This window comes from Fundidesulfovibrio putealis DSM 16056 (assembly GCF_000429325.1).
GTDB classification, from domain to species: domain Bacteria; phylum Desulfobacterota; class Desulfovibrionia; order Desulfovibrionales; family Desulfovibrionaceae; genus Fundidesulfovibrio; species Fundidesulfovibrio putealis.
Window position 1 is genome coordinate 610,426 of record NZ_KE386885.1, and the last position, 57,671, is coordinate 668,096.

The 57,671-nt window shown below is 63.2% G+C and carries 49 protein-coding genes and 1 tRNA gene; 34 read left to right on the top strand and 16 right to left on the bottom strand.

Annotated elements, in window-relative coordinates; translation table 11 throughout:
- The first annotated feature begins 262 nt into the window (after positions 1–262).
- Entirely contained in the window at positions 263–2,614 is a 2,352-nt protein-coding gene (locus G453_RS0119455) for a methyl-accepting chemotaxis protein (protein WP_027192374.1), read from the top strand.
- Between the two features lie 97 nt (positions 2,615–2,711).
- On the opposite strand, the gene G453_RS27485 is transcribed toward G453_RS0119455, so the two are convergent.
- Positions 2,712–3,215, bottom strand: a complete 504-nt coding sequence (locus G453_RS27485) for a helix-turn-helix domain-containing protein (RefSeq protein ID WP_169725375.1) — start codon at positions 3,213–3,215, stop codon at positions 2,712–2,714.
- A 594-nt stretch (positions 3,216–3,809) separates the two neighbouring features.
- Here G453_RS27485 and G453_RS0119475 point away from each other — a divergent pair.
- Positions 3,810–4,463 (top strand): hypothetical protein, encoded by a 654-nt coding sequence (locus G453_RS0119475; protein WP_027192375.1) that lies wholly within the window; start codon positions 3,810–3,812, stop codon positions 4,461–4,463.
- Here G453_RS0119475 and G453_RS0119480 read toward each other — a convergent pair.
- Positions 4,456–5,661: a zinc-dependent alcohol dehydrogenase gene (locus G453_RS0119480; protein WP_027192376.1), complete on the bottom strand. Its 1,206-nt coding sequence runs from the start codon at positions 5,659–5,661 to the stop codon at positions 4,456–4,458. The two genes, G453_RS0119475 and G453_RS0119480, sit on opposite strands and share 8 nt — an antisense overlap.
- A gap of 143 nt (positions 5,662–5,804) precedes the next feature.
- Between G453_RS0119480 and G453_RS0119485 the strand changes: the two genes are divergently transcribed.
- From G453_RS0119485 to G453_RS25400, 5 genes are all read left to right on the top strand, one after another.
- Positions 5,805–7,019 (top strand): radical SAM protein, encoded by a 1,215-nt coding sequence (locus G453_RS0119485; protein WP_027192377.1) that lies wholly within the window; start codon positions 5,805–5,807, stop codon positions 7,017–7,019.
- Between the two features lie 96 nt (positions 7,020–7,115).
- Positions 7,116–8,210 carry a glycosyltransferase family 4 protein gene (locus G453_RS25390; protein ID WP_043646467.1) on the top strand — a complete coding sequence of 365 codons (1,095 nt, stop codon included), beginning with the start codon at positions 7,116–7,118 and terminating at the stop codon, positions 8,208–8,210.
- A 150-nt stretch (positions 8,211–8,360) separates the two neighbouring features.
- On the top strand, positions 8,361–8,789 hold the full coding sequence (locus tag G453_RS25395) for a hypothetical protein (protein ID WP_051272653.1): 429 nt from the start codon (positions 8,361–8,363) through the stop codon (positions 8,787–8,789).
- Between the two features lie 22 nt (positions 8,790–8,811).
- Positions 8,812–9,984: a glycosyltransferase gene (locus tag G453_RS0119500; RefSeq protein ID WP_027192378.1), complete on the top strand. Its 1,173-nt coding sequence runs from the start codon at positions 8,812–8,814 to the stop codon at positions 9,982–9,984.
- Positions 9,981–10,490, top strand: coding sequence for a DUF2867 domain-containing protein (locus tag G453_RS25400; RefSeq protein ID WP_169725376.1), 510 nt, complete (start codon positions 9,981–9,983; stop codon positions 10,488–10,490). Before G453_RS0119500 ends, G453_RS25400 begins: the two co-directional genes overlap by 4 nt.
- A 149-nt stretch (positions 10,491–10,639) precedes the next feature.
- Here G453_RS25400 and G453_RS0119510 read toward each other — a convergent pair whose 3' ends face one another.
- The 5 genes from G453_RS0119510 to G453_RS0119530 all read right to left on the bottom strand — a co-directional run bounded on the left by G453_RS0119510 (position 10,640) and on the right by G453_RS0119530 (position 18,447).
- Positions 10,640–12,094 (bottom strand): lipopolysaccharide biosynthesis protein, encoded by a 1,455-nt coding sequence (locus tag G453_RS0119510; protein ID WP_027192379.1) that lies wholly within the window; start codon positions 12,092–12,094, stop codon positions 10,640–10,642.
- 78 nt (positions 12,095–12,172) lie between these two features.
- Positions 12,173–13,777, bottom strand: coding sequence for a radical SAM protein (locus G453_RS25405; RefSeq protein WP_051272655.1), 1,605 nt, complete (start codon positions 13,775–13,777; stop codon positions 12,173–12,175).
- Positions 13,778–13,845: 68 nt separating this feature from the next.
- Positions 13,846–14,910 carry a glycosyltransferase family protein gene (locus G453_RS0119520; protein ID WP_027192380.1) on the bottom strand — a complete coding sequence of 355 codons (1,065 nt, stop codon included), beginning with the start codon at positions 14,908–14,910 and terminating at the stop codon, positions 13,846–13,848.
- Between the two features lie 393 nt (positions 14,911–15,303).
- Complete coding sequence (gene asnB / locus G453_RS0119525) at positions 15,304–17,202, bottom strand: asparagine synthase (glutamine-hydrolyzing) (protein WP_027192381.1); 1,899 nt, start codon at positions 17,200–17,202, stop codon at positions 15,304–15,306.
- Positions 17,203–17,205: 3 nt separating this feature from the next.
- Positions 17,206–18,447: a glycosyltransferase family 4 protein gene (locus G453_RS0119530; protein ID WP_027192382.1), complete on the bottom strand. Its 1,242-nt coding sequence runs from the start codon at positions 18,445–18,447 to the stop codon at positions 17,206–17,208.
- A gap of 195 nt (positions 18,448–18,642) precedes the next feature.
- Between G453_RS0119530 and G453_RS0119535 the strand changes: the two genes are divergently transcribed.
- The 8 genes from G453_RS0119535 to G453_RS0119570 all read left to right on the top strand — a co-directional run bounded on the left by G453_RS0119535 (position 18,643) and on the right by G453_RS0119570 (position 28,024).
- Complete coding sequence (locus G453_RS0119535; RefSeq protein WP_027192383.1) at positions 18,643–19,611, top strand: chemotaxis protein; 969 nt, start codon at positions 18,643–18,645, stop codon at positions 19,609–19,611.
- Positions 19,612–19,657: 46 nt separating this feature from the next.
- Positions 19,658–20,236 carry a PilZ domain-containing protein gene (locus tag G453_RS25410; protein ID WP_051272656.1) on the top strand — a complete coding sequence of 193 codons (579 nt, stop codon included), beginning with the start codon at positions 19,658–19,660 and terminating at the stop codon, positions 20,234–20,236.
- An 18-nt stretch (positions 20,237–20,254) separates the two neighbouring features.
- Positions 20,255–20,344 (top strand) — tRNA-Ser (locus G453_RS0119545).
- Between the two features lie 496 nt (positions 20,345–20,840).
- Positions 20,841–22,082, top strand: coding sequence for a class I SAM-dependent methyltransferase (locus G453_RS0119550; protein ID WP_027192384.1), 1,242 nt, complete (start codon positions 20,841–20,843; stop codon positions 22,080–22,082).
- The gene (locus tag G453_RS25415; protein ID WP_043646470.1) at positions 22,079–23,020 is read left to right on the top strand and encodes a GDP-mannose 4,6-dehydratase; all 942 of its coding nucleotides are present in this window, start codon (positions 22,079–22,081) and stop codon (positions 23,018–23,020) included. The genes G453_RS0119550 and G453_RS25415 overlap by 4 nt, the downstream gene beginning before the upstream one ends.
- Positions 23,021–24,439 (top strand): glycosyltransferase, encoded by a 1,419-nt coding sequence (locus tag G453_RS26800; protein ID WP_051272657.1) that lies wholly within the window; start codon positions 23,021–23,023, stop codon positions 24,437–24,439.
- A gap of 251 nt (positions 24,440–24,690) precedes the next feature.
- The gene (locus G453_RS27490; RefSeq protein ID WP_084502593.1) at positions 24,691–25,560 is read left to right on the top strand and encodes a class I SAM-dependent methyltransferase; all 870 of its coding nucleotides are present in this window, start codon (positions 24,691–24,693) and stop codon (positions 25,558–25,560) included.
- Positions 25,561–25,645: 85 nt separating this feature from the next.
- The gene (locus G453_RS0119570; RefSeq protein ID WP_027192386.1) at positions 25,646–28,024 is read left to right on the top strand and encodes a glycosyltransferase family 39 protein; all 2,379 of its coding nucleotides are present in this window, start codon (positions 25,646–25,648) and stop codon (positions 28,022–28,024) included.
- Between the two features lie 304 nt (positions 28,025–28,328).
- Here G453_RS0119570 and G453_RS0119575 read toward each other — a convergent pair whose 3' ends face one another.
- Positions 28,329–28,751 carry a hypothetical protein gene (locus tag G453_RS0119575; RefSeq protein ID WP_156921024.1) on the bottom strand — a complete coding sequence of 141 codons (423 nt, stop codon included), beginning with the start codon at positions 28,749–28,751 and terminating at the stop codon, positions 28,329–28,331.
- A 207-nt stretch (positions 28,752–28,958) separates the two neighbouring features.
- Between G453_RS0119575 and G453_RS0119580 the strand changes: the two genes are divergently transcribed.
- Positions 28,959–29,231, top strand: coding sequence for a hypothetical protein (locus G453_RS0119580; RefSeq protein ID WP_027192388.1), 273 nt, complete (start codon positions 28,959–28,961; stop codon positions 29,229–29,231).
- Entirely contained in the window at positions 29,231–32,839 is a 3,609-nt protein-coding gene (locus G453_RS26805) for a PAS domain S-box protein (protein ID WP_051272658.1), read from the top strand. Before G453_RS0119580 ends, G453_RS26805 begins: the two co-directional genes overlap by 1 nt.
- Positions 32,840–33,010: 171 nt before the next feature.
- Here G453_RS26805 and G453_RS0119590 read toward each other — a convergent pair whose 3' ends face one another.
- The 5 genes from G453_RS0119590 to G453_RS0119610 form a co-directional block, all read right to left on the bottom strand.
- Positions 33,011–34,453, bottom strand: a complete 1,443-nt coding sequence (locus G453_RS0119590) for a glycosyltransferase family 39 protein (protein WP_156921025.1) — start codon at positions 34,451–34,453, stop codon at positions 33,011–33,013.
- A 252-nt stretch (positions 34,454–34,705) separates the two neighbouring features.
- Positions 34,706–35,920, bottom strand: a complete 1,215-nt coding sequence (locus G453_RS0119595; protein ID WP_027192390.1) for an HDOD domain-containing protein — start codon at positions 35,918–35,920, stop codon at positions 34,706–34,708.
- Positions 35,921–36,114: 194 nt separating this feature from the next.
- Positions 36,115–36,330 (bottom strand): hypothetical protein, encoded by a 216-nt coding sequence (locus G453_RS0119600; RefSeq protein WP_027192391.1) that lies wholly within the window; start codon positions 36,328–36,330, stop codon positions 36,115–36,117.
- A gap of 97 nt (positions 36,331–36,427) precedes the next feature.
- Positions 36,428–37,543, bottom strand: a complete 1,116-nt coding sequence (locus G453_RS0119605) for an alginate O-acetyltransferase AlgX-related protein (RefSeq protein WP_027192392.1) — start codon at positions 37,541–37,543, stop codon at positions 36,428–36,430.
- 5 nt (positions 37,544–37,548) lie between these two features.
- The gene (locus tag G453_RS0119610; RefSeq protein ID WP_027192393.1) at positions 37,549–38,967 is read right to left on the bottom strand and encodes an MBOAT family O-acyltransferase; all 1,419 of its coding nucleotides are present in this window, start codon (positions 38,965–38,967) and stop codon (positions 37,549–37,551) included.
- Between the two features lie 219 nt (positions 38,968–39,186).
- Between G453_RS0119610 and G453_RS28940 the strand changes: the two genes are divergently transcribed.
- The 12 genes from G453_RS28940 to G453_RS25450 all read left to right on the top strand — a co-directional run bounded on the left by G453_RS28940 (position 39,187) and on the right by G453_RS25450 (position 47,980).
- Entirely contained in the window at positions 39,187–39,612 is a 426-nt protein-coding gene (locus tag G453_RS28940) for a response regulator (protein ID WP_043646477.1), read from the top strand.
- Complete coding sequence (locus tag G453_RS0119615) at positions 39,609–39,929, top strand: MerR family transcriptional regulator (protein ID WP_043646480.1); 321 nt, start codon at positions 39,609–39,611, stop codon at positions 39,927–39,929. The genes G453_RS28940 and G453_RS0119615 overlap by 4 nt, the downstream gene beginning before the upstream one ends.
- The gene (locus G453_RS0119620; protein WP_027192395.1) at positions 39,929–40,645 is read left to right on the top strand and encodes a FecR family protein; all 717 of its coding nucleotides are present in this window, start codon (positions 39,929–39,931) and stop codon (positions 40,643–40,645) included. Before G453_RS0119615 ends, G453_RS0119620 begins: the two co-directional genes overlap by 1 nt.
- 63 nt (positions 40,646–40,708) lie before the next feature.
- A complete protein-coding gene (locus G453_RS0119625; RefSeq protein WP_027192396.1) occupies positions 40,709–41,347 on the top strand; it encodes a hypothetical protein in 639 nt (212 codons plus the stop codon).
- Between the two features lie 44 nt (positions 41,348–41,391).
- Positions 41,392–42,810, top strand: coding sequence for a hypothetical protein (locus G453_RS0119630; protein WP_027192397.1), 1,419 nt, complete (start codon positions 41,392–41,394; stop codon positions 42,808–42,810).
- A gap of 139 nt (positions 42,811–42,949) precedes the next feature.
- The gene (locus G453_RS0119635; protein ID WP_235731815.1) at positions 42,950–43,720 is read left to right on the top strand and encodes a hypothetical protein; all 771 of its coding nucleotides are present in this window, start codon (positions 42,950–42,952) and stop codon (positions 43,718–43,720) included.
- Positions 43,721–43,735: 15 nt separating this feature from the next.
- Positions 43,736–44,365, top strand: a complete 630-nt coding sequence (locus G453_RS0119640; protein ID WP_027192399.1) for a tetratricopeptide repeat protein — start codon at positions 43,736–43,738, stop codon at positions 44,363–44,365.
- Between the two features lies 1 nt (position 44,366).
- Positions 44,367–44,870, top strand: coding sequence for a hypothetical protein (locus G453_RS0119645; RefSeq protein ID WP_027192400.1), 504 nt, complete (start codon positions 44,367–44,369; stop codon positions 44,868–44,870).
- A 25-nt stretch (positions 44,871–44,895) separates the two neighbouring features.
- On the top strand, positions 44,896–45,780 hold the full coding sequence (locus G453_RS25440) for a hypothetical protein (protein ID WP_051272659.1): 885 nt from the start codon (positions 44,896–44,898) through the stop codon (positions 45,778–45,780).
- A gap of 51 nt (positions 45,781–45,831) precedes the next feature.
- Positions 45,832–46,086, top strand: a complete 255-nt coding sequence (locus tag G453_RS0119655) for a hypothetical protein (RefSeq protein ID WP_027192401.1) — start codon at positions 45,832–45,834, stop codon at positions 46,084–46,086.
- 19 nt (positions 46,087–46,105) lie between these two features.
- Positions 46,106–46,975: a hypothetical protein gene (locus G453_RS25445; protein ID WP_051272660.1), complete on the top strand. Its 870-nt coding sequence runs from the start codon at positions 46,106–46,108 to the stop codon at positions 46,973–46,975.
- 63 nt (positions 46,976–47,038) lie between these two features.
- Complete coding sequence (locus tag G453_RS25450; protein ID WP_084502617.1) at positions 47,039–47,980, top strand: RluA family pseudouridine synthase; 942 nt, start codon at positions 47,039–47,041, stop codon at positions 47,978–47,980.
- A gap of 190 nt (positions 47,981–48,170) precedes the next feature.
- Here the strand turns inward: G453_RS25450 and G453_RS0119670 are convergent, their stop codons facing one another.
- Positions 48,171–48,914: a TrmH family RNA methyltransferase gene (locus G453_RS0119670; RefSeq protein WP_043646483.1), complete on the bottom strand. Its 744-nt coding sequence runs from the start codon at positions 48,912–48,914 to the stop codon at positions 48,171–48,173.
- A gap of 234 nt (positions 48,915–49,148) precedes the next feature.
- Here G453_RS0119670 and G453_RS0119675 point away from each other — a divergent pair, with 234 nt between their 5' ends.
- Complete coding sequence (locus G453_RS0119675) at positions 49,149–51,161, top strand: LysM peptidoglycan-binding domain-containing protein (protein WP_043646486.1); 2,013 nt, start codon at positions 49,149–49,151, stop codon at positions 51,159–51,161.
- Positions 51,162–51,245: 84 nt separating this feature from the next.
- Here G453_RS0119675 and G453_RS0119680 read toward each other — a convergent pair whose 3' ends face one another.
- Complete coding sequence (locus G453_RS0119680) at positions 51,246–52,052, bottom strand: 2-amino-3,7-dideoxy-D-threo-hept-6-ulosonate synthase (protein ID WP_027192404.1); 807 nt, start codon at positions 52,050–52,052, stop codon at positions 51,246–51,248.
- 301 nt (positions 52,053–52,353) lie between these two features.
- On the opposite strand from G453_RS0119680, the gene G453_RS25455 reads away from it, so the two are divergent.
- From G453_RS25455 to G453_RS0119700, 4 genes are read left to right on the top strand one after another with little or no spacing between them, the layout of a single operon-like run.
- Entirely contained in the window at positions 52,354–52,578 is a 225-nt protein-coding gene (locus tag G453_RS25455; protein ID WP_043646489.1) for a MoaD/ThiS family protein, read from the top strand.
- Between the two features lie 40 nt (positions 52,579–52,618).
- Positions 52,619–53,653, top strand: coding sequence for a GTP 3',8-cyclase MoaA (gene moaA / locus G453_RS0119690; RefSeq protein WP_051272662.1), 1,035 nt, complete (start codon positions 52,619–52,621; stop codon positions 53,651–53,653).
- 3 nt (positions 53,654–53,656) lie between these two features.
- Positions 53,657–54,895 carry a molybdopterin molybdotransferase MoeA gene (locus G453_RS0119695; protein ID WP_027192406.1) on the top strand — a complete coding sequence of 413 codons (1,239 nt, stop codon included), beginning with the start codon at positions 53,657–53,659 and terminating at the stop codon, positions 54,893–54,895.
- Between the two features lie 2 nt (positions 54,896–54,897).
- A complete protein-coding gene (locus G453_RS0119700; RefSeq protein WP_027192407.1) occupies positions 54,898–56,856 on the top strand; it encodes a molybdopterin biosynthesis protein in 1,959 nt (652 codons plus the stop codon).
- Positions 56,857–56,946: 90 nt separating this feature from the next.
- Here the strand turns inward: G453_RS0119700 and G453_RS0119705 are convergent, their stop codons facing one another.
- On the bottom strand, positions 56,947–57,660 hold the full coding sequence (locus G453_RS0119705; protein WP_027192408.1) for a DUF554 domain-containing protein: 714 nt from the start codon (positions 57,658–57,660) through the stop codon (positions 56,947–56,949).
- Positions 57,661–57,671: the final 11 nt, after the last annotated feature.

The window sequence follows — 57,671 nt, forward strand, 5'->3', positions numbered from 1 at the left end:
GCAGGGCGTCTTGCATGTCTGTGCGCAGGATAATCAAGCGCAGAGTCTGGGCAAAGCCCGTGAAATGGGGGGCGACAGGGCTCGTCTGACAAAACTGTGTGTCGGAAAGACAAATCATCCCGCGACTGGCGGAATTCGTGATAATATAAGCCTTGCGAGATTTTGTAAAACGGTGCTAGGCAGGCCGCTCTTGTTCGAATTTTCCCAATGTGGTGGTTGGGGACCGGTTGAAGGTCGTGCACTTGAACCGAAAGGGGTGGGTATGTTCGCATTTTTTGACAGGGTGAAGTTCCAGACCAAGCTTCAGTTCGCAGTGATGGGGATCGTGACGTTCGCAGTGCTGTTGTCTGGCGGGTTGTCTGTCTACAGCATCTATTCCAAGGCGTTGTCCCTGGGCCAGTCGCTTGCCGAAACCGCCTCCACGCAGGTCGCCGGAGTGATGGACCTGTATCACAAATCAAGCATGCACAGGCTCCAGGCCGTGATGGACATTCTGGAGTCCAGCGTGGACATGGCGGCCTTTTCCCCCGAGTACGACAAGGATTTTGCCGTTACCGACAACATCCGTAAGCGCTACGACACCAGCGCCACCATCTTTTATCTCACGGACAAGGGATTCGTGCGCATCTCCACCAACCTGGTGCAGGACGGCAAGCGCATGGTCGGCACGGTGATAGATTCAGGCCCGGCGTACGACGCCCTCAAGTCCGGGCGCAATTATGAAGGCATGGCCAACCTGGGCGGCATCTACCGCATCGTGGAGTATCGGCCCCTGAAGAAGGACGGCAAGGTGGTGGGGGCGGTGTACGCCGGAAAGCGCATCTTCACCCCGGAATTTCTTGAATACCTGAAGAACGTCAGTGTGGACGGCAAGGGCTATCCCTACATCCTGGACGCCCAGGGCTTCTTCGCCTACCACCCGGACCCGGCCTGGGTCGGCAAGGACTCCCGCCAGATGCCCGGCGTGGGCGCTCTGCTGGCGGACAACCGGCAAAAATACCTGACCTACGAGACGACGGGAGGGGCCAAGGTCGCGGCCATGACGGAGTTCCCGGAGTACAAGTGGAAGACCTTCTTCGGCATGACCATGCAGGAGACCCTGCACGGCCTGGACTGGACGGTGTACAAGGCCTCGCTGGCCGGGCTGGGCATCGCCATGCTGCTGTCCTTCCTGGCGCTGCTGGTGATGGTGTCCCGGGTGCTGCTGGTCCCTGTCAGGCGGATAGCCCGCGCCTCCGAGCAGATCGCGCAGGGCGAGTACAACGTCTCCATCGAGTATCCGGCGCAGGACGCCCTGGGCGAAACCGCAGCCAGCGTCCGCCATCTGGCGGCTACCGTGAAGGAGAAGATCGGCTTCATCCAGGGCGTGCTCGACTCCATCAAATCCCCCAACATCATCTGCGACAAGAACGGCAAGATCCTTCGCGTCAACCAGGAGTTCATCGACTTCCTGGAGACCGGGGGCACGCCTGAAAGCTGGGTGGGCAAGGCGGCGGGCGAATTCATCTTCGGCGATCCGTCCCGTGAAGCCGTCATCCAGCAGGTCATCGCCTCGCAGACCGCCAGTATCGGCACACAGAACGAGGCCCGCACAAGGAAGGGAGAGGTCAGGCACGTGCGCGTCGATTCCGTGCCGCTCTACAACCTGGACGGCGAGCTCATCGGCGGCTGCTCGGTGTGGACCGACATGACCGAGATCGTGCGCGGCCACCAGGAAGTGCAGGAGAACCAGGAAAAGCTCCTGCAGGTGGCCCGCGACATCGACGCATTCACCCAGCACGTGGCCGCAGCCTCCGAAGAGCTGGCCGCCCAGATCGAGGAGGCCTCGCGCGGCACCGAGAACCAGCGCGACCGTACGGCATCCACGGCCACGGCCATGGAGCAGATGAACGCCACGGTGCTCGAGGTGGCCCGCCACGCTGGGGAGGCCGCCAGCGGATCAAAGGCCGTGCAGGAGAAATCCGCGCACGGGGCTGCCGTGGTGGCCCAGGTCGTCGAGGCCATGGGCCGCGTGAACACCATGTCCACGGAACTCTCCACTGAGATCAACGAGCTGGGCCGCCAGGCGGCGGACATAAGCTCCATCATCAACGTGATCCAGGACATAGCGGACCAGACCAATCTGCTGGCCCTGAACGCGGCCATCGAAGCGGCCCGCGCTGGCGAGGCCGGCCGAGGCTTCGCCGTGGTGGCAGACGAGGTGCGCAAGCTCGCGGAGCGCACCATGACCGCCACTGCGGAAGTCACCGGCTCCATCCAGAACATCACCAGCACCGTGGACAAGAACGTGCGCAGTGTGGCCCAGGCCGTCGCCGGGATCGAGGCGTCCAACCGCCTGGCGGTCCAGGCCGGGGAGTCGCTGGGCGAGATACTTGAAATAGCGGGCAAGGCCGTGGACCAGATCACCTCCATCGCCACCGCCGCCGAGGAGCAGTCAGCCACTTCCGAAGAGATCAACCGCAGCGTGGACGAAATCAACGCCATCGCCTCGGAGACCGCCCAGGGCATGAACCAGTCCGCCCAGGCCATATCCGACCTTGCGCGTCAGGTTTCCGACTTGAAGGAACTGGTGACCCGCATGGGCGGCGACGGCGCGCAAAAGAGACTGGCGTAGCGGCCGCTCCAGCATTCAGCCGCCCTCCGGCCTCGGGGGGCGGTTTTTTTATGGATGCCTGCCTGGGCGGGCCGGGCCTCTGGACAGGCGGCGAGCCTCACGCCGAATGGAGATGTTCCGTATCGGGGGAAGTGGTTGCCTGGGCAGGACGCCCCCCGTTCTCCGCAAGGCGGCTCAGAAGCTCGCCGTTCTCCTGGAGCAGTTCCCGTATCGTTCCTGTCAGGGCTCTGATTTCCTGACGCATGTCTTTGTTTTCATTTCGCAGTTCGCGCAGGTCCTGGCGCAGTTCCATGTTGTCTCGCCGCAGGCTTTCCAGTTCGCCAATCAGGGAGAATCTGCCTGGAAATGGGCCGGCAGGGTTTTGGCGGCCCGGGACTCCGGCGTCGGATGGTTCCGTGTCGGACCCGAACAGCAGCCAATGGGGCTGAACACCAAAAAGTGTGCACAGCTGTCTCGCAATTTTGGTGTCCGGCTCGGATTCCCCCCGCTCGTATCTGCCAAGTGTGTTTTTATGGATTCCCAGCTTGTGGGCGAATTCCGCCTGTGTGAGAGTGCCACGTATGGCTCTGAGTCTCTGTGCCATCGTGGTGTTGGTGTCCAAAGCGGGCCTCGGATTTTCTCGTACGTTACAGATGGCCGCCCTGAGGTGGTGCGGCATTAAAAATGGAACCGCAGGTCCATTTCGCGGTGCTTTTTAAACCAATAGTTGTTGACCGCGAACAAAAAATAGGAGAACACAAGTTCCTTGTTTGGTGTGCGCTAACGTACTCCCTGGGAGTCTTGTATCTGGCCTGTCGGAAGGGGTCAATCTTCGTTGACGCCGTCTAGCCGTATTGCGTTCAGTCTGTTGCCCGTGCGTAGCCCGCTTAGTCCCGGTTCGCCATATTGGTGCCTTTGCTCTTGTTACAGCGTGGCAGGGTGTGTCATGCCACAAATCAACGGCTTGAAAATTTCGTTGTTTGAAGAGAGCGCTCCTTGGCGGGGACTGCATTCCGTGGCGTCGGGCTCCCGGCACTCCCGAAATGACCGGTCGGATCGTTTGCGCGGAGGCTTCAGGCGTAATCAGGCGACGCGCCATTCTGCCGGAAACACGTGGTGTTTTGTGCCCTACATGTCGCGTTCTGTGGAGCGCGCCGGTGTCGGGTGTTTCACTTGCTGAGAATGGACATGGGGACGGGCGGCAAAGCGGTGTGTTATGCTTATCACTCTGAAGTCAGCCGATAAATTCGCACTAAGCGTTGAGCTCGGGCGGACGCAGGCCGAAGCGCTCGCGGCGGGCTACGTCTTGAACCAGCTGGAGTGGAATGACATACGGTGCGGCACGTGCCGCTTCGGGACGCGCTTCGAGCACTGCGTGGCAGTGCGCTCCTGTGCGGGAATCTTCGGGTACTTCTGCGACATCGTATCCTACGGCCAGGCGGAGGCGATACTGGTGCGCGGCGAGGACCGCCTGGAATTTTCCGGGTCAGCCCAGTGCGTGGCGGCGTTCGCTATCCTGGCCTGCATGGTCTACTCGGAGTGCGGCCGGGCAGCCCCCTATTCGTTTCTGCTGGAGCATTTCTGCCGCGTTCAGGGGCAGATGGGAAACCCGGCTTTCTTCAGAAACTCCCGGAACTGGCTTGAACGGCAGGGCGTGGAAAGAACGGTAAAGCCAGACAGGCAGTCCTGGAACGAACTGTTCGACATGCTGCTGCGCAGGAAGGTCGTCTCGGTGCTTGGCATCTACGACAACGGCGGCCTGAACGACACGCTGCGCAACGCCTGCCAGATCCTCTACTCCATCAGCAGCCTGGCGCTGGACGAGCTCCACGCGGACCAGGACGCATCCGGAAAACCCGGCCTCATCTGAAATCGAAGGCTGCCTTCATGGAGCCGCTTCCGGCCTTGTCGAAGCTGGACTGGAAGGCCTCTTTCCACTGATCCAGCCGGAAAAGCCCGGTCAAAAGGCCCGTGGTCGGGTAGCCGCCCGAGGCCAGAAGATCCAGGCATAGCTGATAGGTGCGCACCCTCTCTCCCCGCCACAGGGCCGTGGCGTAGCTGGCCGACCCCGTCACCTGGAGCTGGCGCAGCCACAGGCTGGACACGTCCACCTTGCCCAGCTCCCCTGCCGTGCCGATCATCACGTAGCGGCCCCTGGCCCGCAGCGCCAGCAGCGCCTCCTGGAACGTTCCGGACGAGGCCACGCAATCGAACACCATGTCCGCGCCGCCCTCCACGTTGCCCCCGCCCATGGTGGTGGGGATGAAGCGTCCGCCGCAGGCCTTGGCCAACTCCTGGCGTGAGGGCGAGCGCAGCACCTCGTCCGCGCCTCCGGCGCGGGCCAGATCCGCCTGAAAGGTGTGGCGAGCGATCACCAGGATGCGCCCCTCGAACCCCATGGCCCGCAGACAGCGCACCGCGTGTTGGCCGAGCACTCCTGCGCCCCAGATCAGCACCGTCTCGCCGGGGGCCGGGAAATTTTCCAGGATGGGCTGCATCACCGAGGCCATGGAATCGATCAGTACGGCGTCCTCGTCACTCAGGCATTCCGGCACGGGCAGCACCTTGGAAGGATGCGCGGCGGTCATCTCGGCCATGCCGCCAGAGGCCTTGGCGTTGAAGCCCAGCACCGTGCTCGGCGGCAGCGCGCCGTCCAGGAAGTTTTCGCACAGGTTGTATTCGCCCCTGGCGCAGAAGCGGCAGGGAGGCAGCTCCCGGCAGGCGCAGTCCAGCATGGGCTCCACCACCACGCGCTGGCCGGGCGCAAAGCCGCTGCCCGGCGGCGCGGAGTCCACCACGCCGAGTATCTCGTGGCCTATGATCATGGGCAGCGAGGCATACGGCTCCAGCAGCATGGATTCTGCACCCTTGAGGAGATTCAGGTCCGAGCCGCAGATGCCGCACAGGAGCGTCCTGATGCTCACCCAGTTGGGGCGCGCGGGCTGGAAGGCCACGTCCTCGAGTTTCAGCGGCGTCACCAGATGGTGGAAGCGCTTGCGCTGGATTTTGTTGAAGAACGCGGACAACAGATAGCGCGGAATGGAGCGGTGGTAGACGAGGGCTTTCATGCGCGTGGTTCTGCGGCAGCGATGCGCGGCTGTCAAGGTTGACTCGCGCTGTGACGGGAGGTAGACAGCAGCGGCTTCGGCAGGGTCATCTCTGCCGGAATATTCCTATTGCTCCACGCCGACGCATCGGCCCGTGAGGTTCCATGTCCAAACGCTCCAGTATCGCTCTGGGAACGATTCTCAAGAATTTCGCACGCGTATCGCGCCATCCCTGGATCGCGTCGCGCCTTGTGGCCCTTGAAAAGGAGAAGTTCCTCTTCAAGTGGCTGAACCCCAAGGCAGACGAGGGATACGCCCGTTCCATCCGTCAGGTGTCCATCCGCATAACGGACATCTGCAACCTGCGCTGCCATACCTGCGGCCAGTGGGGCGACCAGGGCTTTCTGCACTGCGCCGACCTGAAATCGCTCAAGAAGAGCGAGGTCAGCCCGGAACGCTACCACCTGCTGCTGGCCGACCTGGCCACGCACGGGCATTTCCCGTCCGTGTACCTGTGGGGCGGCGAGCCCACCATGTACAAGGGCTGGCTGGAGATCATCGAGCACGCCACGGTTCTGGGCATGCCCACCTCCATCGCCACCAACGCCACGGGCATCGCCAAGGCCGCCGAGCGCCTGGTGGCCGCGCCCATGTTCCTGCTTCAGATGTCCATCGACGGCCCCGACCCGGACACCCACAACGCCGCGCGTCCGTCGGCTGGCGGGGGCAACAACTTCCAGGACATCCTGGATTCGCTGGAAGCCGTGAACGAGGCCAAGCGCCGCACCGGCAAGAAGCTGCCCCTCACCGCCTCGCTGACCACCATCTCCCAGGCCAACGTGCACCGGCTGGTGGACATCTACGAGACCTTCAAGGACAAGGTGGACCTGTTCGTGTTCTACCTCTCCTGGTGGATCGACGAAAAGAGCGCCGACGCCCACGAGGTGGACTTCCAGCGCCGCTTCGGGTTCGCGCCCAAGCTGCACCGGGGCTGGGTGGGCGACTGGACCATCAAGGAGTACGCCGTTCTGGACCAGCAGCTGAAGGAAGTGCTGCGCCGCTCCAAGAACTGGGACTCGCCCGCCGTGAACATCATCCCCAACATCACCGGGGAGGACAACCTGCGCGAGTACTACTCCGACCACTCCACCACCTACGGCTACAACCAGTGCATCTCCATCTATCAGGCGGTGGAGATCGACTCCGGCGGCGACATGTCGCCGTGCCGCGACTACCATGACTACGTGGTGGGCAACGTCAAGAAGAACACCATCACGGAGATCTGGAACAACGAGGCCTACCGCAAGTTCCGTGGAAGCCTCAACAAGGAAGGCCTGATGCCCGTCTGCACCCGCTGCTGCGGACTGATGGGGTACTAGGCCCGGCTCGTCCCTGCGATTCATGACGGCAGGTCCGGCCGCCGCCAGACGGCGACCGGACCTGCCTTTTCATCTCTTCTTGGCCAGGATGACCTCATGACCAAGCCCAAACGTCTCGTCCTCGTCCTTCAGGACCTGCTCTACGGCGGGACCCAGCGGCACGCTTTGGAGCTGGCCCGGCGCATCGACCGCTCCCGCTTCGCCCCGGAGTTCTGGATGCTCTGCGCAGGGGGCGATTTCGCCCCACAGGCCCGCGAGGCGAACATCCCCATGCGCTGGATTTCCGATAAGCGCACGGTAACTTTCTCCGCGATTCGCGAGCTGCGCCGGGCCATTGCGAGCGAGCGCCCGGACATCCTCATGCCGCTGACCGCCGTGCCCAACATCTGGGCGCGCATCTTCGGACGCCTGCACAAGACCCCTTGCATCGTGGCCACCTGCCGGGGCGGGGGCAACATCAAGCGCCAGCACGAGCGCTTCCTGGCCGGTCTGGCGCATCATCACATCGCCAACACCCAGGCCCTGAAGAACGCCCTGGTGACGCTTGGCCGCCCGGATGGCCACGTGACGGTGATCCCCAACGGTGTGGACACCGACCTCTTCAGCCCCGACCCCGACGGCATGCGCCCGTGGCGCAAGGTCATCCTGTGCGTTGCCCGCTTCGTGCCGGACAAGGACCACCAGACCCTGGTGCGCGCCTTCGACCTGGCCTTCGCCAAGGTGCCGGACGCGGAACTCTGGCTGGTGGGAGACGGGCCGCTCAAGGCCCGCGTGGAGTTCGGGCTCAGGCGTCTGGCCTGCGAGAACCGCGTCAGGATTTTCCCAGGCGGGCCGGACCTGCTGCCCTTCTACCGGCAGGCCAGCGTGCTGGCGCTTTCTTCGCTGCGCGAGGGGCTGCCCAACGTGGTGCTGGAGGGCATGGCCTGCGGCGTGCCCGTGGCCGCCACGGCTGTTGGCGGCATCCCCGAAGTGGTGGAGGAGGGGCGCACCGGGTTTTTGAGCCCGGCGAGCGACCCCCAGGCCCTGGCAGCCAGTTTCGTGCGCCTGCTCGCAGACGACGATCTTCAGGAGCGCATGGCTGGTGAAGCCCGCGCCGTGGCCCTTGAGAAGTATTCCATGGCCGCCATGGTGGCCCGGCACGAGGAGTTGCTTGCGCGAGCGTGCGGCGCTGGTTTGGCGTCGGGCCTGTAACGAGGCGCGCCACCGGAATGTCTCAACCAGGGGCTGTTCAAGCCGGGGCTGAGTGTTTATAAGCGCCGCGACGCCCATGTTTCAAAATTCCTGTCGCGCCATGCTCCACAAGAGGGCGTTCACTGTTTTCCATGGCCTCTGGAGGCCCTTATGAAGCCGTTGGTTCTTGCATTTCTGGTTTTTCTGGCAGCCGTCGTTCCGGCTGGGGTTCCTGCCGGCGCGCAGGCCAGCGCTCCGGCGGACATCACCGGCCTGTGGGTCGCCGACTTCTTCGGCAACCGGGTGGAATGCCACCTGGAGCAGCGCGGGCAGTTCCTGTACGGCGTGGCCTATGTGCTGACCCGCACCGGGGAGCGCAACACCTACCACGTCGCCGGGCTGGTGCTGGACAACACCATCCGCGCCATGCACGGCAGCGGCAACACCTTCGTGGGGACCGTGCAGGGCGAGAACGTCGTGGCCGGGACCTTCGCCTTCAAGGACGGTCCTTCCTTCGCCATGCAGGCCGAGCGCACCATGCGCGGCAAGACCGCTCCCGGTGGCCTGGAATGGCCCGCCGGGTATCCGCCGACTCCGTAGTGAGCCGTGCAAGGACTATGATGTGAAGACACTGTTCGTACTGTCGGCCCTGGCCGAAATCCTGGCATTGCTGGCCCTGTTCTTCACTGGGCGCACCCACGTGCTGGGCAGCCTGCGCCGCCCCTATGCCGGACCGAAGCGTCTGCCCAAGGAACCCTCCGCCGCCATGATCGTCCCCATCACCGGGGACACCCCGGCGGTGCGCGGCGGGCTTAACAGCCTGCTCAGGCAGGACTATCCCGGCCTGCGCTACGTGCTGGTCACCCGCGACGAATCAGACCCGGCCACTGCGCTGGCGCGCTCCCTGGTCGAGGGGCGCGAAGACGCCACGCACGTGCTGAGCGGCACGGCGAAGACCTGCGGGCAGAAGAACCACGGCCTGCTGGCCGGGTTGGCCTCCCTTGAGGACAAGCCGGAAATCTACATCTTCTGCGACTCCACCCACGTGGCCCGGCCCGATCTGGCCCGCCAGCTCATCGCGCCCATCGCCTCGGGCAAGGCGCCCATGTCCGGCGGATTCCACCGCGTGGTGCCCCGCGACGGCAAAATCCCCACCCTGGGCATGCTGAACGTGTGCATGGTGCTGCACTGCCTGCAATCCATCAAGCTGATCACCCAGCCCTGGGGCGGGGCCATGGCCGTGTCCCGCGAGACCTTCGAGGAGCACGGCGTGGCCGCCGTATGGGCCACCAACATCGTGGACGACTTCTCCCTGGGGCCTCTTCTGGCCAAGCGCCGCATCCGCATCTGCGCCGTGCCTGACGCCTGTCTGGAAACGCCGCTCAAGAACGTGCCCCTGGCCATCTGGGAGGACTGGCTCACCCGTCAGCTCCTCTACCTAAAGTTCTGCACCCCGGAGATGTGGATCGGGGCGCTGCCTGTGGTCTGGCTGTTCGCCGCGCCGCCGCTCATGGCCGCGTTCGGGGTGCTCGGCGCGCTCACCGGCTGCGCCGACGGCTGGTGGATAGGGGCTGCGCTCATCTATCTCGCAGGCTTCGTCATGGTGGGCCTGGCCTTCCGGACGTTGGCCCCCAGGCCCGTCCTGTTCTGGGACTGGACCCGCTGCTTCCTGGTGACGCCCTTCATGACCGTGTGGTGCTACCTGCGCACCTGGACCACCTTCACCATGCGCTGGCGCGGCATCGCCTATAAAGTCACCTGGGGCGGACGAGTGGTGGAAGTGCTCAAGTCGTGACGGGCCTGCCTGCCGGGTTGGTCTTGCCGCCGCCAGTTGCGCGGCTCAAAGACGGGAGCGACTTCGCAGATCATTTCGCCGTTGAGGGCGCAAAGGAAATCCGTCAGTTCCTGGCGGATTTCTTTTCGTACAGGCCTTCTTGGATGCGTGCTTTGTTTGCGCTGAGAGGCCCCCTGGCCAGGGCGCTCGGCGTGGGCCACTCGTTCCAAGCGGACAGGGCATACGGGGCGCATCAAGTGCCGTTCCAGGCTGGCGGGCAGATATTCGTGTTTCAGGTGGCTGCGGCCAGCGAGGGCGAGTACTGGGCGGGCCTGAGCGAAGACGGGCCGCTGCGGGCGGTGCTGGCCGTGGTGAGCGAGAAGCTGGAGGGTGCGGGAGGAGTGCGCTACCGGCATCACGTGATGACTTTCGTCACCTTCAAGAACTGGCGCGGGCGCGCGTATTTCACAGCGGTGAAGCCGTTTCACTGGCTGGTGGTCAAGGCCATGGCCGAAGCGGCCAAGTGAGAAGAGAAGAGTAAGAGAATATGCCTCCGGCGGCCAAAGGAACAAGTTCCTTTGGAATCCTCTATAGCTTCGCGGGATGGCAGGGTGAGTTGTGGAATGTCGAAGGCGCGGGCGATGCGGGCCATATCCCGCCAGAACGACGAGAGTTCTTAAGCCGCCTTCGGTAGCGCCTGCACCTTCATCTCCCGCCACCATTTCAGCCCCAGCACCACGAACGGAAGCAGCGCGCCGACTTCCGCGACTTCCCGGATTCCCAGGAAGCCCAACCCGTAATACAGCACCGCGCCGACGCACGTCGCCAGCAGCACCGGCGACACCGCCCGCCATTTGATCAATCCCATGGTGCGCTGGCAATAGAGCGTGGTACAGCAGGCCACCGCCCCCTTGGTGATCACGATGGACAGCCCCGCGCCCAGGAGCGGGTTGCCGGGAATAAGCAGCGAGCACAGCAGGATGTTCAGCGCCAGTCCCGCGCCGTAGATCACGAACAGAACGTTCTGGCGGTGCTGGCTCATCATCAGGTACGCGGCCAGGTTGTGGATGAAGCTGAAGATCACCGACGGCACCAGCCATTTCTGCAGCCACATGGCGTCCACGTAGGTCTTGCCGTAAATAAGCCCGATTATCCGGTCGGACTCCACCGCCAGCACGAACATCACCGGGATGGACGCCCCAAGCAGCCATTTGACGGACTTGTCCTTCAGGAGGTCGAACCCTTCCTTGTCGTGGCGCCACAGGCCAACGAACAGCGGGAACAGCACGCTCTTCATCAGCAGGCTGGAAATGGGAATCTGGACCGCGTCTACCACCTCCCAGGTGGCGGAATACTGCGCGATGGCGTGCGGGCCGGAGAACTTCTGCAAAAAGAACAGGTTGGCCTTGTTGTACAGGATTGAACAGAAGGCCAGCAGCACGAACACCAGCCCGCCCTTGGCGGTGTTCCAGGTGCGAGACATCGCCTTGCCCTTGAGGGTCAGGCCCTGGATGTCGGTCTTGTTGATGGTGGCCCACGCGCCGCCGATCAGGTTGATGCCGTTCTCGATGATCTTGAACAGCGCGATCCAGTGCGGCGCAAACCCCAAGGCCAGCGTGCCCAGCGCCCAGCCGTAGCCCACGATGGCTCCCACCGACTTGATGCGCGCCTCCAGGTCCTGGCGTCCCTGCACCCGGCAGGCCACGAAGAATGAACTGGCCAGCGCCTCCAGGCCAACGCCGGCGGTGATCACCTGCACCAGGTTGGTCAGGCCGCCGGTGTAGCGCTGCTGCATGACGAACACCGATACCCCGATCCAGCCCAGCATCAGGATCACGCCCTTGATGATGGTGTACTGCACGAGGATGTCGCCCTTGTGGCCGTACTTCTTGGACAACGAGGACACCAGCGGCTGGTTCAGGCCGAATTCGCCCAGAAACAGCACGATCATGGCCGTATTGAAGGCCAGCTGGAATTCGCCGTAATGGCTCTGGTCCACGCGGGCCAGATAAATGAAGAAACAGGTGTGCAGGATGTCGCGGATGGTCTGGGCCGAGGCCAGATGCAGGAATTTGCCGATGATGCCGTGCGACGCGGCGCCCGCCTGCGGTATGGTGGCGGGTGTCGTCATGCTGGCCGGCTGATTCTTGGGGTGTTCATGGTGTGAAAGGAAAGGGCGGGCTGTGCGCCCGCCCCCTGGTTACTTCAGTTACTTCTTGCCTTTGCCTTTGGCAGCCTTGCTCTTGCCTGACTTCGTCTTGGCTGCCGGAGCCTTGGCCTCGGCCTTCGGCGCTGCCGCCTTGGGCGCCGGTGCGGCTTCGGGTGCTTGCGCTGCGGGTCCTGCCGCGATGGGCTCGGCCGGTGCGGGCTCAACTGGAGCGGGCTTGGCGGCGGGCGCGACCGGAGCCTTCTTCTCCACCACCTGCACGGAGGCGTCAGCTTTCACCGCCGGGGCGGCTGCCGGAGGCCGCACGGCCACAGGGGCTTCGGGCTTGGGCGTGGGCAGCTTCTCGCCGTTGGCGGCGGGCAGGTTGTCCGTGCCAGAGGCGGCCGGAGCCGGTTCCGGGGCGGGGGTGCCTGCGGCGTTGGCGCAGCATCCGCCGCGAGGCGTGCAGGTGATGTACGCGCCGTACTTCTCCAGTTCGTCCACGCGGCAGCTCCAGACCATGCGTCCCTTGTGCAGGATGGCGTCCGGGCAGCCGTCGCACATGTTCTGGCGACCGTCCTCGAACAGGTCGCAGGGCTGGATGATCATGATGGACTGGATGTGCAGGCACTCCGTCCACTTGTCCGGCTTCTTGAGCCATTCCCAGAAGATCTTGCGCACGCTCTTGTTGAAGGGCGCGAAGGGGAACAGGCCGTGGGCGTTGTTGGTCAGCCAGGGGCGTCCGTAGGCCAGGTAGGTGTCCCAGAACAGGTGGTGCAGCACCTGGACGGCTTCGGCGAATTTGGGGCTCAGGTAGCCCAGGGTGCGGTCCTTGGCGCCCACCTTGAGGGTGAGCAGCCACTTCATGGAGCGTGGGTCCTCGGTGCCGTTCAGGAAGGCGCAGGGCTCGAAATCCGGGTCGATCTCGCGGATCTTGTCCGCGACCTCCTGGGCCACGATGTCCTTGTGCTGCTCCATGTGGTCCAGCTGGTAGACCAGCTCGCCCACGTTTACGGGCTTGCCCCCGGCGTGGCAGTCGAAATTGGCCTGGCGCTTCACGGAGCGGAACAGGATGAAGACCATGGTCTGCACCCGGTCCATATGGTCCTGCGCCCAGCGGGTGAGCATGGGCACGTCGTCCAGGGTGTCGCGGTAGATGGTCGCGTTGAACGCGCAGGCCACCTTGCCCTGGCCGTGCTCGAAGATCATGTTGGCCAGCTTCTCGCGCAGCTCGCACAGCTCGGCTTCGGTCTTGCCGGACCAGCCGGGGCGCTTCTGGTGCGAGTCCACGTGCATGGTGAAGCCCACCAGCCCGGCCTTGGTCAGGTCGCGCACCAGGGAGGGGGTCAGGGCCTGCCCGTTGGAGTTGATGATGGGTTTCCAGCCCTGCGAGGCCACGTAGCGCACCAGCTCCACGATGTGCGGATAGATGAGAGGCTCGCCCCCGGCGATGGAGATGCCGTCGGTGCGGCGCATGGTCCGCACGCTCTCCAGTTCGCGGATGACGTCCTCCAGGGGCCTGTGGCCCTGGGGGTCGTTCTCGCGGTAGCAGCCCTCGCAATACAGGTTGCACTTGGTGGTGGGCTCAAGCCAGGTGATGGCGTTGTCTGCCAGGTTCCAGGGGAGTCTGTAGTACGTCTCGGGCGTGAGTGGGCGTATGGGGTTCATGGCTGGTCCGTATGCTTGATATTATCAGGAGGAAATACGGCTAAATCGGACAATCAGTAGCGCAATCATCAGGGGTTGGCAACGTCCGGGAGCCTGCCCGCACGGATGAAGGATTCCACCTGCATGAACGCAAACTCGTTGCCGCGAAAGTCAACGGCACGCACGCGCTCGCGGCAGGCCTCCACCTGGGATTCGAACCCGGCCACGGCGGATTCGTCCAGGTGGTGCATGTCCAGGTGCAGGCCGTAGCCGAGCTTTTGCAGGTAGTGGGCGTTCAGCCACTGCTCGAAGGCCCCGCGCACCGGCAGCGAGATGATGGGCTTGCCGTAGTACAGGGCCTCGCTCATCAGGGTGTGGCCGCCGCCGCAGATCACGAAGTTGGCCGAGGCCATGTCGCGCAGCAGGCCGTCCTCACTGAAGCTCTTGAAGGTAAGGTTTCCGTCGGTTTCGTCCTTTCCGTACCCATAGACGATCACCGGGCGGCCCAGGGTTTTGAGCAGGGGGACGAAATTGTCGCAGATGGAGCAGCTCTGGTACACCAGGATGTGTTCGCCGATGCTGGCCTCGTGCTCGAAGACCTTCTCCCGGTGGATGGGCGGCGAGATGGCGCGCTGCGGGCCGGGTTTGAGCGGCGGCTGGTAGAAGCTGATGATCAGGTGTGCCGTGGAGTTGGAGAAGAGCCTGTTCACCGAGAACGAGGTGGAGGTGAGGTCCCACCAGACCGAGCCGGGCAGCTGGTGCTCGCACAGGGTGATGACGTGCTGGTGGTCCAGCGACAGGCAGGGGATGCCTGCCCGTTTGGCCGCGATGGGCACGAAGTATTCGTAGTCGGACAGGCACACGTCCGGCTTGAAGCGCTCGATGACCTTGGAAAGGCGTGTGAGTTCGCTCTCGCGCTGGATGAGCGTTTTTGCGCCGAGCTTCACCGTCTCGATAAGATCGAGCGAGTAGTTCTTGTAGCGCGTGCCTGGGTTCAGGGCGATCTCCACCGGGTAGTGGGCGCGCAGGATGCCTGCGGCCTCCTCGCTGGTGACGAACAGGAACTCGTGCTCGGAGAAACGCCGGGCCAGGGTCAGGGCGCGGATGGCGTGGCCGTGCTGGGAGCCGTGAACGCCGTAGAGGATGCGTGCCATGTGGTGTGTCCGTTGTCGCGATATGTGAGATGCGGCTAAGAGCGCATCAGTGCGCGTCCGGGCCGTCCGGTGCGCGTCAGGCCCCCGGCGCGGGGAGCCGAAACATTACTCGTCGCAAAGCCTCCTGCGGGTTTCGACTCCCCGCGCCGGAGTCCCGCCTCGCCCCGGACCGCCCCGTCCGCCGGGTGACGCCCAAGATGGGCGTCGGGATCGGTACGGGAAGAACAGGGCTGCCAGAGCCAGTACGTATCGACTCTGTGTGCCGGAGTTTCATTCCCCGTGGGCAGCTCCTTCCGTCCGGTAACGCAAACATGAGCGTGAAGGCCGGGACGGGTAGCCCAAATAGGGGATTCCAAAGGGACTTGTCCCTTTGGCCGCCGGAGGCTGTGTTTACTAAGATATGCTCGGGTTATTGTGTTTCAACCAGAGTTGCAGCACCAAAAGCGTCCACAGCTCCTTGCGCCGGTCAATTTTCCCGGTGCCGTGCTCATCGATAAGCGCCCGCACTGCCTTGGGGTCGAACAGGCCCTGCTGGCGCAGGTGCGTTTCGCCCAGCAGGTCCTCGACGAGGGGCTTCAGCTTGTCGCGCAGCCAGCGGGCCACGGGGATCAGGAACCCGCGCTTGTTGCGGGTGAGGATCTCCGGCGGCAGCACGTCGGCCATGGCCTTCTTCAGCAGAAATTTCCGGGTCAGGCCGCGCAGCTTGTAGTGCGTGGGCAGGCGGCTGGCGAACTCGGCGAAATCCCGATCCAGGAAGGGCGCGCGGGCCTCCAGCGAGTGCATCATGGTGCAGCGGTCCACCTTCACCAGGATGTAGTCCAGCAGGAACTGGCGCGCGTAGGCGTGGAAGGTGCGTTCCATGTCGGTTGAGGCGCTGGAGCGGTCGAAGGTGCGGCGCGTGGAGGAGTAAAGCGTATTGCGCGAAAGGAAGGAGTGGTCGGGCGTGAGCCACAGCTTCTCCTGCTGCTCCGGGTGCAGCGCTGAGAGCCAGGTCTGGATGCGCAGCCAGCGCGGCTGGCGCGCTCCGGCCAGGAAGGTGGCAGCGCCCAGGCGCAGGTTCACGTAGCCCTCTGAGGCCGGGAGCACCGCGCAGATGGGGTCGATGACGCCCCGGCGCAGAAGCGAGGGTAAGGCGTTGTAGAATCCGGCAGCCTTGAAGCCCAGGAAGTGCTCGTAGCCCGCGAACAGTTCGTCCGCCCCGTCGCCGCCCAGGGCCACGGTGACCTTCTCGCGGGTCACGCGCGAGAGCAGGTAGGTGGGCGCGATGGACGGGTCGGCCATGGGCTCGTCGAAGCGGGTGACGATCTCGGGCAGCAGGTCCGCGCAGTCCTCGGCGCACAGGATGTGCTCGTGATGCTCGGTGTTCCACATTTTGGCCACGGAGCGGGCGTAGGCCGACTCGTCGTAGCTGGCCTCCTGGAAGCCGATGGAGAAGGTCTTGATGCGCGGGGCGAGCCCGGCCATGAGCCCGGCCACGATGGAGGAATCTATGCCGCCGGACAGGAACACGCCAAGCGGCACGTCGGAGATCATGCGGCGCTTCACGGCCTGGGTGAGCAGGCGGCGCAGCTCCTCGCAGAGTTCCTGTTCGCTTGCGCGCGTGGGCTCGGGCGCGGGCAGGTCCCAGTAGGAGCCCAGTGTGATGTTGCCGCCCTGGAGAATGAGCCAGTGCGAGGGTGGGAGCTTTCGCACTTCCCGGTAGATGGAGTCAGGCGTGGGCACGTACTCGTAGGCCAGGAAGCGCGCCAGGGTGCGCGGGTCCACCGAGAGCGACACGCCCGGCAGGTGGCTGAGCGCCGAGAGCTCCGAGGCGAAGGCGAACCTGCCGTTCTGGAGCGTGTAGAAGAAGGGCTTCTTGCCGAAGCGGTCGCGGGCGCAGAAGAGCGTGCGGGTGGTGCGATCCCACAGGGCGAAGGCGAACATGCCCTCGAAGCGCTCCAGGCAGCGCGGCCCCCACTCCAGCCATCCGGCCAGGATGACCTCCGTGTCGGAGTGGGTGGCGAAGGAGTGCCCCTTGGCCTCGAGTTCGGCCCTGATGTCCTGGTAGTTGTAGATCTCGCCGTTGAACGTGACCACGCAGCGCCCGGAGACGTGCTCCATGGGCTGTCCGCCCGTGGACAGGTCGATGATGGACAGGCGGCGGTGCCCCAGGGCCACGGGGCCTTCCACCAGCAGGCCCTGTCCGTCCGGGCCGCGATGGGCCAGGCAGCCGGTCATGGCCGAGAGCCAGCCGGTCGCCTCGGCGGGCAGGGATTCACCGCTGGCCTGGACGAAACCCGCGATGCCGCACATGGGCTAGTCCTTGTCCCTGTCCGCTATGGGCAGGTGACGCTTGAACAGTTCGAACAGGGCGCGGCCATTGGCCTCGGGGTTGAACATGGCCCGCACCAGCTCGCATCCTGCGGCGGCCATGGAGACGGCCCGTTCCCGGTCGGAGGCCATGTCCATGATGGCGGCGGCCAGGGCCTCGGGGTCCTTCTGGCACACCACCAGGCCGGTCTCGCCGTGGCGGATGACCTCGGGGATGCCGCACACGTCCGTGGCCACCACCGGGAGCTTGTGGGACAGCGCTTCCATGATGACGTTGGGGATGCCGTCCCGGTCGCCCGTTGCATGCACGACGCTCGGCACCACCAGCATGTCGTGGCCTTTGAGCAGGTAGGTGAGCTGGTCGTGGGGGAGGAAGCCCGGCATGTCCACGCAGTCCTCCAGGCCCAGGCGCTTGCGCAGGCGCAGGAGCATGGGGCCCTGGAATCCCGCGCCCACCAGGGTGAGCTTGAAGGAGATTCCACGGTCCTTGAGGATCTTGCAGGCCCTCATCAGCACGTCGAACCCCTTGGTGCGAGCGAACCGGCCCACGGCCATGAGCTTGAGCGGCGGGGTCATGGCCACGGCGGCTTCGCCGTTCTCGCGCAGGGTGAGGCTGTTGTAGACCAGGTTGATCTTCCCGGCGTGCTGCGGAGCCTGGAAGGACAGATAGTCCACGTTGGCCCGGTTGTTGACGCGCACGAAGGCGCTCTCGGCGATCTTCTCGGCCAGCGCGCCGTCGGGGGGGTAGATGTCGCCCGCGCGTCCGGCCATGGAGAACGGGATGCCCGTCAGGCGCGAGGCCACCCAGGCCGCAGTGGCCGGGCCGCCCGCCCAGGGGGCGTGGATGTGGGACACTCCGTCGCGCTCCAGGAGTCGGGCCAGCCTGAAGCCCGCGAAAAAGGCCCACCAGCTCTCGCCGGTGATCTCGATGCTGCACCAGCGCCGCCAGGCGATCTCCTTGGCGAGTTCCATCAGGCAGCCGGGGACGCGCTTGTTCCAGTACAGGATGTCACGGATCATGAGCGGAACGGCGTAGAGCCCCATGCGGCGCACGCCGTAGGAAAAATCGAGCATCTCGGGAGAGCAGTTCTTGAGTTTCTTGCCGTAGAGGCTGTACACGAGAACGTGCAGCCCCTGGCGCCTGAGCGCCTGCACCTCGCGGAAGATGAACGTCTCCGAGGAAAGGGGAAACCACAAAAGAACATAGGCGATTTTAGGAAGATTCAAGGGACGGCCTCTGGTTTTGGAATCTGACGGCGTGGCGGTTTTCTAGTCCACGCTGGGCCTCGTGTAAAGCACGCCGGGCATTCCGGTGGAAAAACTTGACATCAACAAGATTGTAACACAAGCGAAGTGAGGGAGAAGCCGACAGGCTGTATCCGTCCCTTTCCAGCACGCATCAAGAGCCAGGATGACCCCACCATGAGCAATACCAACATACTCCTCGAGTCCGGCACCAACGAGCTTGAAATAGTCGAGTTCTACATCGACGAGGAGTCCGACGACGGCAGCGTCTACCGGAGCTACTTCGGCGTGAACGTGGCCAAGGTGCTGGAGATCATCCGCAAGCCCAAGGTGACCGAGATGCCCAATACGCCTCATGCGGCGGTGAAAGGCACGTTCAACCTGCGCTCGCGCATCATCCCGCTCATCGACCTCTCCATCTGGCTTGGCAAGACCATGGTCAAGAACGAGGCTCCGAAGGTCATCGTCAGCGAATTCAACAACATCACCAATGCGTTTTTGGTGTCGGGCGTCACGCGCATCCACCGCCTGAGCTGGGAGCAGGTGGAGCCGCCCAGCGGCTACGTGGCCAGCTTCTCCGGCAACAGCTTCACCGGCGTCGTGAAGTTCGAGGACCGCATCGTCCTGCTCCTGGACATGGAGAAGATCATCTGGGACCTGAACCCGAGCCTGGCCATGCGCGAGGAACCGGGACGCGAGACAAAGGTCCAGGCCACCGAGGACGTCTTCTACCGCGCCCTGGTGGTGGACGATTCGGCCTCCATCCGCAAGCTGATCGTCAACACCCTGCTGCGCGACGGCTACGAGGTGGAACAGGACATCAACGGCCAGAAGGCCTGGGAGCGCCTGCTGGAGATCAAGCAGCGGGCCGCCGAAGAGGGGCGCGACATCCTGGAGATGGTGAACCTCGTGGTCTCGGACATCGAGATGCCCGCCATGGACGGCCACAACCTGTGCAAGCGCATAAAGGACGACCCCATCCTGCGCGACATCCCGGTCATCCTGTTCTCGTCGCTCATAAACGAGAAGCTCTTCCACAAGGGGTTGTCCGTGGGCGCGGACGACCAGATCACCAAGCCCGAGATTTCCACGCTGACCGAGCGCTCCAAGGCCTTGATCGAGGAAAAGGGGCGGCCCCGCAAATAAAGGCCAGCCAGCGGCTCTGGCCCGGCAGCGCCGCGTCCGGGGCCTTGTGCTCGACACCCCCACGCTCATCCGCGACAAGTCCTTCGACAGGCACATCCTGACTCAGCTGGAAGGGGTATTCCTCGTCATTCGCCTGCGCTACGACCATCAGGCCGGGGGCATCTGCGGCGTCTCCGGGCAGCAGGGATCAAGCCCGGACGAACCCTTGAGCTGCTTCATCCGGTCCACATGCAGCCAGTTCCGCCCGCGCTCCCTGCGGGGGATGGAGCGGACGGCCCTGTCGCTTCCGGTGTATTTGTGCGAGTTCATCCCGGACAGGCCGTGCGGCTGCCTGGATGGGTGCGAGAAGACCGCGACGCTCAATCTTTCCTTGCGGGGCTGCTTCGTCTTCAGCGTCACGGCCTGCGAGCAGGGGACGCCGTTGTGGCTGGTGTTCGCCGACCTGGAAGACCAGGCCCCCGTGCCGTCGCGGGTAAGCTGGAGCTGCGCATGGGGAGCGGCGCGCAAAATCCCTGGGCTCGGGCTGGAGTTTCTGTCGCTCACTGCGGCGCAGGCAGGTCAGCTGACTTCGCTTGGCCTTCGCCCCGAATGCGCGACTCTTGCCCCCGCCGCCCGGGCCGTGTAGAGATATTCGCCCGCGCGCGGAGGGATGGCCGAGTGGTTTAAGGCGGTGGTCTTGAAAACCATTGACGGGGTGACTCGTCCGGGGGTTCAAATCCCTCTCCCTCCGCCACTTTGCGGGTTTTTCGAGTTTTTGACCCAGCAGGCGTACCCAGCACTATACCCAGCATGCTCCCTTAATTCTGACGGCTGCCCGCCCCCGTTGCTTTTTTTCCTGTCCTGGACTCCCGCGCCGCCTTGGTGACATGTTCCGATCTACGCACCCGACCTAGAGGGGAGAGGAGAGAGGGGAGGCACTACCCTGATATGGATCTGGCGACTCGCTAACTTTCGAATCAAAGTTAACGAATGAGTGGATTTGAACGATCATTCGTGTGGGTGAGGATTTCTGCGTGGAGAAATCGTTGTTTACCAACTTGCGAAATTTAAGTACTTGACCACTTGCCCTGTGGCCAGTGCTCGAACTTCTGATCATCTAGCGGACTAGCCGCAGAATTAATTCCCCTTGAGGGCAGGCTGGTTTTGGAGCAGGAGGGGGCGTAACGTTATCTTGCCTCAGGCCAAAGACTCCAATCCTGTACCAAAGATAGATTCTTATTTCCGATTTCATGCATACCCAAATTAACTCATGCCGTATCTGCGGCGACACTGGCCTGGAGGGACTTCTGTCCCTTGGCGAGCAGTACCTTACCGGGATATTCCCCAGGGATCCTGACGCCTCTTTGAGTTGTGGCCCTCTGGAACTCGTGCTTTGCAGTGAGTGTGGCCTGGTACAGCTCAGCCATTCCTTTCAGCCCGAAGAGATGTACGGACAGGGCTACGGCTACCGTTCCAGCCTTAACCGGTCCATGGTGGAGCACCTCAAGGCAAAGATTGAAGGACTCAAGGCTCTCGTCCCACTTGTGGTGGACGATTTCGTGCTGGACATCGGCTCTAACGATGGCACTTCCTTGTCCTTCTATGCCCAAGGCGGTCCGACCCTGTGCGGTATGGACCCCTCGGCGGAAAAATTTCGTCGGCACTACCGTCAGGACATAAGGCTGATAGTGGATTTCTTCTCCGCCTCCCGCTTTCGCCTGGAGTTCGGCCAGGACGCAAGACCCAAGATCATAACCTCCATCGCCATGTTCTACGATCTGGAGGACCCTCAGGAGTTCGTCCGCCAGATCAAGGAAATCCTGCATCCCCAGGGTGTCTGGCATTTCGAGCAGAGCTACCTGCCCTCAATGCTCGCGTCCAACGCATACGACACCATCTGCCATGAACACCTGGAATATTACGGGCTCAAGCAGATCAAGCGCATGACCGACCAAGCCGGACTCGAAATCCTTAGCGTACAGCTGAACGACGTCAACGGGGGCAGCTTCGCCGTTACTGTTGCCAATCGGGGCGCAGGGTACCCGCGCGACAGGTCCACTATTCTGAAGCTTCTCGAGGCGGAGGAGCGCATGGGAACGCATACCCCAGCCCCTTACGAATCCTTCGCCCAGGCGATACAGGAACACCGGACTGGGCTTGTAAGCCTGCTTGTCGATCTCAAGGCCCAGGGTAAGACTGTGCTCGGGTATGGGGCGTCAACCAAGGGTAACGTCATCCTGCAATACTGTGGGTTGACTCCCGAACTTTTGCCAGCAATCGCCGAGGTCAACGAATCCAAGTTCGGGGCCTACACCCCGGGTACACGCATCCCCATCATCTCCGAGCATGAAGCCCGGGCCATGAGGCCAGACTACTTTCTGGTCCTGCCCTGGCACTTCAGGAAAAACATCATTGCAAGGGAGCAGGAGTTCTTGGCACAAGGAGGCAAGTTCATCTTTCCACTGCCGCGCATTGAGATCGTGTCAATATGAAGTGTGCCCTAATCGTGGGTTGCCAGGGCCAGGATGGGAGTCTGCTGCGTGATTTGTTGATCGGGCGTGATTACGCGGTCACCGGGCTCTCTAGGCAGTCGGTCCACATGCCTGACGGCGGTCAGAGCCCACCTGTGGACGTGGCTGACCCGTCCGCCGTCGCCGAGACCATCAGGGAAGCACGGCCGGACGAAATCTACTACTTGGCCGCCTTCCATCACTCCTCACAGCAGACTGCGGTCAACGATACTCGGGCTACCTGGGCGGCCAGCATGGCGGTTAACGCTTCCGGACCAGTCAACTTCCTGGAGGCTGTCCGCCAACATGCCCCTGACGCCCGCTTCTTCTATGCCGGCAGCTGTTTGGCCTATGGCACGCCCGGTGAGACCCCGCAAACGGAAGAAACCTGCTTCAGGCCCGCCTGCGTTTACGGCATATCCAAGGCCACTGGAGCCCACGCCGTCAGGCACTACCGGGAAAAGCACGGCCTGTTCGCCGTGACCGGTATCCTCTTCAACCACGAGTCGCACCTGAGGCCTGATCATTTCCTCTCCCGCAAGATAGTCCGCGCGGCCTGGCGCATCATGCGCGGAGAAAAACGGGAATTGCTGCTTGGCGATCTTTCGGCCCGCGCGGACTGGGGCTACGCTCCGGACTTCGTGGAGGCCTTCTGGGCGACGCTTCAGGCCGAAAACCCGGACGACTACGTGGTGGCCACCGGGAAACTCCATGGCGTGCGCGACTGGGTGGAAAAAACCTTTGCGCTCGCGGGCCTTGATTGGCAAAACCACGTGCGCGAAGAACCAGGCTTGGCCGTTCGTGGACGCGCGCCATTGGTCGGTGACGCGACCCGTATCCGTGAGCGTTGCGGCTGGACCCCCGCGACCGATTTCGACCACATGGTGGAGCTCATGTTCGAGCACGAGGGATGGCACTAGGTGAAACAGATACGAATCCTCATTTTCATCCCTACGTACAACGAGTCCGGCAACGTGGAGCGCATGGCCCGAGAACTCGCCGCCCTGAACCTGGACGCGGACATCCTTTTCCTGGACGACAACTCCCCAGACGGAACGGGCCCGGTGCTGGACGATCTGGCCTGCCGGATCCCGCGCATGTCCGTGGTGCACCGGCAGGGCAAGCAGGGCATCGGCTCGGCCCATCAGATGGGCATCGCCCGAGGCTACTCGGGCGGTTACGACGTGTTGGTCACCCTGGACTGCGACTTCACCCACGACCCCAAGGATATTCCCAGGATGCTCGCCGCGCTCGACGGGTACGACGTGTCCGTGGGGTCCCGCTACATGGAGGCGGGCAGCCTGCCGGGCTGGAACCTCATGCGCCGCGGCCTTACAAAGTTCGGCCACTTCCTGACCTCGACGCTTCTCGGCTTGCCCCAGGATGCCAGCGGAGCGTTCCGGGCCTACGACCTCCGGCGGGTCCCCCAGGAACTCTTCGGGCTGGTCACCTCCAGGAGCTATTCCTTCTTCTTTGAAAGCCTCTTCGTGCTGGTGCGCAATGGCCTGAAGGTCAAGGAAATTCCCATTGTGCTGCCGGCACGCACATACGGCCACTCCAAGTTGACCCTTACGGAGGCCTTGCGCGGCGGGACCTACCTGCTTCGCCTTTGGTTGGAGAACCTATCCCATCCGGAGCGTTTCCGACAGGGGCGTCCAGTGGACTGCGTCTTGGAGCAATGTCCGGCCACTGACTGGGACGCCTACTGGGCAAAGAAACAGTCCGCCGGAGCGCTGGCCTACGAGGTGATCGCGGCCTTATACCGCAAGCTTTTCATCCGGCCGAATCTGGTGAAGGCTCTCGGAGAAAACTTCGGCAAGGACGCCCGGGTCTTGCACGCTGGCTGCGGCTCAGGCCAGGCGGACAGGGACCTGCATGAACATTTCAGGGTGACGGCAGTGGATATCTCCCTTGAGGCTCTCGCCCTCTACGGCCGCAACAACCCCCAAGTGCAGGCAGCCCGGCAGGCCGACATCTTCCGCCTCCCTTTCGAGTCCGGAACTTTCGATGGAGTCTTCAATCTGGGAGTCATGGAGCATTTCGACGAGGTCCAGATACAGGCGTTGCTCGTGGAATTCAGGCGCGTCCTCAAGCCCGAGGGCAAGATTGTGCTCTTTTGGCCGCATGCCAGGGCCACGAGTGTGTTTGTGCTTGGCGCGGTGCATTTTGTGATGAACAGGGTGCTCGGCAAAAAGACCCGACTCCATCCGGACGAGATCACCCGCCTGAACGGCAAGGAACAGGCCAGGAAGTTGTTGGAGCGTGCTGGATGGAAGCTCCTCGACTATCGTTTCGGCTGGCAGGATATGTTCGTGCAGGCGGTGATCGTCGGCGAGTAAGTCTCCATCAGGGTATTGTGAAAATGCACCTGTGCTCCGCAACAGACCTTACTGAGCTGTCGGGCGTGCGGTGCTTCCATCTGTTGACATCCTGGATTCATATAGCAGTGGTCCATCTTAGCGTGTCTTTGGTCTAAACCGCCGGAGCGCCAGCGCTTTTGTTTAGCGAAATGTCAGCATTTCCATGGCCAGCCGTGTCCTCCCTTGTGTTTATTATAACATCTTAACTCGATGTATAGGCATTGCGAAAAATGAAAATTACAAAACACGCAGTAAGTTGTTGCATCTGTGGTTCGCCTGAGTACAGATCTCTCTACGCCGATGAACTGGGAGATTCCAGCCCAGCGGTGGAGTATGATTTTACTGCGGAAACCAGGAAAACATTTGCAATTGTCTCATGTATTGCGTGTGGGCATATTTATACTAACCCAATGCCAATGATTGACGACGTTTACGCCGAAAGTGAGGATGAAGTTTATCAGTCTACAAGAAAGCAGCGCATTAAATGCTTCGAGAAAATTTTTGATCTAATCCAGAATTATCACAAGTCTGGAAATTTGTTGGATGTAGGCTGTGCCACGGGCTTGCTTCTGGATGTAGTCTCGTCAAAGTTCAAAACATATGGAGTCGAGCCTTCAAGATGGTCAAGAGGGGCGTGCAGTAAGAAACACAAGGTTTATTCATCGTTGGAGGAAGTCGATAACATTCGATTTGATGTCATTACCATGCTTGGGGTTATAGAGCATATCACCGATCCGGATGCCCTCATGAGGATGATTGTAAAGAAGCTTAATCCGGGGGGCGTTTTTGTGGTTTACACTGGGGATGTTGAGGCTTTTCTCCCCAGATTGTTAAAGAAGCGTTGGTGGTGGTATCAAGGCATGCACTTACATTATTTTTCGCTAAGAACGTTGGTCATGCTTATGAATAAGCATGGTATGAGCATGGTTCACTCTGGAAATATGCCGTTATACTTCGCGATGAGTTCATTGAGCACGAGCTTGAAACGCTATCCCGTATTACATAGAATGGCGTCACCTTTGTTGGAGTTGCCTATTGTTCGCGACGTTCACCTGCCAATGCCTTTGAGCGGCGAGATGTTGCTCGTGGCAAGGCGCTAGTAACGATAATGGGAAGTTCATGGTTGATGAGCAACGCTACTCTAGGGCTGGTTAGAATGTTATCTTCTTTGACGATGGAGTGGCTATGACTGGAGCCGTTAAGGATCTAGCGGGGGGGGCAAGGGCATGGGAAGGCATATTGTTCAAGGGCGGGGTGGTGCTCGTCGTTTCTGTTGGTTTTTTCTTGCGGTTTTACCAGCTTGACACGCCAACCCTTTGGTTCGATGAAATGTTCAGCGCGCTTTCGTCGCGCGCCCCCGTAACGTCCCTTTTGGATTATGCCTACAACTCGGGCTTGCACTCCCCGTACTTTTATTTATTTCTCAAACTCATTTCTGCCGGAGGCAATTCCGATTTCTCTATGCGGTGGCCTTTGGCAGCTGCAGGAAGCGTCAGCGTCTATCTGGTATATCGCCTCTTCAGGGGTCATGTCGGGTGTGGTCCTGCTCTTGTCGCTGCGGCGTTTATCGCTGTAAACCCCATACATATTTGGGCTTCTCGTCAGATTCGTCCATATGCTTTCCTTTTTTTGTTTTTCTGTTTGGCTGCGGGTTTTTTATTACGTTTCATTATGAATAAGCAGCGTCGGGATTTTTGGGCGTTGCTATTGGCGAACCTTGCCTTTCTTTCGACACATTACACCGCGTTTGTTGTCGTGTTTGTTGAGTGGGTTGTGATTTTTTCTCTGGCCATGCGCGATTGGAAGTCTATGAGAAAAGGAGTGATCGAGTTCACCGCAGCTTGCTTTCTCGCTGCTATCCCGTCGATACCTTTTATGTTTGGTTTGTTCTTTAAAAATCAGATGTACGCGGTTGGGCGACAAACTTTCTCGGGTGGTTTTGAAAGAACAGTTCTGTCGGTTTACGAGGTTTTGTTTCTTTATTTGCCTCAGTTCGTGGTCGTTGCATTGATTTTACTGTCGATAATGGGTGCCGTCACGATCTATAAAGTGAGCAGAAACACATGTTATGCATTGATTCTCATGTTCTTTCTGCCGCCAATGATATTCATATCAGTCCGTTTGAATACTCCTGTTTTGCCCGTATACGTTCTTTTTACGGCTCTCCCGTTCAGCCTAGTTCTTGGTGCAGCCTTTATGACAATGCGCAAGGCTTATGTCGTTGGGGTACTCTCCGGTCTATTCGTGCTCGTATATGGAATTAATTACACAAAGATTCACCATCATGATTTTTATGACGCAAGCAATTCATTTGCTTCCGCAATCTTTACGACTGGAGATTTCAAGGCTATTGCTCAATCCTTGCCTGCCGTTGTCGAAGATGACAGTGTTACGTCTGCGTCGGACTCTTTTCTTCATGAGTCAATCTCATGGTACTTGGACCAATTTTCGAAACCAAATCCATTGAGACATCAACGAATAGGCATCATTGATCCAGTTGCCCATTACCGTTTTTTGAGCGTTGGTAACAATTTTGGGCACTTTGCTAAAGATATTGGCGATTTCGAAAAGTTTATGGGGCAGTCTGCAAGAGTTAATTCTGTGGGGGGGGCTAATCTCTATTCTTTTGATATCAAACGAACTCCGATTATAGAATTGAAATCGCTACCAATGACAATTGAGTTGCATCCAATTCCCAATGATTTTTATAGGTATGTTTCCCGGCTTGAGGATGTGACACTAAACCCCCACTGGGGCGGCGGTGTCATGGTCACAGAAAACAACCGAATTGGAACAGTTGAGTATACCTTCGACAATGTTGAAAACCTTGATGGAGTCTCTTTTCTGGTTTGGTTCAGATATCACAATGTCGGGCAGGATAACACCCTGGAGTTTCTTTATAGTTTTGATGACGAAGAGTTCATTTCTGGATTTGTGAGCAAGGGCAAGGATGTACGTAACGTTTTCAGCATGCCTATTCGTCGTGATACACCCTTCAAAAGGCTGACTTTGCGCTTCATATTAAATTGTACCAAAGTTACACCGCAGGGATTGTTCGTAAACCTTGATACTTTAACAATGCGCGATTTCAAGCTGGTTGCGTGCACTCCTGCACATGAAAACTATTGTTTTATGAAAATGTCATCATTGACTTTGCCCAGTGGGGTAGAAGTTATATCAATACCTGGGCAAATTGTCGAAAAAGTATCGGGAATTGTGAATACTTTGGATGATGATTCAGGTTGGAATGTCTATAGATCTGAGAATCCGGATGTCCCGGGTATTGTGACCGTAAATCCTGGCAAGTCCGCCACTGGGGCAATATTCTATCCGCGCGTCTCTGGGAAGTCTTCCCAGGTTTTGGTGTACCGAAAAGTAAATATGCAACGAAAACTTGTCGCGGCCTACCAAGGAATTGACGACAAGTGGACAGATATTTTTCAGCAATGGCCTTTGGATCCCAGTTGCTTTGTATCTGATGAGGGTACGCTGGAAATTGAGCTTTATAAATCAGAACTATGGCATAAAGACGGAAAGATTTTCTTTAACCTGCCCAAGGATTGACATCTCCTTGAATATACAGATCAATGCTTGGAGTGGCTCATGATGTATTTCTGATAGGGGCTGTCCTAGCTAAGCACCCTAGCATCAGCCAGCGTGCTTAGCTAGGACAGCCCCTATTCCCCGGCCTCGGGGCGGACGGCTCCCTCTCCCTCCGCCAAACGACGCTTCAGGGTGATTGCGCCTGAAGCCGTGGGATTGATTCGCGAACAAGCAGAACAAAAGCGCCGCTGGTATTGTCCAGGGGCGCTTTTTCGTTTGGCGGCAGATCGGCCAGCCGCGCCTGGAGGCGCGAGTAGTCCGGCGCTTACGGGGCTATCTGGATCAGCAGTTTCAAAACACCGGCAGAGGCCGCGATTTCCGTCGCGATCACCAGAAATTCCACCCACCTGCCCGCCTTGGGCGGAAAGATGGTGGCGATAACCAGAAAGATCATGAAACTGAGGATTGTCGCCGCGATAAGCCCGCAGAAGAACAGCCCGAACTGGAGCGGGATACGAATGTGGTCCATGGTTCCCAAAAGGTAAAACACCGCGAACGTCACCGCGTATGCGATAATCCGACGACCCATGAGCACGCCTTTCGTGGTGTTTTCCATGCTCATACCCGTACCACCGGAAGCCGGGAAGTCAACCCTGAGGCGGATCGCGTCCACTCTGTCGGCGCGGGTGCCGCAGGTTTGGGGCAAAACCGCGTGGCGCGGTGATGGACGCCACTCCGGGGTCGGCACGCCGCGCCTTCCCGGAACGCCCCTCCAGACACCGCAGAAAGCGCCGGACTTGTCAGTAGTGATTGAGCGCGCGAGCGTGACACTCCTTCGCATCGAGTCTTGGCAGGCCGGGCAAGATATGTGTATCCTGTCTGTTAGTGGCAGGGGGCCTTTCTGCCTGCGCTGATCGGGAAGGGTGCGCTCAAGAGCTTCGGTCGTGAGGGAGTTATGCACAGGCGAGCCCGGGAAATACTGTCGTCTTCCGCTTTTCTTGCGTCGCTGGCCGTCGTCGGCCTGCTTCTGTTGTCCTGGCCCATGGTGACCGTGCTGGCCTCCATCGATTCCTTCGGGCAACTGCTCTCCCTGTTCATCGTATGGCTGGCGCTGGTGGTGGGCGGTTTCGTGTGGTCCCGTGCGCAGGGAAACAGCCGCGAATGTCCGGGTGAAGGGTCCGAAAACCCCGCCTGCGTCTGGCCTGCGCGCAAACGGGAAGGCCGGTGATGTCCTTCTGGCTGGCGGTCTCGCTCCTGGGGGCCTACGCCCTGTGCATGCTTGGCGTGGCCCAGTGGGTGGAGCGCAGCCCGGCCCTGAAGGGCAGGGTGGCAGCCAGCCCCCTGGTCTACTCGCTGTCGCTTACCGTCTACATGACCGCCTGGACCTACTACGGCATCGTGGGGCAGGCGGCCAACAGCGGGCTGATCTTCCTGACGTCCTACCTGGGGCCAACGCTCCTGGTGCTCCTCTGGCCCATGATCCTGGGCCGCATCCTGAGGCTCAAGAAAGCGACCCGCATAACCAGCATCGCGGACTATCTGGGGGCGCGCTACGGGCGGTCGCACCTGGTGGCGGGAATCGCGGCGTCCCTGGCCCTCATGGGGTCGCTTCCCTACATCGCGCTCCAGATCAAGGCCGTGCTCTCCAGCCTCGCGGTGCTGACCGGGCAGGGCCAGCCAGATTCAGCCGGAGCGTCCTGGGCGGGGCCTGGCCTCATGGTTTTCATGATGGCCTTCACCATAGTGGCCGGCGTGCGGCGGATAGACCCCACGGAGCGCCATCAGGGCGTGATCGCGGTCATCGCCCTGGAATCACTGGTCAAGCTCGTGGGTTTTTTGGCCGTGGGCGGCTTCGTCTGCTACGTCATGTTCAACAGCCCCTGGGAGATATTCCACCGGGCCCAGGCCGCGTCGCTGGGGCATCTGCTCACCGTCGGAGGCGGCGAACAGGACTATCAGGACTGGGTGGGCCGGATGCTGCTCTTCATGCCGGTAATCCTCCTGCTACCCAGGCAGTTTCACGTGGCCGTGGTGGAGAACTCCGAGCCCCGGCACCTGCGCACTGCGGTCTGGCTGTTTCCCCTGTACATGCTGCTGATAAGCCTCTTCGTGATGCCCATAGCCCTGGGCGGGCGGCTGTTGGGCTTCGAGGCCCAGGCCGGGGACACCTTCGTCCTGCTGCTGCCGCGCCTGGGGGGCAACGCCTGGTTGTCCTTCCTGGTGTTTCTGGGCGGATTCTCCGCCGCCATGAGCATGATCGCCGTGAACACCATGACCATGGCCACCATGGTCACCAACGACCTGATCCTGCCCGTGGCGGCGCGGATTCCCCGCGCGGACTGGGTCCGGCGCAGCCTCCTGCCCCTGCGCTGGGCCGTGGTGGCTGTCTACCTTGGCTGCGGCTACCTGGTGCATCTGGCCATCGGCGAGGGGGCCATGCTGGCCAGCCTGGGCATCATGTCCATGGCTGCCGCCGCCCAGTTCACCCCGGCGGCCATGTTCGGCCTGTTCTGGCGCGGCGGCACCAGGGCCGGTGCGGTGGTCGGGCTCGGCGCGGGCTTTGCGGTCTGGCTGTACACCCTGGCGCTGCCGGCCCTGGCCAGAAGCGGCGTCATCGCACCCTCCTTCCTGGACGGACCCTTCGGCATATCCTGGCTGGCCCCGGAGAGCCTGCTGGGGCTCACGGCGCTGACCCCCCTCAACCACTCGCTGTTCTGGGCCATGCTCCTGAACACCGGCGGCTACGTCCTGGTTTCCCTGCTGAGCAGGCCCCGCCCGGAGGAGACGGAGATGACCCTCCTCTTGTTCGGGGCAGCCGACGGCGCGAGGAACGTGCGGGCCGGAGGAGAGTCGCCCCGGCACGTGCTCCTTGCGCCGCGCGTGGACGTGCTGGAGCAGCTGTTCCGGAGCTACCTCCCCCCGCAGGCCGCCAGTGAATACGTGGAAGCCTGCGCGAAGAGGGCCGGATGCTCAGGGCTGGAACTTGTGTCCGTCCTGGAACTGGCCGCGCTGTACGCCGAGGCGGAGAAAAGCCTGGGGGGCATTGTGGGCGCGGCCACGGCCCACAAGGCCCTGCTGGACGGCAGGCTCTACACCGCCCGCGACAGGGAGGAGCTCTCTTCGATCTATGGCCGGGTGCTGGCGGACATGAAGGTGTCGCCCGATGAGCTGCGAAAACGGGTGGACTACTACCAGGAGCGCGAAGCGCTGCTTCTTGAGAGCGCCCAGGCCCTGACCGCCGCCAACCAGGCCCTGGAGGCCGAGGTGCTGGTGCGCAGGCAGTTCGAGCAGGAGGCGCGCAAGGCCGAGGAGAAATACCGCTCCATCTTCGACAACGCGGTGGAGGGCATCTTCCAGACCTCTCCGGACGGGCGCATCCTGGAGGCGAACCCCGCCTGCGCGCGCATCCTGGGGTACGAATCCCCGGCGGAGCTCATGGCCCACGTGTCCGACGTCAGGACCGGCATCTACGCCAAGCCCGAGGACCGCGAGCAGTTTCTGGCGTATTTGCGGACCAACGGGGTCGTCTCCAATTTCGAGACGCATTTTGTGCGCAAGGACGGCATGCAGGTGTGGATCACCATGCACGCCAAGGCGATACGCGGCGAAGACGGCAGTCTGGCGCGCATCGAGGGCATCCTGGAGGACATCTCCGAGCGCAAGCTGGCGGAGGAGCGCATGCGCCAGGCCAACCAGACCGTGCGCGGCATCATCGACTCCATGCCCTCGGCCATGATCGCCCTGTCCGAAACGGGCCGGGTGGTCCACCTCAACCGGGAGGCTGCGGCGCGCTTCGGCAAATCCACCATCGAGGCGGAGGGGAAGCCTCTGGGGGAGCTGGTTCCGGGGCTCGCCTGGACCCTGGACCTGGTCGGCAAGGCCCTTGATTCGGGCGAAGCCCAGTTCAAGGGGCGCGTGGCGGATGATTCCGGGGTCGCGCGCCGCTACGTGGACGTGATGGCCTATCCGCTGGCCGGGCGCGGCGACGTGGTGCTGCGCATCGACGACGTGACCGAACGGGCGCGCGTGGAAGACATGATGGTGCAGACCGAGAAGATGTTCTCCGTGGGGGGGCTGGCGGCGGGCATGGCGCACGAGATCAACAACCCCCTGGGGGCCATCCTCGGGTCCGCCCAGAACATGGAGCGCAGGCTGGAACCCGGCCGCCCCCGCAACGAGGAGGCCGCCGCCCGCTGCGGCGTGACCGTGGAGAACGTGCGCTGCTACCTTCAGGACCGGGGCGTCCTGGAGATGGTGGGGCTGGTGCGCGAGGCCGGATTCCGGGCTTCCGAGATCGTCCGCAACATGCTGGAGTTCAGCCGCAAGAGCGAGGGGCGCATGGCCCTCGAGGACATCCCGGCGCTCTTGGAGAAGTCCGTGGAGCTTGCCGGGCAGGATTACGACCTGAAGAAGAAATTCGATTTCCGCCAGATCCATGTGGTCCGGGAGTTCGAGCCCGGCCTGCCCAGGGTGGAGTGCCGCGCCACGGAGATGACCCAGGTGTTCCTCAACCTGCTGCGAAACGCCGCCCAGGCCATCAAGGACGCGGACGTGGCTGGCGGCGTGCCGGAGATACGCCTCAAGGCGGCGCGGGAGGGGGAGATGCTGCGCATCGAGGTGGCGGACAACGGCCCCGGCATGGACGAAGCCACCCGCAAGCGGGTGTTCGAGCCGTTCTACACCACCAAGCCCGTGGGAATCGGCACGGGGCTTGGCCTGTCGGTGTCCTACTTCATCGTCACGGACAACCACGGCGGGCAGTTCAGCGTGGAGTCGAGCCCCGGCAAGGGGGCCAGATTCATAGTCAGGCTGCCGCTGACCCAGGCGGCCCGGTAAGTCCCGGCAACGGGCGGGGGGCAGACAGGAACCGCGTGGCCCAGCCCGGTCCGGGGATCGTCGCGGCTTTCGTGTCGCGTCCCTGGAAACATGGATCGATAGTCAAGTGTAAGTCAACTATTTCAGATTCTTGTGTTCGGCAGGCGATGTGTTGGTTTTGAAGAAGCCATACTAGAGAATCGCTATGACGCTCATGTTGCCGAAGGTCGTGGTTCCGAATCCGATGCCTTTGTCCTTCAGGATTTTCGTGATTTTCGTGATTTTTCCGAACACGACCAGCTTGCAGCCGGGCCTCAGAACCTCGGGGCGCGCGCCGAGTTCGTCGTATCTCGCCAGGGACGCCGATTCATACCCATAATAGAGAAGACCCCTGTGGATGGGATTTGCGTAGTGCGTGCCGTACGGTGAGTACGGAACGAAAACGCAACCCGGCTTTTCCGTGTTCAGGAGCGCGACGGTGCTGGTGAAATCGTGGCGCGTGGAAAATAACTCCCGCGACGAGCTATGGATTTGTACGAAAAACAGGGCGCATGACACGAGAATGGCCGCTTTTCTGGGGAGCCTGCTGATGCCGAAGAACAGGAGCGCGACGGCTGGAGCAAGAATGAACACAAAGTGCCTGGCCGTGTAGATCGGCTTCACGACGATGGTTATGAGCAGGATGGAATAGAAGCCCAACACGGTCCACAGCAGCAGTGCGACGAGGTCCGTCCTGGCGACGGGGAAGTGCCTGTCGCCCTCCGCCGGCTTGGGCAGGAGCTTTTGCGAGAACAGCGCGAGAAGGGAGATGACAAAGGCCGCACAGACGAGGGCCCCGATTTTGCCGTTGTGAAACAGGTCGCCCAGATACCATGAATACGGCGCGGGTCTGTCCATCCAACTGGCGGCGGGAGCGCCCTCAAGCAGGTATCTGAGGGGCAGGGCGAGCGCGATCGTCGCCAGCGCGATGGCAAGCGCAAAGAATCTGGTGAAGGGTGTTTTCCAGCTTTTGTTCAGGATCGAGAGATACGCGAAGTGGAAGAACTGCGACGCGAGAACAAGATAGCCATAGTAATGGCTGATCACCATGGCGAATGATGACAGGGTGTAGAGTGCTCCGCGCAACGTGCCTGGCGATTTCGTGCTCAGGAGATAGTAATAGTAGGATGCGCACGTGGTGCAGAACAAAAGGGTGTAGGGCCTGGCTTCCGCCGCGTTGTGGATGAAAAGGGGATTGACCGCGATAAGCGCGGTGGCGAAGCATGCCGTTTCAAAGTCGAACAGGTCCTTCATGAGCGCGAGGAAATACATGAGGCCTATGATGGAAAACACCATGGCCGGGAGCCTGAGCGCTAGGTGGCCGGTGCCTGCGGATGCGACGATCGGCTTGAGCACCAATTGATAGAGCGGGGCCGAGTAATCCGTTGTCTGGGCGAGGGATTTGAGGAAATCCATCTCGGAGACGATGAGCATGTAGAATTCATCAGCCCACAAGCTGTTGCTGATAGTTTTGTTGATTGCAAAGAAAAGGAAAAAAAGCAGTGATGCCGCCAGGATGCCTGGCGTAAAGTAAGTGTGGCATTTCACGGAGGGACTCCGGTGTGTATGAAGATGTCTTAGCTTATGTCGGGCCAAGACATTTCAATAACCGTGCCCGGAGCGCGAAGGCGTAAAAATGCTGAAATTACTCAGCTTGTTCTGTTAAATATTCGCGCAAATGGTGCAATTATCATTTAGTGATAGTTGAAGCATGATACATTCTTCCGGAGTGAGAGTTTCCTGTCGGCAGAGAAGGGAGGAAGTGGGAGGCACGCCATTTAGGAAGAGCAGATGGGAGGATGGCCGCGCAACGTACGAATTGCCCGGTCCTGTCGTTCGCGGTCTGGCTCAGCCCGGCGCGTCGAAGTTGCGCAGGGCCATCTCCTGCGCCTTCTTGATGTCTCGCGCCAGAGACGGGTGCAGCACGATCTTTTCGAGCCGCTGTCTGTCCACCAGGGAGTGGAAGGAGACGTGCAGCGGGTCCACCGGTTCCTCCGCCCCGCAGCTGAACACTCCCGCCAGTTTGTCCGCCAGAAACAGCGCCGCCAGATATTTCTGGGCCGATAGGTCCAGGCCGAGCGCGCTGCGGTCGGTCCAGGCCGCCGCGTGGTGGTGCTCCACGGCCATGGCGATGCGCGGCGGGAAACGCAGCTGGCCTGCTACCAGTCTGCCTGCTTCGGCGTGGTTGATCCCGAACAGGTCGTTCTCGTCTTCGATGGAGAAGCACAGGTCGTAGGCCAGGGTCTGGTCTTCGTCCCGGTCCACCAGGGGGGAGGTGGCGATGACGAACCGGCCGATGTCGTGCAGCAGGCCCATGGTGAAGAGCGTGGTGGGGTTCACCTCGTCGAAGGCCCTGGCCACGTGGGAGCAGCACACGCTGGTGAAGGTCAGGTGTTCCCAGACCTGATTGAAGAACTGCTTGAGGCGCGGGTCCTCGATGTCCACCAGTTTGACCATGTGGTCGCGGTAGACCACGTTGCGCAGGTTCACCAGCCCCAGGATCAGGATGGCCGTGGGGATGGAGCTGACCTCCCCGCGCAGGCCGAAATAGGGGGAGTTCACGCATTTGAGCAGCATGGCCGTGAGGTGCTTGTTCTCGGTGATGATGTGCGAGAGCTCCGAGAGCCGGATGTTGGGGTCGCCCAGGGAGGCCAGGGTGGCGTAGCCGGTCTCGAAGTCCTTGAAGGTATTGTTGCGCCGGGCCAGGAGCTTGAGCAGCGCGGGCGGGACGACATGAGAGGGGGGAGCGTCCGCGCCGCCGAACTGCGGCGTTGCGCTGAAAAGAATCTCCAGGCGCTCTTTCAGGCCGGTGCGCCAGGCCTGCACCTGCTCTTCCAGGCCCTGCCGGGCCACGATGGCGGCCCCTTCTCCATGGAAATACTCGGCCCACAGGTCGGAGTGCCCGGCGTCCACGTCCTTGAGGGACATGTCCCCCCATTCGACGGAGTCCAGCGAAAGCTCGCCCGTATTCGGCTGGCGCGAGGCGGCCAGACGGTCCAGCGCGTTTTTGACGGCGAGCACCAGCCCCTTGAGGCCGATCATGGCGGCCAGATTATCCCACATGCGCAGCGCTCCTGGGACGAGTGTGGCTTACAAGCGGCCGGATAAGCCTGGGAGTCGCGGCCAATGCACAGTCAATATCGGCGCGGCTTGAGGAAAAGTAAATCGAAATCCGCGATCGATCTATTGGCAGGCCGCGCCTCCAGGAGTGGAATAGAGTGGTTGTGCAAGGGACAGCCGAGTTCGTCAGGCTCGCGTCACTCCCAGAAGCGCCACCAGGGCGTGCCGACGGGACGCTCGTCTCTCATCCAGTTGCGCCCGCCCTTGAAATTGATCTCGTGGCAGACAACGCCCGGCAGGCCCTGGGGCAGCGCCTCGCAGCGGGCCGTGGCGTCATGGTTCACGGCGAGGCCGCGCCAGCGGGGGTCTTCCAGGATGGATTCGATGTCGGCGTGGGTGAGAAAGTCGGACATGCTGTCCTCCTGCAATGAAGTTGTCATGTGAAACTTCAATCGGCAGAAGGTTCGGAACACTTTACGGTCGTGTGGCGAACAATCGGTGGGGGACGGTTCAGGGCGCGGCGAACAGGGCGTGCTGGTAGCGCTCCACGGCCTCGAAGATCACCACGTCGGGCTTTTCCGCCTCCACGATGTGGGGCTGGAAGCGGTGCTCCCACAGGAACACGGACCGCTGGAATCGCTCCGCCAGGAAGGGGATGGCCGCCGAGGAGAACGAATCGCGGAACACCACCGCCTTGGGCAGCGTTGGGTCGCCGGTTTCGCGGATGATCATGTCCCGGCCCTTGAGCGTGGCCGGGTCCTTGTAGCCTTTGGGCTCGGCGGGTCTGGCGCGGTTGGGGGCCAGGGGGACCATGTCCAGGGCCTGCTCTCGCATGGTGGCTTCCAGCAGGAGCATCTCGGCCAGGTCGCCGCCGGGGATGTCGGATTCGCTCACCCGGTAGTCCTGGGGGCGAAGCGGGGGCATGGCCGGGAAGCGCTGGCGCAGGGCCTCCACGATGGCCGCGCTGCCCATGAACGCGCCCCAGCCGTTCCAGTGGGTGTCGGTCTTCCAGTAGGCCCGGCGCACGGCCTTGGCGTCGTCCAGGGCTTTGCGCAGATCAAGGAACGGGACGCCCGCCTGCCGCAGGGCATCGCCCAGCTGGTCCAGGCGCGTCCCGGGGGAGAGCTTGTGCAGCGACGCAGGCAGGAAGTCGCCGTAGACGCTGGCCTTGTTGGGGGCGATCACCACCAGCATGGCCGCGCCGCGCTCAGCCAGCCAGTCGCGGCGCTCACGCATCAGGGCCACGATGCGGGCCAGTTCCTCGGGCGGATAGTGCCCAAGCCCCAGCCAGTCCTCCAGGGCCATCTCCTTGGGGAAGAACAGCCAGCCGTCGCGGCCCAGGATCACGCTTGACGAGGGCGACTCCCGGAACAGGGCCAGCTTGATGATGTTGGCCGTGCGGATCATGGAGTCGCGGAAGGGAAAGGTCTCGCCGTAGGCGCTGGTGAGCTGCTTGGCGAATGCCTTGAAGTTCTCTCCTGCCAGGGAGAGCGGCGGCAGCGGGGTCTTGAGCCGGTTCTCCACCGCGCCCGGCCCCTCGGACACGCCAAGGAGCGCCAGCCCCTGCGGCAGCACCAGGGGCAGCAGCAGGAGCGTCACGGACAAGATGGCGAGGGCGCGTTTCATGACGTTTAAAATTGCGCGTAGATGAAAGGTGAGTGGGTCCCTGCGGCCAGTTGCAGCAGGGCGGCGGCCAAAAGCGCCGGAGGCAGCAGGCGCGCAAGAACGGGACGCAGCGCAAGCGTTGCCGCGTCCAGGCGCGAAGCCAGCCAGGGCACGGCAGGGACGCTGCCGATAAGCGCCAGGGCCAGCATGGTCAGCGTGGCGCGGTTCACCCGAACCATCCAGGTGTAGTCGAAGCCCTCCCAGTGGAAGCTGAACAGGGCCTGCATGTAGGCAAGCGCCGAGGTCAGGTCGGCGGCGCGGAAGAACACCCACCCAAGGCCCACGGCCAGCAGGGCGTAGGCGTGGCGGGCCGGTCGCGGCAGGGCGTCCAGCACGCGGCCCACGCGCGTGCGCTCCATGGCCAGGAACAGCCCGTGCCACAGCCCCCAGATCACGAAGCTCCAGCTTGCCCCGTGCCACAGGCCGCACAGCGCGAACACGATCAGCAGGTTGCGCTGCACCTTCCAGGGGGCCACGCGTCCGCCGCCCAGCGGGATGTACAGGTAGTCGCGGAACCAGCTGGAGAGCGTCATGTGCCAGCGCCGCCAGAACTCGCGCACGGACTGGGCGCTGTAGGGATAGTTGAAGTTCTCGGGCAGATGGTAGCCGAACATGCGTCCAAGGCCTACGGCCATGTCCGTGTAGCCGGAGAAGTCGAAATAGAGCTGGAGCGAATAGCAGACAAGCCCCAGCCAGGCCGTGCCCATGTCCAGCTCGCCTGCGGGCAGCCCGAAGGCCGCGTCAGCCATGGGGCCGAGGGACCCGGCCAGCAGCACCTTCTTGGCCAGTCCCACGCCCAGGCGGGACAGGCCCTCCCGCAGGTCCTCGAGACACGGACGGCCCGGCCCGGAAGCGCTCTGGGGGAACATGTCCTGGATGCGGGCGATGGGACCGGCGGTGATCTTCGGGAAGAAGGCCATGAACAGGCCGAAGCGGACCGGGTTGGTCTCGGGCGCGGCCTTGTCCCTGGCGATGTCCACCAGATAGGCGATGGCCGAGAAGGTGAAGAAGGAGACGCCAAGCGGCATGCCCGAGGGAGCCAGGGGCCTTAGTATCTCCAGTGCCGGAGCCGCAGTCTGGGGCAGCTGGGCCAGGGCGAAGAGGTAGTACTTCGACCAGGCCAGAAGCCCAAGGTTGGCGGCCACGCCGATCGCCAGCGCCGCACGCCGGGACGCGCCGGAAGATCTCCCGATGCCCAGACCAAGCACCATGTTCATGGCAATGGACGCCGTGAACACAGGCAGCGACGACACGTCGCTCAAGGCGTAGAAGAGCAGGCTGGCCGCCAGCAGCAGGAGCGCGCGGAAGCTCGCGGGCGTCATGGCGTTCAGGGCCAGCAGCGCGGGCAGGAAGGCCAGCAGGAACAGCGGCGAATCGACAGGCATGAGGAGTGGTAATCGGCCAAGCGTTTGGAATCAAGACAAAACGCGTGCGCACCGGGCCCATACAGCTCCGGAAGCCTGTCGGGGCAGTGCCCGCCGTATGCCTTGGGCTGGCATGCCCGCGCCGCAAGTTCCTGAAAGGCCACGCGCATCAATCATCGCGTCATTGCCATCCCCAACCCATGTTGCTACAGTTTTTCAAACGCCAGGAGTCACGCGTCCATGCTTCGCTTTCTTATTACCGATGACGACGATGTCACACACGCCTTCCTGCGCCACGTTCTGGTGGGGCTGGGGGACGTGGGGCACGCCTTTTCCGGCGTCGAGTCGGTGGAGCGCTGCCGCGACGCCCTGAAGCGGGGCACGCCCTTCACCTGCCTGTTCATGGATGTGCTGATGCCCGGCATGAACGGCCTGGAGGCCGTGCGCCGGATCCGCCAGCTGTACGCCGAGGAGGGGGTGCCCGCTCCCCTGTGCGTCCTGGTCAGCTGCGTGTCCTATGCGGAATGCCTCGCGGGGGGCTTGGTCCCCGGCTCCGTGGACCGCTACATCGCCAAGCCTTTCGAGCTTCACACAGTCCTCACCGTCCTGGCCGAGTTGGGCATTGGACAGGCTCCAGTCCGGGCGGCGGGCGAGGGCTTCTGGTGAAAAACGACAAGCCACAGAAGACGTACAAAATAGGCCAGATCGCAGCTCTTTTGGGACTCAAGCCCTTCGTGCTGCGTTTCTGGGAGACGGAATTCCCCGCGCTCAAGCCGATCCGCACCCCTAAAGGCCAGCGTCTCTACACCGAGGACCACCTGCGTCTGCTCAAATCCATCCAGCACCTGATGCACACCGAAGGCATGACTCTTGAAGGAGCACGCCGAAAGCTTGCCGAGCACAAACGCCAGAACGAGTTGAAAACCCTGGTGCGGCGCGAGCTTGAGGAAATCAGGCACCTGCTGAGTTCGGAGGATGTTTGATGAAAGCCGCACGATATGTCGTAATTTTCATGATTTTGGTCTGGGCCGCCGTCCAGGCGCTGGCCGACACCCCCAAGCCCGCCGGAACCATCGACGAACTGGTGGGGCAGGCCGAGGCCAGGTCCGGCCAGGACGCCCCGCGCAAGCTGGCCAAGGGCGCGCCCGTGTTCGCCAAGGACGTGATCTCCACGCCCACGGACAAGGACAAGGCCCGCGTGGCCTTCACGGACGGCTCCGCCCTGGAGATCGGGCCGCAGTCCATGGTGGCGCTCAAGGACTTCGCCTTCGACGAGGCCAACAAGGACAACTCCCGCCAGAACATCGCCATGGGCAAGGGAGTGTTCCGTTTCATCACCGGCAAGGTAGTGGCCCAGAACCCGGACAACCTGAAGATCGAGAGTCCGCTGTCGGTCATCGGCATCCGGGGCACCACCACGGACCACTGGATAAAGGTGAAGCCGTCCGCTCCGGGAGAGGTGGAGGCCGAGCTGCACGCGCTGCGCGAGACCAAGACCCAGAGCGAAGTGATCGTCGAGGCCGAAGGGCAGAAGCTGGTGCTGAACAAGCCCGATCAGGTGGCCTGGGTGCGCCCCAACCTGCCTGGAGCGGTGCGCTCGCTGACCGACGACGAGAAGCAGACCTTCGGCAGGACGCCGGTTACCCGCGCGCCCTTCGACCCGCCCGCCCGGTCCAGCTTCATCGGCGGGGCCAATTGACACCTCCCCGGGCAGGCAATAGTATAAAAACATAGGAAAAGCCGGGACAAAGGACACGCACACATGAACATTGCGGCTCTCTTTCTGGCGTTTGTTCTCGCCCTGCCCGCCACCGTCTGGGGCTTCAGCTTCACCGAGGAGACCCAGAAGGACTCCTCGGCCCGTCAGGCCAAGGCGTCCACGGCCCGCGCCCAGCTTTCCGAGCCCTGCCGCGCCAAGATCAAGGGGCAGCGAATCGCCCTGATGATCGCAGAGCGCCACCAGGGCATCACCAGCGTGAACGCCTCCAACCAGGGCGACCTGTTCCACCTGCTGAATTCGCGCCTCCAGGGCGTGGGGCTGTCCACCATCACCCAGGGCGAGATCAACGCCCGCGTGGCCAGGGCCGAGGCCGAGGCCATCCTGAACAACGACCCCGACGCCGCCCTGGCCGCATCGAAGAAGCTGGGTGCGTCCTTCTTCCTGAAAGGCATCATCTCCGCGCGTTCCGGGGCCAACAAGATGGTGCGCGCCAACGAGGTCACCGTGGACATCAACCTGACCCTCTCCGACGGTTCGGGCCGGGTGATCTCCCAGGTGCGGGCCACGGGCCAGTCCTGGGCGGGGTCCGACGTCATCGGCGCGGCCATGTCCGTGCTGGAGGACGAGGCCGACTCCCTGGTGGCGCGGCTCTATTCCGATTTCTGCGCACGGGGCAAATAGCCCCGCGGCATTTCCGGCCAAACGTCAGCATAAGGATCATTCCCATGAAGACCTTGCGTCCTCTGCTTCTCCTCCTGGCGCTCCTCGCCTGCGCCCAGGCCGTCCAGGCCGCCGAATCGAAAACCATGGTGGTCACGGCCGAGGGTCTGGCCGACCCCAACGCCGACACCTACAAGCGCGACAAGGGCCTCCTGGTGGACGACCTGCGCGCCGACGCCAAGCGCCAGATCCTGGAGAAGGCCGTGGGCTCCTACGTGGAGACCTCGACGCTCATGCAGAACTACACCCTGATCCACGACAAGGTGCTCTCTCGCGCCCAGGGCCTCATCAAGCGCGTCATCAAGGAGAGCCCCCCCTGGGTGGGCGAGGACGGCTTCGCACACATGCTCATGACCGCCGAGGTCTACGTGGGCGACGTGAAGTCCGCCCTGACCGAGATGGGCCGCATGGAGCGCGTGAGCCTGCTCAAGGACCTGGGCAACCCCCGCATCTCCGTGGTCATCAACATCCGCGACGCAGAGCGCGGCGCGGACATCAAGCCCGAGCGCTCGGCCATTGCCGAGAACATCCTCAAGGAGCGCATCAAGAGCTTCGGCTACCGGGTGTGGAGCGAGGAGCAGTCCACAAGGCTCAAGACCGAGCTCATGGAAACCAGCCAGCTGGCCGGGCAGACCGAGGCCACCATCTCCGCCTCCCAGGTGAAGGCCGCAGATTTCGCCGTCGTCGGCGAAGCCAAGTTCAAGACCGTCTCTGCCAAGCTCCAGGCTTCGGGGCTGGAGGTGAAGAAGTACGTGCTCACCTCCTGGAGCGTGAAGTGCGTGGACAACCACACCGGCGAGGAGATCTACTACAACAACCAGATCCCCAAGAAGCAGAGCTGGGCCGACGAGGACCAGGCCATCGAGGAGATCGGGCGCATGATCGGCGCGGAGTTCTCCAAGGAGTTCTTCGAGGAGCACCTCCAGGCCCCGGCCAAGACCTACCAGCTCCAGGTGCTGGGCCTGCCCAGCTATGACGCCGGGCAGCTGCTCAAGAAGGAGTTCATCGGGCTGCGCCCCGTGCTGAACATCGACTTCCGTGATTTCGACCGCTCCGGCCTTTCGCTCTACGAGGTGGAGTTCGTGGGCACGCGCGCAAACTTCAACCAGCTTTTGAACACGGGCATCCTTGGGCCGCTGAACGCCAAGTTCGGCGAGGAGGCCTTCACCCTGGAATCGTCCCACGGCAACACCGTGCGGGTGGCCTTCCGCTCACGCCTGAAGGCAGAGGACTTCATGGCAAAGTTCCAGGGCCGGGTCCCGGCCAGTCTGGCCACTGCCTCGCCCGAGCGCATCCGCGAAGTGGTGAAGACCGAGGAGACCCTGAAGAAGGTCTCCGAGGTGGCCCCGGACGCGGCCAAGCGCGTGGGCGAGCAGGGCCTGCTGAAGTCCGACAAGGCTCTGGACGCGGTGAAAAATTTCTAGCCGTAAGTCCTGAAATTTGTCATTTTATACCAAAATGAGGTGTTTTATTTGGGGTTGAAAATGGGGCCTCCGGGCAGGTGGGAGATGTACGAGACATCTCCCGGCGTCCCCCAACGAGGGTAAAGGGAGGAGGAGAGGCATGGTCATGAGACACACGGGGATGCTTTTCGTATTGCTGGCCGCCCTGCTGGCTGCGGGTTGCCAGTCTGCTTCGCAGCAGGCCAACAAGGAGGCGGACGCCGCCATGTACCAACCGGTGGAGTACGCCAACGCGTCCAAACCCGGCCCCCAGGTGGTGGTGATTCCAGGCGCGGTGAAGTCGCAGAACGCCACCTTCGCCCAGAAATACGGGCCGAACAACATCGCTGATTTCGCGGAGATCGAACTGGGCAAGGCCAACTTCCAGGTGCTCGAGCGCCAGGATCTGGGCTCCATGCTCCAGGAGATCGAGGTGGCCGCCAACCTGGGCGACGCCCAGACCCTCAAGAAGTTCAAGAAAGGCAAGATGCAGGCCACCAACTGGCTCATCCGCTTCGACATCATCAAGGCCGAGCAGGTGGCCCAGGTTGAGAAGAAGTTCGACGGCACGTACCTGGGCATCATCACCGGCGCGGCGGTGGGCACCGCCACGGACAGCTGGGGCGCTGGCGCGGCCAGCGGCGCGGCCGTGGCCTCGGTCAAGTCCGAGGAGGCCAGCGGCGTGTGGATCATCGGCATGCGCTTCAAGGTGCTCGACGCCAACACCGGCGAGCAGAAGGCCACCGACTACTTCGAGGACAAGATGGAGATCAACTCCAAGGGCGGCGGCGCGCTCGGCTACACCGAGAAGAAGACCACCGGCACCAGTCTGGACACCATGGTCCAGCGGCTTGTGCAGAAGTCCGTGCAGAAAATCGACGCAATGAAATAACCGGAGGCAACACACATGCGCCGCGCTACTTCACTCATCCTCGTCTGTCTGTGTCTGGCTCTGGCCGCCGGCTGCGCCAAGAAAGCCCCCCCGATGGAACCCACGGCCCAGGAGTTCTTCGACTCCGGCATGCGCTACTTCAACCAGGAAAACTACACCATGGCCCTCTCCGAGTTCGAGATGGCCGTGTCCAAGAGCCCCAGCTTCGTGGACGCCAACTACTACGTGGGCCTGTCCGCCTGGAAGCTCAACATGATCGACAAGTCCAAGCGGGCCTTCATCGCCACCCTGAACCTGAACCCCAACCACGTTCAGGCCCGCGAGTCGCTGGGCATCCTCTCCTACAACATCTCGGACTTCACCGAGGCCAAGCGCCATCTTGAGGCCGCGCGCAACCTGAACTCCATCAACCCCCAGGTGTACTACTGCCTGGGCAAGATCTACGTGATGGAAGGCCGCTGCCCCGAGGCCCTGGAAGTGTTCCAGAAGGGTCTGGTGGTTGATTCCACCTACCTGCCCCTGAAGACCGAGTTCGAAAACGCCAAGCGCACCTGCGGCAAGGGCGGCGGCACCAAGGCCCCGCCGGTGATCTACGAGAAGAAGTTCCGTGGCGGCGGCAAGGCCATCGACCCCAGCGACTTCTAAAATGAGACGCATCCTCCTGGCGGCCGGGGCTCTGGCCCTGGCCGCCGTTCTCACCCAGGCAGGGGCCGCCACTGCGCAGACCTCCGGCACCGCCAGGGTCCCGCTGCCTCCGGCCAAGGCGCAGGGTGGCAACAAGGCCCTGATGGATGACTGGGTGCGCAAGAAGCAGGCCCTACGCGACCAGGTCTACGAGGACCTGCGCCGCAAGGGGCTCATCCCCAAGGACGGCACCGTGACCTTTGACGCGCGCGTGAAGCCCGACCCCAAAAATCCCGGCAAGGTCACGGTGAAGATCGAATCCATGACCATCACCGAGCGGCCCAAGGGCCAGGGCCAGTCCCAGGGGGGCGCTTTCCCGCAGACCAAGAACGATCCCATCTTCGGAGCGCGCACGCCAAACGGCCAGACCCAGGCCGTGGAAGCGGCCATCCCCATCGGGGGCGGAACCATGCGCGAGACAATTACCATTGTCGGTGGAAAACCCCAGGAACAGGCCAGACCCTGATTTCCGGGCGCACGAGGAGCAGACCATGCCCCGATCCCGCCATGCCGCAATAGCCGTATCCGTGCTGCTTTCCGTGTTGGTGACCGCCCTGTGCGCCCATGCCCAGGGCAACCGCCAGCTTATGAGCGAAAAGATGGCCCGCCAGGACATGAAGCGCCAGATCGTGGAATCGGTCATCGGCTTCAAGGTCAAGAGCGAGTCCGAGTTCGGCCTCACCGAGGACGCCCAGTACCGCGTGGACACCAAGGCCGCCGCCCTCATCAAGGGCATCAAGGTGGACAAGATGATCTACGACCGCGACAAGGACGTGGCCCTGTGCATCGGGCACATTGAGCTTGGCCGCGTGCGCAACATCGTGGGCGAGCGCGTGGAGTTCAAGAACGTGGTGGTGCAGGGCTTCGGCTTCGGCTCCATGACCGAGACCTCCAGGCCGCCGCTTCGCGCTCTTCGAGCCGCCATGCTGAACGCCTACGACGAGATGGCTGCGCTCCTGGTTGGCGAGAAGATCCTCAGCCGCTCCGGCGCGGAGAATTTCATCTTGACCAAGGACTCCAACCGCTCCAAGGTCTGCGCGGCCATCTTCGGCGCCTACGTGCCAAACCCCGACGTCAACTCGGCCAATCGCGGCTGGGGCTGGGACGAGACCGGCAACGGCTTCGTGCGCCTGGCCCTGGACGTGAGAAAGGCCCGCGACATCATGGGCAACCTGATCGTGTACACTGGCGGCGAGAACATCCTGGAAGTGCTAGGACGCGGCGCGCAGAAGGACGAGCTTTCGCCCCAGACGCCCGACGGCGGGCCGTCGATGATCCGCCCCGGCGCGCCCAAGACGCAGTATCAGCCCCTGGACGTGCCCATCGGGCAGCCCAAGCCCCAGGGCCAGGAGGTCATCGGCAAGCCCGCGCAATAAGATGGCCTGGAAGTTGCTTTATATTCATCAGGAAGGCCATGGAGACTGGAAATGACGAAATATCATAAATTTACCCCCGCCGTGCTGGCAGCTCTTCTGATGTGCGCCACGGCCGGGCAGGCCGGGACGCTGGACGAGGCCTTCGCGCCGCGCCCGGTGCCGGGGCTGACGCTCGCGTCCCTGGAGGTTCCGGTCCAGCCCGCGCTGAAGGCCGCACCGGCCCCGGTTCAGGAACTGGCCGCGCCAGCGGCGCCGGAGCCGGAGAAGGGTTTCTGGGACCGCACCCGTGAGTTTTTCGGATTCTAACCATCGGAGGACGAGTTTCATGCGCGCTATCACCACCGTGACCCTGGCCCTGCTGCTGACCGTGTTCGCGGCAAGCGCCCAGGCCCAGGGCAACAAGCAGCTCATGAGCGAGCGGATGGCCCAGCAGGACCTCAAGAGGAACCTGGTGGAGGCGGTCATCGGCTTCAAGGTCAAGAGCGAAACCGAGTTCGGCCTCACCGAGGACGCCAAGTACCAGGCCGACACCAAGGCCGCCGCCGTGATCAAGGGCATCAAGGTCGACAAGATGATCTACGACCGCGAGAAGGACGTGGCTCTGTGCTTCGGCCACATCGAGCTGAAAGACGTGGTCAACGTGCTCGGCGAGCGGATCAGCTTCAAGGACGTGCGCGTGGAAGGCTTCGGCTTCGGCACCATGACCGAGACCTCGCGCCCGGCGTTGCGCGCGCTTCGCGCCGCCCAGATCAACGCCTATGACGAGATGGCCACGCTGCTGGTGGGCGAGAAGATCCTGTCTCGCAGCACCGCCGAGAACTTCATCCTGACCAAGGACTCCAACCGCTCCAAGGTCTGCGCCGCCGTGTTCGGGGCCTACATCCCCAACCCCGGCATCGGCTCCCCCAACCGGGGCTGGGGCTGGGACGAGTCCGGCAACGCCTTCGTGTTCCTGGAGATGGACGCCCGCAAGGTCAAAGACGTGCTGGGCAACCTGATGGTCTACAAGGGCGAGAACATCCTGCGCGTGATGGGACGCGGCGCGCAGAAGGACGAGCTGTCCGACGCCCCCGACGGCCAGAATCCCAATCTGGTGCGCGACCCCGGCTCCAAGACCCAGTACCAGGACCTGGGCATGCCCGGCTCCAAGCCGCCCGCGCCCCCGGCGGACCTGACCGGAAAGCCCGCCCAATAAATGAACGCGAACGGGGAGGCCAACGCCTCCCCGTTTTTGTCAGACATGCACCACAAATCCCCAATGCCATCAGAACCGTCCCACGCCGTGACCGCGCCCGCCAATTCCCCGAAGATACTGACCGTCTCCCCAGCCGAGGCCGGGCAGAAGCTGGTGCAGTACCTGGGGCGCGTGCTGGGAAAAGACCTGCCGGGCTCGGTGCTCATGCGCTGGATACGCACCGGGCAGGTGCGCGTGGACGGCAAGCGGGCCAAGCCCTTCGACCGCCTGGACGCCGGGCAGGCCGTGCGCCTCCCCCCCTTCGCGGAGATTCCCCAAACAGCACAAAGCGTCACACCCCTGGACCTGCCGGTGCTGGCCCGGACGGACGACTGGCTGGTGATCGCAAAACCGGTCGGTCTGCCCGTGCATCCGGGCAGCGGCTGGACGGACTCGGTGCAGACCCGGCTTGCGCTGGCGTTTGCCGGGTCGGCCTTCGTGCCATCCATCGCCCACCGACTGGACCGCGACACCTCCGGCGTGCTGCTGGTGGCCAGGACGCACCGGGCGCTGACCTCGGCGCACGCCCTGTTCAAGGGCGGCGGCGCGGCCAAGGAGTACCTGTGCTGGGTGCGGGGGCGCTGGGAGTTGTCTGGGCTTAATGAGCCCGTGGAGATGCTGGACCGCCTGGAGAAGTGCGGCCCCGAGGGACGCGAGAAGATGGTCCGCGCCTCTGGAGGCGACGGCAAAGAGGCCAGGCTTAGGGCCACGCCCCTGGTGATTCAGGCGGAACACACGCTTGTGGCCGTGCGGCTGTTCACCGGGCGCACCCATCAGATCCGCGCGCAGCTCAGTCTTCGCGGCCACGCCATCGTGGGCGACGCCAAGTACGGGGGAGGCGCCCCGCCCATGCTGCTGCACGCCTGGAGGCTGGCGATAGGCGAGGACGTGTTCGCCTGCCCGCCGCCCTGGGCCGGGCGGTGGACAGTGGGGGACGATCTGCTGGAGACGCCTGCACCGCGCTGAAGGGGCGGTGGAGTTCCGCTCCGGACCTCACCAGGGCTCTGCCCTGGACCCGGCAGGGGGATGATCCCCCTGCACCATGCATCCGCTTCGCGTAACGCCCCGCTCCTGTGGGTGACAGGATGGGATAATAAGGGATTCCAAAGGGCGCAGCCCTTTGGCCGCCGGAGGCTTTCCCCACTGCGAATTGGCGCTACTTTTTTCCTGAAAAGGCCTGCCGGGCCATCTGTCCCAGCACCACGGCCCCGGCCTGGGCCACGTTCAGCGACTCGAACCCTCCCGGCATGGGAATGAACAGGCTCCCCTCGCAGCGCTTGGCCACGCCGGGCCGCACGCCCTTTTCCTCACCGCCGAGCACCAGCACCAGCGGGAAATTGAAATCGGCCTTGAACACGTCCCCGCCCTTGGGTCCGGCCTCGGCCTTGTAGATGGTGAACCCGGCGTCGTAGCAGGCTTCCAGCTCGCGCGAGAGGTTGGTGCACAGGCGCACCGGCAACCGCTCAAGCGCTCCAGCGGAGCTTTTCGAGGCTGCGCCGCCCAGGCGAGCGCCGTGATGCTTGGGCACGATCAGCCCGCCGCCGCCAAGCGCAAGCAGCGTCCGGGCAAGGCTCCCCACGTTGCCGGGGTCCTGCACCTGGTCCAGGGCCAGGATCACGGGCAGGGGAGCGCGGCGTGCGTTGTCCAGAAGCTCGTCCAGTTCCACGAACGATTTCGCGGCCACGAAGGCGGCCACGCCCTGGCGGCAGCCGGGCACGCTGCGCTCCAGCGAATCATCGGGCAGGAAGCGGAAACGGATGCCAGACGCCTTGCAGGCGTCGATCAGTTCCTTGATGTCCTGGCCCTTCAGGCCCTGTCGCAACACCACGTGCTCGATGCTTCCGGGGTCGCGTCCGACCAGTTCCAGGACCGGTTTGCGGCCCATGACGACGTTGTCCATGATCCTTCCTACGGTACATTCTGCATGTTCGGGACAGATGAAACACCATCCCGTGGCCGCAGAGTAGCAGAGAATGGCAATATTACAAGAGTTTCATGCGGGAACTCGCTTGCTCTTTTTGCTTTTAGTGGGTAACTGGCCAACCATCGAAGAATAAGCACAATCAATCCAGACCGGAACACGGCCGCGCCCTCTCCCTCCTCCTTCCAGCGGCTTGCCAGTCCCGGAGGACACATGCCCGTATCGCCGCGACTGTTTCTGAAACTCCTTCTCGTCTTTTGTCTGGCCTTTTCTGGCGCGTGCGCCAAGAAGCAGGTCTCCGACAACCAGGACATGAAGCCCAACCTCGATCCCGAGCTCTCCGACGATTTCCTCAAGATAAAACGCCCCAGGCCCCTGACCCTGCAGGAGAAGGAGGCCCTGGCCTCCAAGACCGACATCCCCTTCAACCTGGACGTTGCGGAGACCGAAGAGGTCCAGGCCTTCCTGACCTACTTCACCCAGGAGCGCCGCGAGACCATGGAACGCTGGCTGGAGCGCGCCGCGCCGCACCTGCCCTACATCCGCGCCGTGCTGGCCACCCACAAGCTGCCCCCCGACATCATCGCGCTGCCCTTCATCGAGTCCGGTTACAACACCATGGCCTACTCGCCGGTGGGCGCGGGCGGCATGTGGCAGTTCATGCCCGCCACTGGCCGCCGTTTCGGCCTCTCCGTCGACTGGTGGGAGGACGAGCGCAGAAACCCCTATCTGGCCACCATCGCCGCCGCCAAATACCTGGGCGAGCTCTACAACATGTTCGGCGACTGGAACCTGGCCCTGGCCGCCTACAACTGCGGCGAAGGCAAGATGAGCCGCGTCATCAGCCAGTCCGGCCATACCAACTTTTTCGACATCGCCAAGAATCCCAACCTCCTCAAGCAGGAGACCCGCCACTACGTGCCCAAGTTCCTGGCCGTGCTCAAGGTGTTCAAGAACCTGAAGGCCCTGGGCTTCAAGCCGGTCAACTGGAGCGCCGGGCAGGTGCTTGAAGAGGTGCCCGTCCCCGGCGGCACCGACCTTGCCGCCCTGGCCGAGGCCTGCTCCATGAGCTGGGACGAGTTCCACAAGTACAACTCCGGTTTCCGCCGCCAGGTGAGCCCGCCGGACCGCGCAAGCCAGGTCTATGTGCCGGTCACCAAGAAGGAGCTGGCCCTGGCCTATCTTGCCAACCCCACCTGCGTGGCCAACCGGGGCATCCGCTCCTACACCACCGCCGGGACCGACTCCTGGTGGAACATTTCTAAGCGCACCGGAGTGCCCATCGCGGCGCTTCGCCAGATGAACCCCACCGTTGGCGACGCCGTGACCCCCGGCCAGACCGTGTACGTGCCCCTGGACAGCTCCGCCCAGGACTCCGCGCTGGCCGACCTGGACGACAGGCCCGCCGGACGCGCTGAGGTGGCCAAGTCTCAGGTCCACAAGCTCAAGAAGGGCGAGAGCCTGGCCGCCCTGGCCAAGCAGTACGGCGTGTCCCAGACGGACATCCTCAAGGCCAACAGCCTGAAATCCGAAAAGCAGCTGGCTGCGGGCAAGTCCATCACCATTCCCGGCAAGGCCGTTGCCGCAGGGGCCGCCTGTCCGCCCGTGCAGCCCAAGTCCGGCGTGGCCGTGGCCGAGGCCAAAACCGTGGAGGTCAAGAAGGGGCTCACCCTGGCCGCCGTGGCCGCCGCCAACAAGGTGGACGTGAAGACCCTGATGGCCGCCAACGGCATAAGCTCGGAGAAGGACCTCAAGGCCGGGATGAAGCTGAAGATTCCGGGCGAGGTGGCCTCCGCCCCTGTTGCGGCCCAGACCGCAGCGGCCAAGCAGCCCGAAGCCCCGGCCAAGAATCAGGCCCAGGCCGAGAAGCTGGCCGCCCTGGCCAAGAGCCAGCAGCCCGCGCCTCAGCCGGTCGCGCAGGCTCCTGCATCGTCCAAGGACCCCAAAGCCGCCCCCGCCCAGGCTGCCGCATCACCGGCCAAGGATGCCAAGGGCGCGCCCGTCCAGGTCGCTGCCGCCAAGAACCAGCCCTCGCCCGCACCAGCTCCCGCAAAGGACGCGCACAAGCCCAGCGGCCCCGTGCAGTACAAGGTGGAGAACGGCGAGACGGTCTGGAGCATCGCCCGCAAGTTCAAGGTGGACCCGGTGGCTCTTTTGAGCTGGAACAACCTGGACAAGTCCGTGCACCTGAAGCCGGGCGACAAACTGAAGATCAACGTGCAGTAGCGCGAGAGATTCTCGAACGATAAAGGGCGCGCGCCGGACATCCGGCGCGCGCCCTTCGTTATTAAGGGGAGTGCTGTTGGCGTTCTATTCGCCCAGCCCTTCCAGGCCCTTCATGGCCTCGTCCACTTCCCAGCCGTCGTGCACGATCTTGCCCAGCGCCTGCAGAAGCCGCGTGGGGTCCTTGTGCTGGAAGATGTTGCGCCCGACCGAAAGGCCGGAGCCCCCGGCCTGCACCGAGTCGAACACCATGCGCAAAAAGTCCCTGGTGGTGGCGGTCTTGGGGCCGCCCGCGATCACCACGGGGATGCGCGCCCCGGCCACCACGGACGCGAACGACTCCGGGTCGCCCGTGTAGGGCACCTTCACCACGTCCGCGCCCAGCTCCATGCCCACGCGCGCGCAGTGCGCCACCACGTCCGGGGCGAATTCGTCCGTGATCTTGGGGCCGCGCCCGTAGACCATGGCCAGCACCGGGATGCCCAGGCGGGCGGCGTCGCGGGTGATGCGGCCTGCGTCGGCCAGCATGTCGCGCTCGGAGTCGTCGCCCAGGTTCAGGTGCAGGCTCACGGCGTCCGCGCCCAGGTACACGGCCTCTTCCACGTCGCAGACCAGGGTCTTGGCGCCGGGGAAGGGCGAAAGCACGGTGGATGCCGACAAGTGTACGATAAGCCCGATGTCGCGCCCGCGCGCCCGGTGTCCGCAGGGGACCACGCCCTTGTGCATGAGCACGGCGTTGGCCCCGCCTTCCACGATGCGGGTGACCGTGTCTCGCATGTCGGTCAGGCCCGCGATGGGGCCTACGGTGACGCCGTGGTCCAGGGGGACGATGATGGCCCGGCCCGTGTCGCGGTTGAAGATGCGTTCGATGCGGATGGTTTTGCCGATGTGCATGGTGTTCTCCTGCATCCGTTTCCCGGGGGTGGAAGCCCGCTCCCGGCATGAAAAAGGGGCCGCGAACGTCTTCGTTCGCGGCCCCGTGGAAAGGCGCTTCGTGTTGTGTTCCTACGATATGCCCGGCCACGTCCCGCGATTGCGGACGGCGTAGGAATAATAATACTGGGAAAAGTCGCGGGCAAGGTTCTTGCTCATGGAAAAGGATTTAGACATGCTGGCCCGGGCCTGTCAAGCCACAGGACCGGCCGGATATGCCGGAAAACGCAATCGGTCCAGGAGGCCGGACCCGGAGGAACGCATGATAGTCACGGTTCGTTGTCTGGCTTCGCTGTCGCGGTTGCAGCCCGATCCCCCGCACATGGACTTCCCGGAGGGGGCGGTCCTGGCGGACGTCTACCAACGGCTGGGCCTCGCGCCTGACCCGGACGTGGTGGCCATCCTGGATGGCGGTCCGGCAAACCCGCTGACACCCTTGAAAAATGGCTGCGTGATCGAGCTTGTGCCAATGGTCGAGGGAGGTTGATCCCCTTTCCTTGATGGTGTTTTTGGCATAACATGACTCCATGGAATCGCGCACTGCACTTTCTTCCCGCCTGGATTCGCCCCGGCTGGCCGACAGCTTCGGACGCGTTGTCAACTATCTGCGGGTGAGCGTCACCGACCGCTGCAACCTGCGCTGCATGTATTGCCGCCCGGTGCAGGATTTCAAGGCCATCGAGCACTCCGACATCCTCTCCTACGAGGAGTACCTGCGGATAATAAAGCTGGCCGTTCCCCTGGGGCTCAGCAAGATCCGCCTCACCGGGGGCGAGCCCCTGGCGCGCCGGGGCTTCCACCGCTTCCTGGACGAGGTGATGAAGGCTGCGCCGGGCATGGACGTGCGCCTGACCACCAACGGCACGCTGCTGGCCGGGCAGGCTAAAACGCTTGCGGGCCTTGGGCTCAAGGCCGTCAACATTTCGCTCGATTCGCTCGACCCCGAGACCTTCCACCGCATCACCGGGGCGGACCTGTTCCATCAGGCGCGCAGCTCCATCGACGAGTGCCTGGAGGCCGGAATCCGCGTCAAGGTGAACGCCGTGGCCCTCAAGGGCCTGAACGACCACGAGCTGCCCGCCTTCCTGGAACTGGCCCGCACCCACCCCCTGGACATGCGCTTCATCGAGTTCATGCCCATCGGCGGCGACACCCTGTGGGACGACACCCTGTACTGGCCCGCCTCGGACATCCTGGAGCGCGCCGGACAACTGGCCGAGCTCTCCCCGGTGGTTTACGGCGACGAGGGGCACGGCCCGGCCCGCATGTGGCAGATCGCGGGCGGCCAGGGCCGCCTGGGGGTGATCTCCGGGCTGTCCGGCCACTACTGCCTGACCTGCAACCGCCTGCGCCTGACCTGTGACGGCAGGCTGCGCCCCTGCCTGTACTCCGACACCGAGTACCGGCTGCGCCCGCTTTTGCGCTCGGAGAAGTCCAGCGACGGCAAGGTGCTGGAGGTGCTCAGGCGCGCGTTGGCGCGAAAGCCCATGGGGCACAAACTTCTGGCCGAGCGGGGCAGGCGCGGCGTGTGCGCCAAGTCCATGACCTCCATCGGGGGATGACGCGTGGAAAAGGGCTTTCTCGATCTCATTTCGTCCGACGCTTTCCGTGAACTCCTGGCGGGCTTTCCCCCGCTTGAGGCAGAGACCGTCCCGCTGGAGGCGGCGCTTGGGCGTTACCTGGCCCATGACCTGCTCTCCCCTGAGGACCTGCCGGTGTTCGCCCGCTCCAGCATGGACGGCTTCGCCGTGCGCGCCGCCGACTGCTACGGCGCCACCGAGACCAACCCCGGCTACCTTGACCTGGCTGGCGATCTGGACATCACCGCCGTGTCCGCCGAGACGCTTCGTCCCGGCTGCTGCGTGCGCGTGGTCACCGGTTCGAGCCTGCCGCCCGGTGCGGACGCCGTGGTCATGGTGGAGCAGACCCAGGATCTGGGCGCGGACACCATCGAGATCAGGAAGGCCGTGGCCCCCGGCGAGAACATGATGCAGGCCCGCGAGGACGCCGCCGCCGGGCAGGCCGTGCTGTCCGCCGGGACGCTCATCCGGCCTGCCGAGACCGGACTTCTGGCGGCGCTTGGCGTGGGCTCCGTGCCGGTGCGCAGGCGGCCCGTGGTGGCCATCCTGTCCACCGGGGACGAGCTGGTGCCGGTCTCCGGCAAGCCGCGCCCCGGCCAGATCCGCGACGCCAACGCCCCGGCCCTGGCCGCCATGTGCGTGCAGTCCGGGGCGGTTCCCTTGTGCATGGGCATCGTGCCGGACCGGGTGGAGGCCATCGCCGAGGCGCTCACGCTGGCTCTCAGCAAGGCCGATGTGGTCTTTTTGTCGGGCGGAAGCTCGGTCGGCGTGCGCGATCTGACCATCGAGGCCCTGTCCCATCTGCCGGACACCACCGTGCTGGCCCACGGGTTGACCGTGAGCCCGGGCAAGCCCACCATCCTGGCGCGCTCCGGCAACAAGGCCATCTGGGGCCTGCCGGGCCAGACCGCCTCGGCCCAGGTGGTCATGTTCGTGTTCGGTTGTCCTTTTCTCTCCCACCTCGCGGGCGACGCCCAGGCGTTTTGCAGGCCGCGCCCCGAAATCCAGGCCGTGCTCTCACGCAACGTGGCCTCGCGCCAGGGGCGCGAGGATTTCGTGCGCGTTCGCCTGGAAACAAACGGAGGCGGTTCTGCCAAGGCCGTCCCGGTGCTCGGCAAGTCCGGTTTGCTGAAAACCCTGGTTCAGGCCCAGGGCCTCATCCGTATCCCGGCCGGCCTCGAAGGCCTGGAGGCCGGCAGCACAATTCAGGTGACGCTGCTATGAACGTGAAGCGAAATATCTACCTGCGCACCATTCCCATCCCGGACGCCCTGGCCCTGGTCAAGGGCGCGCTGGAGCGCGAAAATCTCGTGGGCGTGGAGTCCGTGCCCGTGGAGGAAGCCCTGGGGCGCATCACCGCAAGGCCCGTCATGGCCCGGCTGAGCTCCCCCACCTACCACTGCGCGGCCATGGACGGCATCGCCGTCAAGGCAGAGTCCACCTACGCAGCCCGGGAAGGCAACCCCGTCACGCTGATGCCCGAAACCGATTTCGGCATGGTCAACACCGGCCAGCCCCTGCCCAAGGGCATGGACGCCGTGGTGATGATCGAGCACGTGGTGTTCGGCGAGGACGGCTCGGCCAGCCTGGAGTCTTCCGTGGCTCCCTGGACCCATGTGCGCCGCATCGGCGAGGACATCGTGGCCACGGAGCTGGTGCTGCCGCGCAGGAGAAAGCTCACGGCCTACGACCTGGGCGCGCTGCTCTCCTGCGGCGTGTGGGAGGTGGAGGTCTACGAGCGGGTGCGCATGGCGGTCATCCCCACGGGCGACGAGGTGCTGGACTACACCACCCACCCCGAGCCCGGTCCCGGACAGGTGGTGGAGTCCAACTCGGTCATGCTCTGCGCCCTGGCCCAGGGCTGGGGCCTGGACGCACGGCGCTACCCCCCGGTGCCCGACAACATGGAGAGCCTGTCGCGCGCGGTGGAGGAGGCGCTCAACTCCAAGGCGCACATCGTGGCCATCCTGGCCGGGTCGTCGGCTGGCAGCAAGGATTTCACCCGCGCCGTGATGGAGCGCTTCGGCGAGGTGGTGGTGCACGGCATCCAGGCCATGCCCGGCAAGCCCTCGCTTTTGGGCGTGGCCCAGGGCAAGCTCCTGGTGGGCGCGCCCGGCTACCCGGTGTCGGCGGTGGTCTGCTTCGAGGAGCTTCTGGCTCCGCTGGCCGCGTGGCTCACCCGCTGCGAACCGGCAAAGCGGCAGACGGTCATGGTCACCCTGGCCAAGGACGCCCCCTCCAGGCCGGGGCTCACGGAATTTCTGCGCCTGGCCGTGGGGCGCGTGGGCACGGGCTACACAGCCCTGCCGCTGTCACGCGGGGCCGGGCTCATCACCACGCTCACCAAGGCGCAGGCCGTGGCCAGGATCGCCCCGGACAAGGAGGGCATCGCGCGCGGCGAGGTGGTGGAGGCCGAACTGCTGGTCTCCCCGGAGGATCTTGAGCGCACCATGGTGGTGGTGGGCAGCCACGACATCACCCTGGACCTGCTGGCGGACGAACTCATGCGTCTGGACCCCCCCCTGCGGCTGGCCTCCAGCCACGTGGGCAGCCTGGGCGGGCTCACGGCGCTGGGGCAGGGCGCGGCGCTCATGGCCGGGACGCACCTGCTGGACACGGCCACCGGCGATTTCAACTTTTCGTTCTTGGAAAAGCATCTTCCCGGCAGGAAGCTGGCGGTCATCAACCTGGCCATCCGCCACCAGGGGTTCATCGTGCCCCCCGGCAACCCCAAGGCCATCCAGGACGTCAACAGCCTGTCGCGCCCGGACGTGGTGTTCGTGAACCGCCAGCGAGGGGCGGGCACGCGCATCCTGCTGGACTATCATCTCTCCCTTGCCGGGATCGACCCCTCCTACGTGCACGGCTACACCCAGGAGGAGATGACCCACATGGGCGTGGCGGCCAACGTGCAGAACGGCGGCGCGGACTGCGGCCTGGGGGTGTATGCGGCGGCTGCGGCCCTGAAGCTGGATTTCGTGCCCCTGGCCCGCGAGCGCTACGATCTGGTGATGGAAGAGTCCAGCCTAGAGGAGCCGCGCGTGAAAGCCCTGCTTCAGGTGATCGCCAGCGACGCCTTCAAGGCCAAGGTCGAGGCGATGGGCGGCTACGAGACCGCCTGGACGGGCCTGCGCATGCAGCCGGGCATGGGGCTGCCTCCGGCCAACGTGGACGTGGCGGGCTGAGGCTCTTCAGCAAACCGCGCGATCCGAAATTCAAAAGCGCCGCGATGCCTGTCGGGCTTCGCGGCGCGTTTTCGTCGGGTATGTCGGGAGCTACCCCAGCAAGCGGCTCCACAGGGCGGAGAGGGGCATCACCATGAACAGCGACGGGATCATGTTGGCCACCGGGAACTGCTTGATGCCGCAGATGCGAAAGCCCGTGGCCAGCATGATGAGTCCTCCGCAGGCCGAGAAGTCGGCGACCATGGTCGGGGTGGTCAGCGGCATGATGAGCGCGGCCCCGAAAAAGAGCGAGGTCTGGATGATGAACTGCGGCACCACCAGCGTGACCACCGTGTAGCCGAGCGTCGCCGCGAAGATGGCCGAGGTGAAGAGGTCCAGGATGGCCTTCACGATGAGAAGCGTCGGGTCGCCGGTCATGCCCTCGCTCATGGCCCCGAAGATGCCGGTGCCGCTCACGCAGAAGAGCACCATGATGGCCACGAACTTCTCCAGGAATTCGTCGTGGCTCAGGTCGCCGGAGGGCTTGGCGAATTTCTCGATCAGCGCGCGGGCCTTGGTGGCCAGCTTTTGGATTCCGGTCTCCAGGTGGACCAGCTCCCCGAAGATGGAACCCAGCACCAGGGCCAGCACCATGGGCGGCAGGGACTGGACCTTGACCACCATGGCCATCCCCAGCCCGAGCGAGGCGCACCCAAAGACCATGGGCATGCGCTCGCGCAGGTTGCGGCTCATGCGCGAGCCCAGGAAGGCCCCGGCCAGGCTCCCCGCGACCACCGTCGCCCCGTTCACATACGGACCAATCATACTTCCCCCTT

Bases quoted from the DNA above. Each gene is read 5' to 3' on its own strand.
- G453_RS25415 (WP_043646470.1), top strand. From the start codon at position 22,079: ATGAAGTGTGCCCTAATCGTGGGTTGCCAGGGCCAGGATGGGAGTCTG.
- G453_RS0119620 (WP_027192395.1), top strand. From the start codon at position 39,929: ATGAAAGCCGCACGATATGTCGTAATTTTCATGATTTTGGTCTGGGCC.
- G453_RS0119645 (WP_027192400.1), top strand. From the start codon at position 44,367: ATGAGACGCATCCTCCTGGCGGCCGGGGCTCTGGCCCTGGCCGCCGTT.
- G453_RS0119580 (WP_027192388.1), top strand. From the start codon at position 28,959: ATGCACAGGCGAGCCCGGGAAATACTGTCGTCTTCCGCTTTTCTTGCG.
- G453_RS0119455 (WP_027192374.1), top strand. From the start codon at position 263: ATGTTCGCATTTTTTGACAGGGTGAAGTTCCAGACCAAGCTTCAGTTC.
- G453_RS0119480 (WP_027192376.1), bottom strand. From the start codon at position 5,661: ATGAAAGCCCTCGTCTACCACCGCTCCATTCCGCGCTATCTGTTGTCC.
- G453_RS25390 (WP_043646467.1), top strand. From the start codon at position 7,116: ATGACCAAGCCCAAACGTCTCGTCCTCGTCCTTCAGGACCTGCTCTAC.
- G453_RS0119600 (WP_027192391.1), bottom strand. From the start codon at position 36,330: ATGTCCGACTTTCTCACCCACGCCGACATCGAATCCATCCTGGAAGAC.
- G453_RS0119680 (WP_027192404.1), bottom strand. From the start codon at position 52,052: ATGCACATCGGCAAAACCATCCGCATCGAACGCATCTTCAACCGCGAC.
- G453_RS0119510 (WP_027192379.1), bottom strand. From the start codon at position 12,094: ATGACGACACCCGCCACCATACCGCAGGCGGGCGCCGCGTCGCACGGC.
- G453_RS0119655 (WP_027192401.1), top strand. From the start codon at position 45,832: ATGACGAAATATCATAAATTTACCCCCGCCGTGCTGGCAGCTCTTCTG.
- G453_RS26805 (WP_051272658.1), top strand. From the start codon at position 29,231: ATGTCCTTCTGGCTGGCGGTCTCGCTCCTGGGGGCCTACGCCCTGTGC.
- G453_RS0119550 (WP_027192384.1), top strand. From the start codon at position 20,841: ATGCATACCCAAATTAACTCATGCCGTATCTGCGGCGACACTGGCCTG.
- G453_RS0119610 (WP_027192393.1), bottom strand. From the start codon at position 38,967: ATGCCTGTCGATTCGCCGCTGTTCCTGCTGGCCTTCCTGCCCGCGCTG.
- moaA (WP_051272662.1), top strand. From the start codon at position 52,619: ATGGAATCGCGCACTGCACTTTCTTCCCGCCTGGATTCGCCCCGGCTG.
- G453_RS0119535 (WP_027192383.1), top strand. From the start codon at position 18,643: ATGAGCAATACCAACATACTCCTCGAGTCCGGCACCAACGAGCTTGAA.
- G453_RS0119485 (WP_027192377.1), top strand. From the start codon at position 5,805: ATGTCCAAACGCTCCAGTATCGCTCTGGGAACGATTCTCAAGAATTTC.
- G453_RS25455 (WP_043646489.1), top strand. From the start codon at position 52,354: ATGATAGTCACGGTTCGTTGTCTGGCTTCGCTGTCGCGGTTGCAGCCC.
- G453_RS27490 (WP_084502593.1), top strand. From the start codon at position 24,691: ATGAAAATTACAAAACACGCAGTAAGTTGTTGCATCTGTGGTTCGCCT.
- G453_RS25445 (WP_051272660.1), top strand. From the start codon at position 46,106: ATGCGCGCTATCACCACCGTGACCCTGGCCCTGCTGCTGACCGTGTTC.
- G453_RS0119705 (WP_027192408.1), bottom strand. From the start codon at position 57,660: ATGATTGGTCCGTATGTGAACGGGGCGACGGTGGTCGCGGGGAGCCTG.
- asnB (WP_027192381.1), bottom strand. From the start codon at position 17,202: ATGTGCGGCATCGCGGGTTTCGTCCAGGCCAGCGGTGAATCCCTGCCC.
- G453_RS0119625 (WP_027192396.1), top strand. From the start codon at position 40,709: ATGAACATTGCGGCTCTCTTTCTGGCGTTTGTTCTCGCCCTGCCCGCC.
- G453_RS0119640 (WP_027192399.1), top strand. From the start codon at position 43,736: ATGCGCCGCGCTACTTCACTCATCCTCGTCTGTCTGTGTCTGGCTCTG.
- G453_RS0119595 (WP_027192390.1), bottom strand. From the start codon at position 35,920: ATGTGGGATAATCTGGCCGCCATGATCGGCCTCAAGGGGCTGGTGCTC.
- G453_RS0119630 (WP_027192397.1), top strand. From the start codon at position 41,392: ATGAAGACCTTGCGTCCTCTGCTTCTCCTCCTGGCGCTCCTCGCCTGC.
- G453_RS0119635 (WP_235731815.1), top strand. From the start codon at position 42,950: ATGGTCATGAGACACACGGGGATGCTTTTCGTATTGCTGGCCGCCCTG.
- G453_RS25440 (WP_051272659.1), top strand. From the start codon at position 44,896: ATGCCCCGATCCCGCCATGCCGCAATAGCCGTATCCGTGCTGCTTTCC.
- G453_RS25395 (WP_051272653.1), top strand. From the start codon at position 8,361: ATGAAGCCGTTGGTTCTTGCATTTCTGGTTTTTCTGGCAGCCGTCGTT.
- G453_RS0119570 (WP_027192386.1), top strand. From the start codon at position 25,646: ATGACTGGAGCCGTTAAGGATCTAGCGGGGGGGGCAAGGGCATGGGAA.
- G453_RS0119670 (WP_043646483.1), bottom strand. From the start codon at position 48,914: ATGGACAACGTCGTCATGGGCCGCAAACCGGTCCTGGAACTGGTCGGA.
- G453_RS28940 (WP_043646477.1), top strand. From the start codon at position 39,187: ATGCTTCGCTTTCTTATTACCGATGACGACGATGTCACACACGCCTTC.
- G453_RS0119675 (WP_043646486.1), top strand. From the start codon at position 49,149: ATGCCCGTATCGCCGCGACTGTTTCTGAAACTCCTTCTCGTCTTTTGT.
- G453_RS0119475 (WP_027192375.1), top strand. From the start codon at position 3,810: ATGCTTATCACTCTGAAGTCAGCCGATAAATTCGCACTAAGCGTTGAG.
- G453_RS0119520 (WP_027192380.1), bottom strand. From the start codon at position 14,910: ATGGCACGCATCCTCTACGGCGTTCACGGCTCCCAGCACGGCCACGCC.
- G453_RS25450 (WP_084502617.1), top strand. From the start codon at position 47,039: ATGCCATCAGAACCGTCCCACGCCGTGACCGCGCCCGCCAATTCCCCG.
- G453_RS25405 (WP_051272655.1), bottom strand. From the start codon at position 13,777: ATGAACCCCATACGCCCACTCACGCCCGAGACGTACTACAGACTCCCC.
- G453_RS0119605 (WP_027192392.1), bottom strand. From the start codon at position 37,543: ATGAAACGCGCCCTCGCCATCTTGTCCGTGACGCTCCTGCTGCTGCCC.